Raw genomic sequence first — 57,671 nt, 5'->3', positions numbered from 1 at the left:
CTCCGGCCCATGCCCATCACCGTGTCGCCGCGCCGGCGCTACCGTTGGAAACGACGGGTGCTCGGCTGGCTGAAGCGCTTTGACGCCATCGAGACGCTGACCATCCTGCCTTTCAGCGTGCTGCCGGCGTCTTCCGCCATCGCCAAGGGTTGGATCTACGATTTCCAGCTCTGGGACCTGACGGATGCGGAGCGCGAGGCGGTGGAGCTGCTGCGCAGCGAGCGGCGGCCGGGCGACCGCCTGGTGCTGACGGCGATCGGCACGCAGAGCCCGCACAAGGGTTTCGATCTCTTTGCCGATATCTACGCGCGGATCGCCGGCCTGCGCGCGCGCTTCCGGTTCATCGCCTGCGGAAAATTCGCGCCTGATGTCTCCGACTATGCCGCGGCCTTCTGCGAGGCGGGCGGGGTCAAGGTCGACCGTGCGGTCTCGGATGCCGAACTGCTCGGCGCCTATGCGGCGAGCGATGCGGTCTGGTGTCTCTATCCGCCGGTCGGCGACCATGCTTCCGGCGTGCTCGGACGGGCGGCGCAGCTTGGCATACCCGTCGTCGTGCGGCAGGGGTCGCTCGCGCATCGCCTCTGTATTGTCGAGAACCTCACGCATGTGCCGGCAACGGCGGATGGTGTGGCGGAACGGCTCGCCGGGCCGCTGCCGCCGCGCGACGAGGCCCGCGGGCGTCTCGCCGCAAACCGCTTCGCCCGCCAGAGCGAGGCGACGCTGCGCGCGGCTCTGGGCCTGACGGCGAGGCGAGGGCCGCTGGAAGGCTAGTCAGACGAGGCGCTTGCCGTCCTCGCCGATCACCTTCTCGCCATCCTCCTTCGCGAAGGCGCCCTTGTGCGTGTCCGGCAGGATGTCGAGCACCAGCTCCGACGGCCGGCAGAGCCGTGTGCCGAGCGGCGTCTTCACGAAAGGCCGGTTGATCAGGATCGGCTCGGCAAGCATATGCTCGAGCAGGGCGTCGTCGGAAAGCGACGGGTCGTTGAGACCGAGCGCCGCATAGGGCGTGTCCTTCTCGCGAAGTGCTGCGCGCACGCTCAGCCCCGCCGCCGCGATCATCGCCTTCAGATCGTCTTTCGAGGGTGGGGTGGCGAGATAGTCGATCACTGTCGGCTCGATGCCTGCATTGCGGATGAGGGCGAGCGTGTTGCGCGAGGTGCCGCATTTCGCATTGTGGTAGATGATCGCGTCCATGGTTCCGGCCTTTCGAGAGCGGCGTTTGTACGACGATGGCTTACGCGATGCCGGCCGATCGTCAAGTCCGTCTGAGCCCTTGACGCCATCTCCAGATAAAAATATAACGCGTTATATAACTTGGAATGGATATGGCATGGAAGATATCGTTCGCGCCCTCGGCTACCTCTGCCTTGGCAGCCGGCTCAAGCGTATCGGCGAGCAGGTGCAGTCGGATACGCAGCGCATCATGGAGCGGCTGGACGTGCCCTTGCAGGCAGGGCAGTACCCGCTCCTGGCCGCCATCGACCGGCTCGGCCCGCTTTCGATCGGCGAACTCGCCGAAGCGCTTGCCGTCACGCAGCCGGGCGTGACGCGGGCGGCGGGCCTGCTGGCCGAAGCGGGATACCTTACCGCGCGCAAGGAGAAGGGCGACCAGCGCATCCGGCGCCTCTCGCTGACGCAGGAGGGCCAGGCGCTCATCGACCGTTCGAAACAGGACATCTGGCCGGCCATCGAGGCGGCGGTGCGCGACATCTGCGACGGGCTCGACGGCAGCTTCATCGCCCAGCTCGACCGGCTGGAGGATGCGCTCCAGGAAAAACCCCTCCATCGCCGCGCGCTTGAAAACGAAGGACGCCCATCATGAAAGCCCTGCTCGACAGACCGATCTGGAGCGCGCTCACCACCCGCCATAGAGAGCTCGGCGAGGGCGCCGGCCTCGCCCGTCGCTACCGGCCCGGCATCCTGCCGCTTGCCGCGACTGAATCCGATGCCCCCCGAGCGCTGGCGGATCTGGCGGCTCTCGCGCAGCCGGGCGAGGCGCTCATTTTCCTGATGGTTGACCCCATCGTGCCGCCGCCCGGTTTCGAGGTGCTGACATCCGCTCCCGCGGTCCAGATGATCGCGCGGAATGTGCCGACGGCCGCCTCGGACGAGGCCATTGTGCCGCTCGGCGAAAGCGACGCCGAAGACATGCTGGCGCTGGCGACTCTCACGAAGCCCGGCCCATTTTCGCTGAAGTCCCAGGCGCTCGGCCGTTTCTGGGGCGTGCGGGAGGGCAAGACGCTCGTCGCCATGGCCGGCGAGCGCATGAAGCAGCCCGGCTTCACCGAACTCAGCGGCGTCTGCACCCACCCCGATCACCGCGGCAAAGGCTATGCCCGGCGGCTATCCCTGCACGTCGCCGCCCAAATCACACAGGGCGGCGACCAGCCATACCTGCACGCCTATGCCAGCAACGCTGCCGCCATCACGCTCTACGAGGCGATCGGCTTTACGCTGCGCAGCCCGATGCATGTCGCCGCCCTGCGCAAACCAGTCTGAGCCTTCCGCCGTGTAACGTTCAGCGCCCTGTCAGCCGCTTGCCTGATCCTGCCATCACGATTGGCAGGACAGGACCTCATGAACCGACATTTAAAAAGGGCGGGCCTCTTTCTCGGCACCGCCGCCGCCGCGCTCGGCTTCTACCTCACCGTCATCCAGATGACCGGCAATTTCGCCACGGTCGTCCCCGGCGAAGTCTACCGCTCGAACCAGCCCACCAGCGCCGACATCACGACCTACGCCGCCCGCTACAATATCCGCACCATCATCAACCTCCGCGGCCGCCACGAGACGGCCAACTGGTACAAGGACGAGGCCGCGGCAGCCACGAGCCTCGGCCTGAACCTCATCGATTTCCCCCTGCAGGCCGACCGCCGCCTCGACCCCGCGACCGCCGCAAAACTCCTCACTGTCCTGCGCGACGCCCCACGCCCCATCCTGATCCATTGTCGCTCCGGCGCCGACCGCACGGGCCTGGCTTCCGTCATCTACCTCGCCCGCATCGCAAAGATCGACGAGGAAACCGCCGAGCGCCAGCTCTCTCTCCGCTACGGTCACATCGGTGTCCCATTTTTGTCGCCGACCTATGCGATGGATGAAAGCTGGGAAGATCTTGAACGGGCGGCAGGTTCAGCCAGCTAGCCTATTGATAACGTGAGCACGCGAGGCTTCGAACGAGATCAGCCCATGATGTTCCTCGCACGGAGGGGCGGCATTTGATAACGTGCTTTCAAGCAATAACGTACCGAGTGTTTTGGGTTGATGGGTCAGAATTACGATGGTGATGTCGAGATGGTTCGCCAAATTCCGGCGGTGCCATCGATCCTGGATGTGGTTTGCAAGGTCACAGGAATGGGCTTCGCGGCCGTGGCACGGGTGACCGAAGATCGATGGATCGCCTGCGAGGTCCTGGACAATATCGACTTCGGCTTGAAATCCGGCGGCGAGCTGCGCATCGAAACCACGATATGCAACGAAATCCGCGATAGCCGGCAGGCCGTGATCATCGACCACGTGTCTGAAGACAAAACGTTTTCCAGCCATCATACGCCGGCGCTGTATGGCTTCCAAAGCTATATATCGATGCCGATCATTCTAGCAGATGGAAGTTTTTTCGGTACGCTATGCGCCATCGATCCGCGACCCATGCGCTTGAACACGCCGGAAACCATCGGCATGTTCAAGCTGTTCGCCGAACTGATCGCCGTGCATGTCGATGCCCGGTCTGCCCTCATTGCCTCGCGAGAAAGTCTCGTCCTTGAGAATGAGAGACTTGCCGCGTCGCAGGGCAAATTGCTGGATGCGCAAGCTGCCTCGGAACTCCGCGAACAGTTCATCGCCGTTCTTGGCCACGACCTTCGCAATCCACTGGCCGCAATCAGCGGCGGGACGAACTTCCTCTTGCGCAGGATCGACGATGATCAGTCGAGATCGGTCCTGCAGAAGATGGCCGCCAGCGTTCAGCGAATGGCGGGGCTCATCGACAATGTCATGGATTTCGCACGGGGCCGCCTCGGTGGCGGTTTGACGTTGACCAAAACGACCAAATCGCTGGAGCCGATGCTCGTTACCGTTATGGACGAGATCAAAGCCGCTTTTCCGCATCGACAGATCGAAATCAGTCTTGCGCTCGCCCATGACGTTCATGGCGATCACGCCCGTCTCGGGCAGCTCTTCTCGAACCTTCTCGGAAACGCGATCGCGCACGGCTCGGAAGACAGCCCCGTCCGCGTTGAAGTGACGACCAATCCGGCCGGTTTCACGCTGGTAGTCGAAAACGGCGGCACAAAAATCCCGCCCGAAACCCTGGAGCAACTTTTCCAGCCGTTTCGAAGGGGCAAAGTACGCGATAGTCTTCAGGGCTTAGGGCTCGGCCTGTTCATCGCCTCGGAGATAGCCAAAGCGCACGGGGGAACATTGACTGTCGTGTCGGACGATGAGCGCACACGCTTCACGCTGACAGTGCCCGGTTATGTGCCGGGCAAATAAGATTGGCGCGCCGCGCCGGGTGATGATGAGAACTATGTCTACGCCATAGCCCTCCTTTAACCAGTTTCTTGGCAGGGCCTTCGTCGCCTAGCCTAGCCGAGGTATCCAACTGCCATTTTCAGGCTTGTTGATCTACCGCGACAGATCGCTCGGGCGGGCAAGACCACCCTGAAACAGGCAGCTGATGATGTATACGGGACTGGTCCCAGATTCGACAGGAATGACCGTCAGTCCATCCGCTACCGGGAAGGGGGCGATCGTCTTTGGGCTGCAGTCCAGCACGCAAAGAAGAGCGATCCGACGGCCGACCCCGACCGCGTAGCTCGCTGCCTGCTCCGCAAACTTCTTGCAGTCGTCAGGCAGAAGCCGTTTTGACTGCTCTGATTTGAGCTCGATCTTGATCCCTCGAAAACTGAGGTCGACCTTACCGCCCGCGACCTCACCTTGAACGTCAAGCTCACTGCCAATGGCGGCGTTAGAACGCAAAAAGGCTTGAAGATCGGTTTGGAACATGGCCTCGTTGATAGGCTTTGGATAGCGCTTGTCCTGCACCGCCTGACCCATGAGGTTCGCCACCGGGGTAAGCAACCTCAGCAGGTCGCGAACATCGGTTTCCGAAACCTGTGGCTCAAGCCGCAGCCTCTCACGCAGCTGGATGATTTTAGCATCCAGTTCGCCATAGCCGGTCAGCGGATGCCGCGATGTGTCGGTGCCATCGAGACGGAGCGTTCGTTGGCCGGCGAGCACGATCGACTCGTCACGCTTCGGTTGCGGCTGAAACTCGGCTGCGTAGCGGAATTCAAGCGGCCTCGCATTGAACCCCTGTGAGGCGTGCAAAGCCATCCGGCCCTGACGTTGAAAGACATAGGGCGGTGGACCGTCGGGCTTCAGAAATTCGAAAGGCGGGAAGTCCCAAGTGCTGGGCGGCTCGATCGAGACTGGTTCTATCACGAGCCGTTCCGCGTCTTCGGGCCAGCGCGACACCCGGATGGTCAGATCGAGATCATGAACCTGTCCCGTGCTCAGACTATGCACCGTATCTGCGGGCTTTCCGTCGATCATGAACTCTAGAAAAGCGACGGCGATCTCTTCGGGCTTGGCAGCCACGTCTTCGGCCGTGAACGGGCCAAAACGATCGCGCTTCTCGATGCCGAAGATGGCAATGGGCATTTCCAGTTGCGCAATCGCGCCACGCAGCGCCGGCACCACCGAGACATCGAGATCATCATTGATAGTGGCAAGCGTGGCGACAAGCGCCAAGCCATAGGCCGAGTGGTCAGCGGCGGCGGCGAAGCTGCGATACCGAAGCCGGCCCGCACGAAGGAACCGATCGGCGTCAATCACTGCACTATGTACCGCCTGACTCCAGTCGGCGAGTAGGCCCAAGATTTCGAGCGTAATCCCGAACGCCTGCCAGTCCCGCGCCGCGGCCGCCGATCCGAAAAGCTGGGCAGCCGAAGACACGGCTTCGGCCCTGGCGCGCAATTCATCGCCGCCTGCAGTGTCCGGATAGACGGCGATCGCTTCGATCGCGGCGATCCTAGAAGGGTAAGCCTGAGCGAGCACGACGTTCACGCCCATCCTCCTTATCCTGTGTGTCGACCGCGGCGGCCTCGCTCCAGGCGCGGCTTGCTTTGCTGATCGCGTCCGCATCCCGAGCAGAGACAGCTCGCTCGAAACGCAGCGCGAGCTGTGGCCAGCGCAACAATGTCGCGCGACGTCGCATTCTCACCGTGTCACCATTAGTCGCCAGGAGCGCGGTCACGAGCGTGTCAGCCTCGTTGGGCATATCCGCTCGGAGAAACGCTTCGACAATGCCAAGCGCCGTTATCAACTCGCGATCCAGTACGGCAATCGCTGCGTCATGAAAGGCCTGCGCGTTCGCCCTCAAACCGTCAGGAGTTACTCTGCCCAGAAGATTCATGGCTTTGTCAGACTGATTGTAACGGTCAGCGAGATGCGGGATCATGCGCGCCGCGAGCTTGGCGAACTCGGGTTCGGTACCCAGACTGTAAGACAATGACAGGATATCGGAGCGCAGATACAGCGGGTCGATCCCCATCGCAACTTCGATCAGATAGCGCCTGAGCGCCCCGTTGCCCTTGCCAAAGAGATCGGCCATACCGGCGAGAATACGGACGCATTTGGCAAGGAACTGGTCCTCATTAGACTGGACCCGATAATAGTGGATCAGGTTCAGGATAGCTTGTGCAGCGTTAGGCCGAAATTGCTCGGGCACGATTGAGTGTTGGAAGGCATTCACCGCCGCCTTGTGGACAGCGACATACTGATCCCACAACAAAGCTCCAAACGCCTCGAATAGGAGGTCGGGAATATTCGACCTACTCCGGTAGGGGAGCTCTCCGACAGCTGTTGCGGCATAGGAGCGGCCCAGAACCGATGATCCAACAAGCGCCCTATAGAGGTGCGGCAGCACCAACTTCAATCCGGCGAGGTCGCCGGAAAGCTCCTTCGTCGCGCCGAGCAGCGCACCACGAAGATTGTCGCGCCCATCCGGGATGGTATCGAACATGCCGATGATCTTAGCCACTGACGCATCATCGCCCGCCGCCGCCTCGCTTGCCCATTCGACGAATTTATCCATTAGCCCGCGCATCACGGAACGCCGGGTGCTGCGCTCCATGGCGGTCAGGAAATTTTCTCCAGGCTGCCCTTTCTCGGCGTCCAGATCTGCCAGTCGGTCATCCAGCAGGAAAAGCGCGCCGACGAACGCATCGAGCTGCGCCCGAACCACGAGCTCTAGGCCGCTCGAACCCGCGCGAAATGCCGATGTCACTTCTTCGAGAACCTTGTCGTCACGCTCGACCGTGGGCGTCCAGATGAGACGAGTCAGTGCCAGCGAGTGGCGTGGTGACGTGGCGGGAACCGGCGGCTCATTGTATCCGACATGGACAGCCAGCGCGTATGCCATCGTAACCCGTGCGCGGTGGGAAGGTGGTGCTCCCTTATTGAACGATTGCAGCAGCCCATCGACCTCTTGTGGCGAGGCGTCGAACGCATCGTTCACGGCTTCCGCCAGATCGGGAAGTCGGTCGTCATCGTCCTTCAGGTCGCTCACCAGCGACGGAGCGCGGACATAGACCGACACCAGAGTGCGCAAAATCGGCGCCGCGACCTTCGCGTCCGAGACCCTCAACGCGTGCAAGCCGCGGCCGGCACGCTCGACCGACGCGCGCTTGCCGCTCAATAACATGCGCTCAATCGCTGCGGTCACTTCACTTTGAAACCGTCGATACAACGCCACGAGAAATGCGGGATTGCGGGAAATGCGCTGCTCGCCATCGCCGTATAAGAATTCATCGTCGTCGGGATCGGCAACGTCGATGGCGGAGCCGACGATGTCAGGTATGACGTTGGCAGAGACTGCATGAATGCGCGGCAGCAGCTTCTCCACCGCGAAGCGATCCGAATATCCCCAGCGAAGCATCGCCGTTGCCAGCGCGACTATCTCGACGTCATCGGCACTGACGGCATCAAGGATGATGAGAGCCGCCTCGGCGAACCAGGGTTGGTCCTTGGCTAGCCCTGATACGTATACCACCAGTTCGGGCGTGAAATGCTCGGGCGCGAGCCGCGCGCTCTGGGTTACGCGTTCGAAGTTTTCCCTAGTGCGATTGGCATCGAACAGGCCGATATCGTCAAGCAAAGTGCGGGCGATCGCACCAAGGCTTGGGGCAAGGAGCGCGCGGATTGCGTTCCTTTTCTCAAGTGCTTTTGCCGCAAGCCTGGCATCGAATGCGTCGCGGGCCTCTTGGGCGGCTAGTGCACGGTCGCGCTCAGTGATGATTTCAAGCAAGTTCGGCAGCCGCAGGGGTTGACGTTGCTGGCAGCCAGCACAGTTCCTGTCGTAGAAATCGATGACGGCGTCGCGAAGATCCCAGCACGCCATACCGCCTTCAGGCGCGAAATCGCAGCGCATGCTGTGATGTCCGATCGGCAGGCCCGTAGCCTGCTCGATCATGCCGGTTCCGCCGAACTTCTCGACACGCGCATTCGCGCAGTAATTGTGCACGAGCACCATTGTGTCGCGGTTACGCTCACCGGCTTTGATAGTGTCGGCAATGTCGCGCATCTGCCCCATCTCAGTTATTCTATTGAGTATCGGAACAAAGGTGGTCGAGTTCAATGATTGCTAAAGCGCCATCCCCAAACGTTTATGAAATCGTCTGCTCCGCAGGCCCACGCCTGGAGTGCCCATGCAGCCTTACAAAATTACTATCGCGCACCTTCAGATAGGGCGCGACGATATATCCTCCAACAGCACGAATTTCGCCGTTTACTACAAAGAGACGGGGGCAAGTCCCCTATCAGGGAGGACTACATGTGAACAAGAACCGTCCATTCTCGCCACCCGCGTTCTTTCTTGCTGACGGATCAGCGGCTTCGATACAGCGCTGTGTGTCGTTGTGGATTGCTCAAATGCTAATGTCGGTTCGATTTCATAAACCGGATTCTCGGCGTGGGCATTGGCTAGTCTGATCGAGACCAGTGCCGTAGAACTGCAATGTCCGCGTCCAACCAAAGCGACCCGTTGTAGCGCACGCGAACATCGGATGTCCGGTTGTTGCCTTCTGTACGCGCGGATCTTTCGCCAATTACCGTCCAGACCGGTTCGACTTCGTTCCGTCGTGCCATAGCGAGCAACGCGTCGCGACGCACCAGAATATAGCTATGACGGTCATCTCTGCCGCTGACGATGATCGGCAGTCCTTGGCTGTCCGCGTAAACACCGACATTTTCGATATCAGGACGCAACCCTAGCGCCGTGATCAGCCAGGGGATCGGCACATGCCGGGAAAAGCCGTTGCCTAGACTTGCGTCAAGATGGCTTTCCCAATGGTAACCGATAGTCGGCTTGATCACCCGGTAGCTGCGATCTGTGTTACGGCCTCGGACATCAAGTGTCGACCAAGGATCGCTTGGCCAGGTGGCTCGCCGGCCAAGCTCGCCAATATACGGGCCATCGGTGACGTTGCCAGGCAGCCACTCATGAAAATCGTCCCCGTGCTTTTCGGTCTCTTCAACGAACTGCTCCCGTGTCCCTGGCGGCATCAGAAGCATGCTAACGAAGTGAAAGTCGCTTTGCTCCCAGGAAACATCCCAAGATCCCCTGCGACGCGGCGCTTCGACATCGTGCGAGGCATAGCGATACAGCGTAAGCCAAGCACCGCTATCTAGATCCGATCCCAACGCCAACGCGAGCCTTTGCGGTGCAAGTTTGGGGTCGAGAACCCAGGCCTCGCGTTCGCCGGCTCCGAGGTTAGGACAACGCAATAGGGGCACACCCGGCATCCCTGCTGCCGGCCGCATCTCGTTATCACTTGGCAGGACAGACGGCTCGATATCGCGAATGAACTCGACGTCAAGCGGATCAGAGTAGGTCTTGGCGGGCGAACCCCAATCGGGTTTCAACCAATTATTGTCTGCAAGTCGAGCTAGTAACTCCATCATCGCAATGCGCTGGTACTTCTTGCCGATCCGCTCAACCCGTCCGCGATTACCCTGTCCCTCGCCACTGGTATGGTCGCGCGGGAAAATTGTTTCTGTCCAACCTAGGTCGATTGCGCGGTTGGCCACCCATAGCTTTGCGCGATGCGAATCAACTTGCTTTCCCAAACCCTTACCGGGCATGATCCAGGCATGGTCTGTTTCGTTTGCCGCCCAACGTTTGGCGTCGGACGCGTAACGCCGCGCCTGAGCAGGCGTGAGCAAAGCTAGCAATGCCTTCTCGGCGACTTCTATGCGTTTGCGATCCGACGTTGGAACAGTCACCTTGAACTTCTTGGCGTCGAACGAGATACGCTTAAGGCGATGTGCATTGCGCAGCGCCTCAAACGCCTCGGAAATATCGGGGCGACCCCGCGACACATCTTCAAGAAATGCTCGGCCAGTCTCTGCGGATGTCAACGGCCGAGGGCCCTTTAGGGGCGCAGCCGCGAAGCGTTCGACTCGATATTGAAGTGTATATCTGCCGAAATCGGCCAGCCCTTTATAACAAGACCGCAGGATTGAATCGGCTCCGACGCGTTTTGCTCGCGCCTCTACCTTTGCCTCAGTGAAATTGAACGTCGGTGCCTTGGCACCGTATGGGGGGCGGCAGCGAACAAGATCGATGGATGGATCGAGGCCGCCGGCACTCGACGATAGCTCGATGACACCTCGCGCATAATCGCGCGTCAGTATATGCACCGGGGGTTGGCCGCAGCTAAAGGCATGACGCCAAGCGGTCATCGCATACTCGGCAAGGCGCGCCGGGTCGCGAGTGCGCAGACTTGCGCCGTAGAGCGCGCCGAACAACCGCTCGACAACGTAGGGATCGTCGCAAGTTACGAAGCGAATGAACAGCGGCTCGATTAGCGCCGGGCGCTCAAGGAAGATGCGAATCATCGACTTGCTTGCGGTATCGCGCACGTTCGCACTGCTTGAGGTGCAGGCCCAAGCCAGCAAGACCAATGCCAGGCCGAGAGTTCCGTCCTCGGCGCGACCGATGCCAGGGTTGAGGCACCAGCTAATCAGGCGCGTTAGCGGATGGCCGGCATCGTTATGCGCGATATTGATCCGCCGAGTCCAGAACGCATCCCTTTGAGGAAGCTTGCGGCGCGCAAGATTGCGGTCAAGGAGCTCCGCATTCCATGGGTGATTCTCGACCACTGCCAACTCGATGAGCAACGCGATGATGTCCTCGTCATGGCAATCCAGCCGATTGAGCAGTTCCAGCGTCCGATCACCGAACGCTCCCACGGTGCGCCAGCGTACGCTGTCAATATAGGCGTCCTGGACCGGCCATTGATCCCACCATGCATCGACGCCACCGGGTAGCAGATCGACTAGTTCGACTTTATAGCGATCGGCGAAATGCAGAAACAGCGCATAGAATAGCCCTCGCCACTCCCATTGCACGCCATGCTTGCCAAGAACGAATGAGAGGCTTCCACCCGCGTCGAACAGACCCGCGGGATCAGTCACATGCTGCAGAAGTGCATTCGCGACGAGATGATCCTGGAAGCGCTGGAATGAGATTCGCAGAACATCGTCCTGATCTGACAGGGGATCTGCGGGGTCGTGCGCCGGATTGGGATCGTATCGCAGCAGGCCACGGAATCGCAGCAACTCCAGCCACGTCTTGCTTGGCGGGGGTGCGAATCCCTGAAAAACCGCTTCAACTAGGGTATGGGCTCGCCCGCGCGTGATGTAGTCACGTTGGTCCGACGCCATTGCGCCTGTCAGGGCAAGCAGCGCACGTCTTACCGGCCCGACCAGCGTATCGGCGCCGTCATAGATTGTGCCGAGATGACGCCCGGTGGAATCGAGCAAAAAGTTGAGGACCTCGCTTGTCCCCCGCATACCACGCGGGAAGGTAGTACGGCCATCTCGTTCGATCGCGAGGCACGCCGTACGGAGGAACAGCGGGTTTGAAAATTCCGGGTTGAGCCAGGGCGTAGCCGGACGCACTATTCCGCGCCTGTCCATGTACACCCTTGCTGCCGCCTCGATCTCCTCTGGCGTCTCGAAGCCGGTGACTTCGGCTCGTGTCGCCATCGCATTGACCGCTGGTGTCACTAGATGGTCGACGTATTCTCGTCGGCAGGAAACGCACAGGGCAAGACGGGGATAGGCTAGGATACGTTGCGCCAAACCCTGTAGCGCGCTGCGCCACAAATGTACGCCGGCACCTTCGTTGACGGCGTCGATCGCGATCAGGGCACGCTTCCCTAGGGCTTCGGCGCGCGCGCTTAGCGCGCCGAGGAACTGATCGAATTTGTTCCCGCCAAGCTCGAAGTGCGCGATCATCTGGTTCTCGATCGTGCCGTGCAGGGTGAAATCAGTGCCGAGCAAGAATAAGGCAGGTGCGTTTTCGCCAAGCGCACGCTCCACCTGAGACGCGATAAGGTGCGATTTTCCGGACCCGGCACGGCCATCGAGCAGCGCGAAGCGGCACTGGTCGCTTAGACTGCCGGGTGAATCGACGGCCTCGAGAAATTGTCCCAGTGACGACTGCAGATTACGCAGGGCCTGTATAAAATAGTCAACGCTTGGCCACTCGTGATCCTCGTCAACCATGTGCGGGCCGGTTGTTGATGGCCGCCTGGCTTTTGCTGCGCGAGCGATTTCGTTAACAGCTTGAATCACCTCAACGACGTACTTACGCAGATCGACCGCTTGATCCCTCCAATTCGTGTAGTCAAAGGCGCTATCGGTATTTAGCTCCAGAATAGCCGTCGCTTCATCAAACTTCCGGATTTTCTCAGCGATTGTGGTTAGCTTCTGCTTTTCGGCATCGAGCAGGGTCTTAGGCGTAGCGCCAAGCCGACCGTTCTCTAGCACGTCCTCGCGGGCGCCCCGAAGCATAGTACGGAACGGCACATTGCGGAGCAGTCCGTCGAATACCTGCGCGGTAGAGACGTCAACATGATCCTCTGGATGATAACGTTCTTCGAGCGCTGCCACGGTACGCTGGCACTGCCGTGCAAGCCATTCTGGCGAAAGCTCAATCCCGCCGAACCAATAGGCTGTCAGCCCGGTCGTCTCAGCACGGGTAAGCATCTCCTCAAGATCAGGCGCAGTCCAAGGCACGAAGGCGACGTTCCGTCCGAGCGCTTTTGCAGATGCCTCCCATTTTGCCTTATGCTGATCCCACGCGTCCCAGCCATTTGCCTGCGGCTGGCCCTTCTTGGTCACCCGCTGCGTGCGGCCGGTAAGTGCGCAGGCAATCGCGATGATCATCGTGGTCAGCCTGGGATGTGTGGCGAGAGCAGTGGCAACCGAATTGTCAATCGCACTCCAATCGACATCACCCGATTTGGTATAGAATTTCGCTTGATATCCGTGTTCATCCCCCGTCGTGAGAATCCATACCGCTTCGACCCCGCCATCCCCGCCGGCGCCGTGGATACGCCGAAACTCGGCGTGTCCGGGTGGCGGAACACGCCGCGCGATCTGACACACCAGTTCCTCGAAAGTATCGCGTTGCCCGGCAACGCCTGATATAATTTTAGTGAAGTCCAGCATCTGTCCGCACCTGTGCAGCTAAGTACTCGGTACCGCACGCGAAGGTGGCCGGTAAAGTGAAATAACCTCAACCGCCGGACGTCGTGGGTCAGCACACCGCCGGTCCCTGGATCGCACTCAAGAAGTACGAGCTCGCACCAGATGAAGATGGGCGGCTCCCAGCGTGACGCCGACGAAAAGCGGCCCCCACCCTTTGAAACCTAGAACCTGCTCGTTCTTCCAATGGCCAATGGTGGCCTAAGCAGAACCGCTATGGGTATAGCACAATATGATCCTAACGTGCTCGGCCGACCGGCATGGAACGCCGGTCGACAGGTGGCGTCAAAAAGCCTCTAAAGCAGCGCTAAATTTGGGCGGTCCGCTTCTTCGTAGACAGAGAGGGGCCGCGCCGCGACGGAGAGCAGCGCCTTCATTTCGGCCATTTGAGTTCGTTGCTGTCGCTCCGGAAAGCCGCCGCTCATTTGGCCGCGCCATCGGCCATTCCTAAGGAAGAGACTACTGATGACCGAACACCCTCTGGCATTGCGATGGTTCAGGATCGCCAAGCGCCGCGATTGCCTTGGCTACGTCGCTGGTCCTTAACCGATCCGCCCGGCAAGCCGCGCGACCTGAGGCTCGATAACGCTTACCAGCCCTCACGGGAGTAAGGGACGAAGCCCACGAGCGTAGGGACCGCACAAATCGGCCTGATGCTGGGTAGCGGTGCCCGCGCTGCGCGACGGAGTATCGGACCTGACCATGGCACCCTGCCGGTGTGATTTCTCTGACAGAGCAATGCCGACCGATCGCCGCTGGACTTCACAGGCGTGGCAGGAATAATTTGTACCTAGCGACTTGGATCGCATCGGCGAATTGAAGGCAGTCAGCAAAACATGATACGGATCGAACGCGACGCCACGTCCCCATACCCGCCTTCTCTCGTCCAAGAAGGTTGGTTCGAGATCGACCGATTTTACGCAGCGCTGCCGCCGGCTCGACGGGAACAGCGGCGCAACCCGGTCGAGAAGCTCTGGACCCGTATCGTCAGACCCGCCCGCGAGGCGCTCCAGCAGGCGTTCCACGGCAAGTGCGCCTATTGCGAGTCTGCGATCGGCATAACCGCCGACCTCGTCATCGACCACTTCAGGCCGAAGTCCGGAGCGACGGACGTTAAGGGCACCGCTAGTCCCGATCACTACGCTTGGCTTACACTGGAATGGCTGAACCACTACGCCAGCTGCCCCGCGTGCAACCGCGCGAAGCGGGCGATCTTCCCAGTCGAGGGTGAGCGAGCCGAGCCGATGACCCCTATCGAGGCTATCATCGAAACCGAGCGGGCCATCCTCGTCGATCCGTGCAGGGACGACCCGGGGCAGCACCTCTCGTTTAGTTCCGACGGCACCGTCCGAGCGCTGACCGAAAGGGGCGCCGCTACAATACAGATCCTCAACCTCAACCGGGCGCCCCTAGTCCGTGAGCGGAAGGAAACATACAGTAGAACGGTCTCGGCAATCGAGGCGTCCGAGCGCTCCGGACGCGTCCCAACATGGCGGCTTCTAGATCAGCTGCTCGACGACCATCCGCCTTACGTCGCTGTCATTCGCCAAGCCTTTGACGAAAGGGAGCGCGGCCGGCCCACTCTGCAACCGAATTTCGCCGTTCCCGAGGAACGCCGGAGCGCCGACGAGGTGATCCTCGACGCCGACTCCTTTCGCCTCAACGCCCGATCGATCGCAAGGGTCGAGATCAGTAACTTCAAGTCGCTCCGGCAGCTGGACGTGACTTTTGCCGAGCAGACAGGCGACGCGGCTCCGTGGCTCATGCTGCTCGGCGAGAACGCCGCGGGGAAGAGTAACGTCCTGCAGGCGATCGGGCTCGCGCTGGCCGGCGCGGAGGAGGCCTCCCGCTTCATGCGGCCATCGCGAGTGCTCTCCATCGGAGCCAACGAAGGCTGGGTCCGCCTGACGTTCTTCGATAAGGAGATGCCGACCGAGCTCCACTTTCACCGGGGCTCCAAGAGTTTCGAAGGGACGCCCCGACCTTCAGCTGTCGTCCTCGGCTTCGGGGCATTGCGCTACGCGGAGCCGCGGCGCTCCAGACGCGCGGAGGATCCTGCGACGCAGTTCGCCAAAGTGGCGCCGCTCCTGCAATCGGTGGCCCGCATACCGCATCCTGCAGCGTGGCTGCTGGACCTCGACGAGCATCGATTCGGCGCGGCCGCGCTGGCGCTGCGCGAGCTTCTGCCGATCGGCGACGAAAGCGACATCGTGAAGAGAGGATCGCGCATTCTCTTCACGATCGGCGACCACCAGGCCCCGCTGAACGACCTGTCTGCGGGATACCAAACCGTCGTTGGGATGGCCTGCGCAATCATGAGGATGCTCTTCGAGCGCTGGGAAAACCTCCTCAGCGCGTCAGCGATCGTCCTGATAGACGAGCTCGACGCACACCTCCATCCGCGCTGGAAGATGCGAATCGTCTCTTCGCTGCGAAAGGCGTTCCCACAGGTCCAGTTCGTCGCCAGTACACACGATCCGCTCGTCCTCCGCGGCATCAGGAACAATGAGGTCGCCGTCCTACGGCGTGTCCCGGGCCAGGGCACGATGATCGACCAGGATTTGCCGCCGATCGAGGGAATGAACGTCGAGGATCTGCTGACCTCACGTCACTTCGGGCTGGATAGCCTGCTCGATCCTGAGGTCGAGGCGCGGCTCACGGAACTCTACTACTTGCGCTCGCTGCCTCGAACCAACGATACATCAGAGCGTATCGCAGAGTTACGCGACACCATCGGTGACCGCGAGGCGCTGGGGGGCAATCGGCGCGAGCAGATCGCACTTCTGGCTACCGACGAGTTCCTTCGGTCCGCGTCCGCGCGCGGAGGTATGCAAGTCCGCCAGGCGGCCTCCGAGGCGACGATCTTGCGCCTTCAGCAGCTGCTGGACGCAAGCAGGACAGAAGTGCCTTGAAGGTCCTGACGCGCCCCGCATGCCCGCCCGAGCTGGCTGATTCCGTCGCCCCAGAGCACGAGCGCGCACGTGCCATCCGCCACTTCGAGGACGACGGCCGTAGGGACGGCTTCAAGTTCAAGCTCTACGCCGTTAAGGCGGTCCGCACTGCGTTAGGCGACATGACCGGCGGCAGATGCGCCTACTGCGAAGCCTACTACGATTCCACCGCACCGCAGGACGTGGAGCACTATCGCCCGAAGGGCCGCATCGACACGCCGCAGGGCAAGCGGAAACCCGGCTACTGGTGGCTCGCCTCCACGTGGGACAATCTTCTGCCTTCTTGCATACGCTGCAATCGGGTGGAGGAGCATATCCTCTACGACGGATCGAAGCTGACTTCCGGGAAGGGTGACCGTTTCCCCATCGACGACGAGGCCACCCGTGCGGCGGGTCGAGGGACGGAGACAGGGGAGACGCCGCTGCTCCTCGATCCGGCAACGGACGACCCCGCCGCCTACCTCGACTTCTTCGAGGAGGACGGAGACTCTATTGTCCGCCCCCTGTCTGCGGACCAGACGTCGCTCGCCTATCGCCGCGCACGGACGTCGATCGACGTCTACGGGCTGAACCGCGCCGGCCTCGTGCTGGAACGTTCCCGTGCACTCCGGCGACTCAAACAGAGCCTCTCCGCCGTCGAACTCTTCATGGAACTCATGGACGAGGCACCACCGCTGCAGCGTGACCGCTACGAGACGCTCTTCCTCGAGGAAGTTGCATTAATCCGTGCGCATGCCAGCGGGCAGGACGGCTTCGCCGCGGTCGCTGGTCCGCTCGTTCGGGCAACATTTGCAAGGCTGGGCCTGAACCTGTGACGCACCGGATGTCCCCACCGTTGGAGATGGGCGCATTCCCTGAAAGCTTGGTTTCAGTTCGCGCTGGCGGATAGCCGCCAAAGCGTGGCCGGAGCAGCGGCCTGCGTCGGTATATCAAGGCCTTGGGCAGTAAGCTTGAAACCACAACGCGGCTTCCCGATGACACGTCGGGGACGATCACGCATTTCAGCAAGCTTGCTGCTCCAGGGGCGTAGCGGCCGTACTCGAGTGCCTCAAACGCGCACGGCTTTGAATATTTCACTTTGCTGCAAGGCGGCGCTACGCCGGTCGCCCATATCGACCAGCCGATCCAAGATACGCAGCATGCGCTGCGCTAGCTCCACTGGGAGCGGTTGAGTGCGTTCGGCAAATGCGTGAACCAGCGCCGCGATGCGGGCCGGTACGGTCGACTTTCGCCATCCGACAGGCGTGTCAGCTTGGTTCTCCAATAGCTGCATCACCTGTGAGACAAAGGCGTCGGCGGGATAGTGCTCGACAGAGCGCTCGCACAAAGTCAGGAAACTCGATGCCACATAGGGGATATCACCCACAGCCCGCACAAACGGATCAATCACCGGAAGAACACGCCCAATCTCGCGCCAGTCCCCATTCGCGAAACGGGCAGCGCCGCCGGCATACTCAATGGTGACAAACAGGAAACACCGCACCAGCTCCGGTACGTCGTGACCATAAATGTCGCCGTCGCGCCATCGGGCCTGCGTCCATGTTCGATGCTGAAGTACACGTCCCACGCATGCTTGCAGCGCGGTCAATGCGCGATCGGAAATGACCGGGGCGTCATAGATACCTGCGGCGCAGAGCCAATCGGCAAACGGTTCGACAAAGGCGGCGGAGGTATCGTCGTTCAGCGCAAAGATGCGATCGAGAATCTTTGCCTGAATCTCTTCGGTGTCGGTTTGCAGGGCGACGCGAGCCAGAAGCCGCATGAAGGTCAGGCGCAGATCGAAAAGATTGAGTGCTCGATCCTCGCGCCTATCCTCGTCTTCATCGCGCCATGACGGATTGATCCGCTCCAGCATCCAATTTAGCACGGAATAACAATAGTCACGGAAAAGCGGCCCTCGAACCGGGTCCGCCATGATCTCCTCAACCGGCACATGCTTTAGGATTTTGGGTAGGAAATCCCATCGCAGGAAGACATCCGGATCACGCCAAGCGGCGGCGGCGCCTGGCTGGTCGTCAAAATATGGGAGGTCGGTAGGACGCGGCGGAGCAAAAACCCAAGGAGCCGGAGGATCAGGCAGGGCGTTAGAGCCGGCACCTACTTTCAAAGCTGCGATTGCTGCGTGGACGGCGGTGGCAATCCGTTCCGGTTCCGTCGCATGATCGTAACCGTATGCGGAGATCGGCGCATCGTGGGAGCCAGTCGAGAGTTGAGTGGCTAACGTCAAGGCGACCCAGGACAAAGCCGGATAGCAATTCCAAAGGGACAGCGCCGATGCAATGGCCTCTTCTGAAACCTGTTCCAGCGGATGGCCTGCAAGAGTTAGTAATGCCTCTGTTGCTTCGCGGTCGGAAAGCCCGCGCCGGATCAGGCCGGCCAAACCCTTAGCAGCGAAAAGGCAAGGATGTTGAAGCAGGATAGAGCCCGCGAACCATAATTCGTCGCGTTGTTCCTTGGTGCGGCTCGCGCGCAAAAGTACGTCCCGGCACCAGGCTTGGTCCTCGGGATCGAGCGGCCCGGCAAAAAGCAACACTACGGCAGCCGTGCCAGCGACGGCGCCTTGCTCCATCGCGTGATCCATGCCCTCATGGTCCGCACTTCCGTAAGGACGCAAGAATAACTCCGCGTGGTCCCGGCGTCTGGCGTTGTCTATGGCATCCGCTATCGAGAGCGTGGGACCGATCGCCTTCCTCTCAAGCGAATCAAACACCCAATTGAGCAGGGCGAACTGCTGATTTGTTCTCTCGCCTCGCGCCAATGTGGCCACCACATCGGGATCGGCATCCTTTGGATTCTGGTGCTCGATAAGCACGCCGCTGCCATCTTCCGTCGCTTTCGCCGAATAGTTTTCCGTCTTGCCGATTTCCGCCCATAGCTCGGCCGTACTCAGAAGTTTGGCGACATGGTCCGGATGCTCCTTTTCGTTCTCGGTTTGAAAAGGCAGCTCATCGGGAAATGCGAGGATTCGCTTTCGGGCCTCCGTCCGCAAAGCCTCGTCGCCCGATAGGACGAATAGCTGTGCCAGCCATTTCAGCTGCATCATACGCGGCGAGTGTTCATTCAGTTGCTTGACCGCTTCCATCGATGAGCGATCTGAAGGCTTGGAGAAGCCCAGCAGGTTCGTTCCAGCGCCGTCGTTTACGAGGCGGTGCAAATCCCAATGCCAAAGTGCCTGCGAAGCCGCCAGCGGCAACGCTGTTGTCGATACGTGGTTCTCGCTAAGAAGCAACGCAACGGCGATATTAAGCACAGCGGTAGCTTCGTGCTCGGAAATCACGTCCTTGAGAATGCCATCCATATCACGTCCGCGGGCACGCTCGGCGAACGCCCAGCGCTGCAATGCCATCAGGCCGCTGACAATAGGTGGGTTAGCCCAATGGCCACGCGGCCACATATAGGCTCGTTGTCCGCCCCAAAACTGTTGTTCGCCCCATGGGAAGTGCAGTGTAAGCGGCAAAGGGATCGGGGCACGTCGACCATTCCGACGGGCAACATCATGTAGTTGCCGCCAAGCCGTGATGGCATGGTTGGTGAGATGGCGGACCAATTCCAGCGCTCGGTTTGGCGCAATCTCGAAGAGAGAATGAAACGGCTCACGCAACGGCGATGAGGGAAAGCAATCGCTGCCGTGCTCGTTGATCGCAAGGCGTTGCCAATCGTGAGGTGAAAAATCCGATCCGTAGGGGCTCCGCCTCTGACGTCTTGCTTCTGTTTCCGGTAGATCGGCGCGAAGCTCGGCAAGCGCCAGCAAGACGACCTCATGGGCGTGCTTCTCGGCCAGGATACGTGTCCACGGCATGATAAGCCGGTAGGTGTGGTGACGCAGCCTTCCAAGCTTTGCAACCCTGATGAGATAGTCGCGAATCTCCTTCTCATGTGTCCGTGCTGCCCGCAAAAGCAGATTGCGGAGCCTCTCTTCCAGCTCCTTGATGCCCGCGCTCCCCACATCATCCCACGGCCCTCGGTCGAAGGTGAATTTTTCGGGATGCTCGCGGTCTTCAATATCGTACAGCCAGCCAGCGACGGCGGCGACAATTCGAGAAGAGATAGCGTTGGGTATGTCGGCGCATAAATGCTGCCAGACTTCAAACACAGACACGATGTCTGGCACCGCGCTGGCAGGGCTTTTCTCCAAATTGGCCAACAGCCAGTCGCAAAATCGCGACCATGTTCGGACATCGGACGGCCATGCGAGGCTTTCGGCGATCCTCAAAATCTCGCGTGGGCTGAGATCGTCGCGACTTGCACTGTGATTGAGTATCTGTGGATTCGCCATCGTGCGCTCCGCCTGGAACCAGGTGGCTAGCCGGCGAAGCCTGTTCGTGCCTGGCTCAAGCGCGGCGTCTTGGAACGTTTGCGCGTGATCGAGGAAGGTCGGCAAAGAGAGGGGAGCAAGCAGCCATGCTCTCATCCATTGCGAGCGCAATTGCGCCGATTCCAACTGCTTCAGCGTTTGCTTCCAGTCCTGGCCGTTTGGCAGAGTCGCTTGCGAAAGCAACTCGACAGTACGTCCTAGCACAGGCGGCTCGCCAAGCTCGCGCATGCTTTCTATCCAGTGTTCATCCTGATCGATGAGGAAGTGCAGGAGCGCCCACTCGAAAAAAATATCATGCGAGAACTGTACGGTATGCCCGGCCCGAACATCGCGCAAGACGCCGTCGGTCTTGAGGTCGGCAACCGTGTTTACATCGACCTCATTCAGCCGGATTCTCCGGCCGAGTGTATTCGCCCCTGTCTTTGCAAGACGAATGAGTGCTCGCTGGCGTTGCTGCACCTTCTGCGGACCTGCATTGTATCCGCCGAGTCGCCACCATTCCTCAATCAGCTCGACCTCCGACTTGGGAGCCGCTTCATTTGAAGTCCGCGCGATGGTTCTCGACAAGACTTCCGCGAAGAACGGACGGCGGGCGATTTCCCTGACACGATCATCGCCGAACAGTACCGGCTGCAACGCTGGAATAGCGTCGGCCAAAGCGGCTGCTTCGTCATCGTCAAAGCCGTTGATCTCGACAGTGCCGACGCCGTCTCCACCTAGGATTTCCTTGGGAAGCCAGGTGCGTAGAGGCTCGATACCATTGTCGCGCGCTGTAGCGACAATCGTCCAATTCATCAATAAAGGGGAGTTGATAATTGCATCGACGAGATCGAGAATAATCCCCTGATGCTGCGTCTCGATACGGTCAATACCGTCAATGCATAGAGCAGCTGCTCCATTCACGCCGATCTCAAATAGCAACGTCTCCAGGGGTGCGGCACTCACGCCTATCGACCGTGCATAGCTTGCCCAGCTTGAGCCTTGCAGGCGGTCGGACTTCAGGAAGAGAAGATTACCCGCTTCCAGTTTTCGTTGAGCGAACGACCGAAGTGCCGCTGATTTTCCTGTTCCAGGAAGGCCGATCAGGCGCACAAACCGGTGATTGGCGAGGATACCGCTGATGGCATTCGCGGCATTGGCACGTGGTATTTCAACACCTTCGATCTCATGGCGGATACTCGCAAGTGACCTGCCACCTTCGTCGTGCAAAACGGCTAGATCATTCGCCAATGACGGCAGCGCACGAAGATGATAAGCTCCTCGCAGTTGCTCTATGAGTGAAGGTCGCGACAGCTCGCCGGCCCGCCCAGCAGCCATCCTGGAAACATTCAGCAAACGCGCCCATAGCTCGGGCGCCTGGCTGGCTGCAGTCGGCATCAAACACTGTCCCAGTCGTTCGATGGCGGCCGCTTCGTCTTTTGCCCCTTCATGCAGAACATCAAACGTTACGAGCACGAAGTGTCTCAGCAGGCGGAACACCTTTTCATCGCGAATCTCTTCGCTTTGGCCACCCTCGAGAATGTCGCGAAAAACCTTCAGGACCCGCTGGCGATCAGCACCCGCAACGCCTTTCGCTGCGAACCGCGCAAAGAAGGTTGTCGCCGACTCGCTTGCTCGCGCCCATTCACAGATTTCAACCAAGGCTCGCCTTGTACTCTCGGTGATAGACCCCGTCGCCGCGCCTACACGATCGACACCCTCGCGGAAGTCCAGCTTTTCCACCGTCGCCCAAGCGCGCAAAATAATATCGCGGAAATCGCCGCCAGCGGCGGCACCAACGGTAAGCGAGCGCTTGGTCTGCAAGCGCAGGCGAGCTTTCATGCCATCGAAGCGAACGCCATCGACAACAAGATCGTCGAGTGGCTCATCCTGAGTCGTTTGCTGGACGGCTACCCGCGTAACGGCGAAATGCAGCAATCCAGGGCTGGATTGCTCGCCGAGCAACGCCACGAGATAAAATGCCGCAACCGCGTCTTCAAATGTGTATCCGGCTCCTCCCGCTAACTCCGGCGGTGCGGGTGCAGGTATTGTCATCAATGCATTTGAGTCAGTCATAGATCTTTTCATAGAACAAAAAATGAACAATAACAAACGTAAGCATTCTGGATTCCCTTGGTTTTCCCCAGGGGGCAGCCATAGGATTCCAATATGAGCAAGAGTATTCGCCGCAGTAGTCCAATCCATCAAGCGGCAGAGAAGCTGATCGATCTCGCCTCAGCACTTCCGATGGGTTCGGAACCTCGCAAGCTGGCGGATGCGATGCGTTTCACACTGGATTTGGCCGACCGGTTCAACGCGGCGTTCACCGCCCAAGGTTGGGTATTTGTTGAATTCTGCTGCGGTCACGAACCCGCGGCCGAGGCGCTGGCGATGAAGGCGCAGGGAAGTTCGCCTGAAGAGATCGACGCGTACCTCGCCGACCGCTTTATCAACTATGAGCCACTTTATTGGCAGGCGAAGAAGCTTTTGGGCGGTGCCGTGGCGGAGCCAATTCATCCAGTCAGAGTGGAGGTAGTCGAACGCGCTTTCCGCGCGTATCGCGAGGCGGATTTCATTGCCTGCGTTCCGCTCTTGCTCATGCTCATAGATGGGTTCGGGGTAACGAAAACCGGAACCAAAAGCATTTTCTCGGACCTTCCAGACCTCAGCGATCTGTTCGAATCGGAAGCCAGTGTCGGAGGGCATCAGAGCGGCTTGAAGGCCGTCCTCGGCCAGTTGATCCGCACAAAGAAGGGCTATTCGGAAGAACAACTTACATTACCGCTGCGCAACGGCATCCTGCACGGCACCCGGCTCAATTACGGCAGCAAGGCCGTAGCCGCGAAAGCACTGTGCGTTCTTGCCGCCGTGATCGAATGGGCAAGAGACACCGCGACGGTGCCCAAAGACGAAACAGCGCGGAGGAAATGGAACGCGCAGTTTCTCGCGGCGAATTTCGCACGGCTGAAATCCACATCGCCCGACGAAGCGCTTGGCCTGCTCCAGGGCGCGTTTGATAGCGGCAGGTCGCACGACGCCGTGGCGATAATCGACTATCATCCGAGCACTACCAACCTCCAATCAAAACTTTCCGAATGGGCGGATCTTATGGCCACGACCAGAATACAGATTGTCCGAAAGGGCGACTGGGAGGTGTTCGGTTCGCCCACAAACAGCGAGCAAAAGGCACGATGCAGAGTCGAACTCATCGTGCGCCGGGAAGAGGACGCTGATGAATCGCGCAGTGATGAGACGCTTTACGCGGCGCGCCAGGCGGCGATGAAGGAGTTTGAATTGGATCATGTCTGGCAAATCGGACTACCCATCCTCGGCATCATACGTAGCAAGTTCGCTTTGACATAAAGCGGTGGGGTGCGGATGGACGGTGTATTTCTATACTACTCATCGCCGCTCTCGCTTTGCGTCGACAAAATCGACATTCGCACGCTTCCCGGTTTGGAAAAGCGGTGGCGCTGGTCACCGTCGAAGCCGACTGGGTATACGCCCCACCGCAAGCGGTTTCTCATTTCGGGAGTGGTGGCCGATACATTCGCACCATGCCCTATGCGTCGCGTGTGTTCGGCCTGCCGAGAACCCATGCCCTTCGGCACACCACACGCTAAGAGATAATTTCAGAGATTAAAATATTTGTGTTGAGATGGCGCGCGGATGATGAACGTAGATAAACAGAAGTTCGACAAAGAGCAGCAGGTACAGGACTGGCTTGAATCAATCATTGCGGAAGACAGATTATCAGAAGTCATCGTTGGCGCTGACAAGGTCCACGAATCGCTGGCATGGTCGGAATCGCCTGAGTTCAAGCCGCCATTTCCCATCGACTATCTGACCCGACTGGGAAATCTGAGGGCAGCCCAGCATGTGCTGGGAGAGCTTCATACCCTTGAGTTGGTCAGTAAAAACAATCGCAGCATTTCCCGCGAGAAGGGGGAGCGTCTCTTTGTCGACTTGCTTTACTGCGCGCGAGAAACCTCCCGCTTCATTCTGTTCGAAATAAAGAACCAGGATGGCAGCGCCCGCGAGGCCGTGACGGAGATCACGGCCTATGAGCATGAGGCGCTGAACCATACGCCCTTCTCCAGCGCAAACGATGTCATTATGGTGATCGTCTCGCGCGACTTCTCGACGCTTCTCGATCACGCTGTGACTGGCCTCAATAGCTGGTCCCGCCGCCGTGTTCTGTGCCTACGCTTCGAGGATAGCGAAGCTGATCCTCGACTGGTTGTTCATATTCCAACCGCCTGGAGCGCGATCGGTCAAAAGGGCCTAACGGCCGATGGCATCGTCACGGCAACCTTGTCCTTCACACCCGCACCGGACCTTGAAGAGGACGATATCCATGCCATTTGCTCGACTGCGGCCAGTCTGATGGTCCGAGAGGCCGAGCGTTCCGGTGGCTCCGGCTTTGCGATGGTGGCGTACAACCATCTCTATCCGAGGATGGCAGACTCACCCTATCTGATCCTCGCGGGTGTCGTGAATCCATTCAGCTTTCTGGAGAGGGCACAAAGCGAAGGGTTTCTAAAGAATAGCCGCTCCCCCATATCCGACTACATCCTTGAGGACAGTCGAACGCGCGAGCTTTCGGCATGCTGGTCCTGGCTATCGAACGACGGCGGTGCTGCCGTCCAGTACTTGGAAGGATATGGTTCGCCGAAATGGGCGCTGGCCCAAAGATGGGAAGACATCCGGAAGATCGAGCGGTGGCGCTATCCAGGATTGACTCTGGATCGCCACATCATGCCGGTCTCGATCGACTTCTGGGGCGTGTTGGGTGACTATGCGCGAGATGCCGTCCGCAATGTCGAGCGAATGCGGAATTTCATGTCGAGCTGCGCCAAACCAGGCATGGACTGGCGCAATCCGATCCTCGGCGTGCTGCTGCTCGACGAAATTGCTTCGGCGCCCCCGCTGATCGACGGCCAGTGGACCTTTTCCGCCCTGTTCAGAATGGGATTGCTTCTCGGCCGATTCGGCTCACTTTCTGCTCAGATTGCGGATGCCGAGCCAGAGCAGAAGCGCTTGTTGCAAGCCAGCTCCTTTTGGACGGAGGTCGATATGGCCGGTATGCTTCAAGAAGTAGCGCTGCGCTATAATTCCGCTGAAGACATGGATGAGGCCCCGCCCACCATATCTGTGCGTCGATGCAAAACCGGAGAGGAGGCATTTGCGTCCGTTTCGGCTTTTGCTGACTGGATCTCGCGTACCTTTATCGATGAAGATGAAGAGTTGATGCACGCGGCGTTTACCATTGGTTGGCACGTATACCCCATTTTCGACCCACAATTCGATGCAAGGCAGGACAATCCGCAGGTTGCTTCTCTGCGTTATCTGGCAGTGGCAAGGGCGCGGGACTGGCTGAAATGGTCTGTTGTCGCGGCAACGAGCAATGGTCGGGATGCCGAAGCTGCGACTACGGCCATCGCCGTAAGCTTTGGCGATCAGGTGCCTTTGAGTGAAGGGAAAGACGCTGCGTTGGCAGCGATCGATGCGCTCACTCCGGCGATCCTGATCGAAAAGCTGCTGACTGACATTCCCAGCATCGTCGATACTTGGCACCCACAACTCGCCCACAAATTGGCACCCGTGGCATCGGTTGGCCATGATTGGGACTGGTTAGAGCAGCAGATCGCCGCCGCCCGTGCGCGTGGGGAGAAACACCCCTGCATCTCCATTGGCGCAGGTGGCGAAATTGCCGTGAGTATCCTACCCCCAATGCCCTGGATGCCGGTGGTTGATAACGTGACCAAGGAAGTCCTGATGTCCAGCAACAGCAGCGGATCGGAGATCATTCTGGTGGTCAGCTGGGAGGATCTGCGGGCCGGGAAAGTACCAGGGCTTTCGTGAGATGGCTACTTCGTGGTTCCCCAATTCGCCCAGTCTACCTTCGTCCCCGGCCACTGTCGTTTGATGGAACTGAACGAGCGACAGGTTTAGAACACTAAGGTAAGCTCTACAATGGCGACAGTTGGGGGCGGGAGCTGCCGCGCTGCCGGCCTGCACACGGAATCATAGGAAACGAGCGTGGAAGCGGCGGTTCTCTATGCCGCATGGTGGCGTACGGTAATCGTCGGCCATTTCTGATGTTCGACGGAGTATCTACCCGCTTCGACCGCTGATTTTCGTCGTCCTGCTGCCACGCCCTGATCTGTCCACTCGTCTAAAAGAGTTCGGGCAGACCTTCTTCCCACCTGACCAAGGCATATTGTTCGATGGCATAGTGGGTGCGCAGATGCTCGCCCCAGGCAAACCAGTGGCCAAGTGGGGCGTCACCTTCCAGTAGGTAGCGCGGCGTCTCCTCACCACTGTCGCCGTACATTGCACCGATTAACTCAGCCAGAGTCTCGTCTGATCGGTCAGGAGAAAGTTTTTCACCACGAAGGAAGCCGTTCACGAGCTTTCCGAGAAAGACGGCAAGGCTCATCGAGCCCTCCGGCAAAGCTTGCGGAGAGTGGAAACAGAGTTCCGTTCCCTGCTCAGTGAAACTGTAGCTATGCGCCGCCGACGTGATGCGTTTGTGCGGAGGCACCGTGATATGCTCGGCCAACACCGGAATACGCTCAAAGCGTGCAGTGCGCCCGCCGTCCTCCAACAGGAAGTCTTCCCATTCCCACGGATGATGGCGCCAGAAACGCGGCCAGCGTGTTAAGCCGGACCAGTGCAGGCTAAATCGATAGGCCGAACGGTCAAGGAATAACGGACACACATAAGCGGCATCGCCCAGATCACGGTGAAGCAGTTTCTCGCGCAGGCGAAACAGCACATTGTGCTGAAAGTCCCGATGGCTTTCCTGTTTCTGGCGCAGAGGAAAATAGAGTGCGCGGGGTGCGACGCTCAGTCCTGCCGTGCGGCGATCGCGGATGATTTTCGACGTGCTAATGTCCGGGAAAGCAGCGGGTCGTTTGAACTGCATGTAAAAGGGGCGAAACCCGCGTATCGCGCTATGCAACCGCGCATCCGCACCCAACCATCGCTCCTCCGCGCGCGAGAAGGGTTCAATTGTAAAGCGCTGACGTGGAAACCCGAGCAGAGTCAGAAAGGACTCTAAGGCAAAGCCCACGACATCCTCAGTGTAGTTCGCGTCGATCCGCAACCCGTTCTTCTTCATAACCCGTTCAGTCGATTCGCACATCGAAGTGCGGGATGATTCTATTGAGGCGGTCGAGCATTCGGGTTCGCTCAAGATCCAATTCGGCGGCGGCACTAGGTTCCACCATGAAGGTCGGACAATTAGGTTGACTGCACTGACAGTGCCGGATGCGGCCTTCCTCCAGTCCGCGTTTGAAGAGGCGACGCAGCGCATCGAGCGCACGCACCGTCTGTTGCAATTCCCCACGTATCCGTGCGTCGCGGATGTGATGAAGCGACGGGATGCGCCGGATTTCAATGCCATCTCTCGTCTTCCAGATGCCGGTATTCAGGGCGCCGATGGTATCCTCTATCGCTTGCAAGAACGCAGGCAGATAGCTCTCGCTCATGAAGGGCGTGCGGAATGCCGGGCGATCAAAAGCACGACCGATGAGACTCAGCGCTCCAGCATCGTCCAGTTCAGAGAAGTCATCGACGAAGGCTCGAAGCCCAACGCCATCATCGGGAAATACCACGCCTTCGGTAAAACGGCGGAGCAAGAATTCTGCATGGAGGCGTAGATGCTCTTCAAATTCGGAGCCTGACCATATGGTTACGTCGCGAACCCCGAGATTGCGGGCCGCCTGCGCTATCTCATCGCGACGTTGCGCCGAGACGGCGCTGCGGCAGACGAATCGGAAAGCGTCAGGTGCGCCCGTGGGTGCTGCAACGGCATTGGCCATGTCGTGTTCGGCCTTCGCCTGGGTCAAGCTTTCGCGATTTACGCATTGAATGACGGTGCGCCGGTCCCGCCCTTGGTCAGATGGCTCAATACCAACAATGTCGCGGCCCTGATCGCTCCCGGTTTGCCCATACCAAGCCAACGCGGCCCAGCCGATGCGAAGATGATAGGCAAACACCAGCCGCTCGAAGTCGCTGCCGCCGAAATCTTCAAAATGAACTGGCTTCACCGTAACATTAGGCATCAGAAAGGATAGCTCCCACGTCTGTTCTCAGCCATTTCTCGATTGTCCACGCAAGCATTCGATCGCTGCTGCAATTGCAGCGTCGTCTGGCTTCGCTGATCCCCATTCCCGCCAGAAATCTCGCGTCGCGCTATCCGGCGGTACTCTGGGCATGTCGAGCTTGATCCGCGTCGGTAGCAGAACAGCGTCACCCAGCAACAGCGCCTCTCCTGTATCAAGCAACGGCAAGATGCTCGTCAATCCCGCCAGCGAATCTGGCATCAGGCGCTTAATGACGCCCTGATCGGTTTCGTTCGTCAGGCGCAAAGCCAAGAAATTATTGCACTGGCTGAGGATCGTCCGGCTGACATCCGAGGGGCGCTGGCTCACCACCAACAGCGAGAAGCCGTATTTGCGGCCTTCCTTGGCGATCCGTTCGAATGATCCGAGGGCCTGGCGCTGGACCGCATCAGCGTCATCGCGAACCGGAAGATAGAGGTGCGCCTCGTCGCACAGCAGCGTAACCGGAGTCCGGCTCTTCCCGTTCATCCAGAACTGAACATCATAAAGTAGCCTCGCCAGTGTCCCCGTCACTACGGGGAGCACGTCGGCGGGGACTTCGGAGAAATCGATAACCTTGATGCCAGTGTCATCGCCAGATTGCAGTAGCTTGAGCACCTGCGCTGCAAGCCAGTCGTATTTCATCGCAGCAGGCGGCGGTGTGAACATGAAACCGTAGCGACGATCGTCCAGTTTCGCTTCGAGGCGCGACAGGAAGCGTGTCAGCTTATCTTCCCATTCGCCTTTTACAGGCGCGCCCTTAGCGCCGATACCTTTTGTCGTGTTGTCTGTGTTCAGAAGCCCTACCAACTCTTTGACATCGTAAGGAATGGGCGAATCGACGGTGTACGTTTTCTTGATGTCCGCCTTCTTCTCGGCATCAAGCGTCTGCCCTTTTAAGGAACGGACATGCAGCGTGAACCGCGATGCCTGATTGGGCGCGTTCTGGTCGCTGCGATCGAGGATCATCGACAGCATTTCATCGCGGTTGAGCAACCAATATGGCAGGAACAGCGTGTCGTTGCCGGGATTTTCTAGATCGCCGGGACCAGCGACACGGAAGCGCGTCGCAAATCCTCCGTTCACCTTATCCGCCAGCGGAGCGTATTCGCCGTGCATGTCGAACACGATGATGTTTGGAAACTTCAGCTTAGCAGCCCGTTCGAGGATCAGCGCAACCGCCCAACTTTTGCCCGATCCGGTGCTTCCGAGGATCGCCGCGTGCCGCTGAAAGAACTTGTCGCCACTGGCGATCGCGTCGGCCGTGCGATCCGCAACGAAAGTGCCGAGCTTGAGCCTCTCATCGGCGGAGAAACCTGCACCCAGGATTCCCATGAAACGCTGAAGGTTTCCGCCTTCAATGACGAAGCAATCCCGGTCGATCTGCGGAAAGCTATCCGCACCGCGCTTGAAGGTATTCCGCCGATCTCCCTCTACCGTTCTAAATGTACCGATCAACACGCCCTGGATCAGGTCGGTCGGCACCGCTGCCAAAAGCCCGCCATCGGCATCCTCATCGTCCGGGCCGGGCAATTCTTCCCTGACGCTGCGGGTCACGCGCTCAGTCATGGCGATGAGATATTCGCGCTCTGTCGCTCCGCGAATGGCGATAAGCTGTCCGATGCCGATCCGCGTGAGCAGGACGGAGTTCGTCACATCGATAGCAACCCGGCTGGTATCGACCGACGCAACGCGCCCGATTTTATCCTCGTCAGCAAATTGGAGAGCGGCTTCAGTCATGGTTCAAGCACCTCGGCAACGAATGAGCCCAGATCCCACAGGTCCAGACCGGGAAAGAAGGTCTCAACGCCAGCGACAAAGACGCCAGAGCCGGAAACGCCAGCTTGTTCGGCGCGCTGAATCGCGATGACATTGCGGCACTCGTTTACGAGCTTCACCGCATTATCCGAGAGTCCGTAGGTCAAAAGGAGCGTGGGCACGCCACTGCGGATACGGGGCGTCAGGTGAGTTTCCAGGTGATCGTCGTTGAAACCATAGCCGATCACAAGAAAGCGGCTGGCACGGTCGATCGCCGAATTTGCCCGTTCCCGATGGCGGTCAAACGGGCTTTCGTAGCCGTTGCGGAACTTGTTCAACCCCGGAGTGATGATGAGCCGCGGTAGATCGAGATCGCCAGAGTAGCGGACGGGCTTCCCATCGCGGTGATACCAATCGAGACTGCCATGAGGTTTGAAAATATTGGCGCGCGGACGATAACGATACTGTGCTCGTCCGGCCTTAAGCGTCACTTCCCGGCAGAAACTCAAGCGGCTTTCCTGCTCGTTCAACTCACCTGCAAACTGGCCGACGAACAACGTATCGACGCCGAGGCCGGCTTCCTCCACGGCGACCTCAACCAAGCGATCATAGTTGGTCGTGACGACCGGAAGTCCGGTGTGAGGTTTTAACAAGTGCTTGACGAGCCCGGTAAAACGCAGCGTCCGGGTCCGCGAGAAAACTTCGGTAACGATTTGGCGCTCACGCAAAGCGATCAGTTCGGCCGTGCTCGCAACGATCGCGATTTCCAGTCCCGGCGTCGGAGGCACCTCAAGAAGAGCCGCTTCGAGGCCCTGTGCCGACAACAGCGGTGATATCGCGTTCCATCGATCTACTTCCGCTGCTGCCAAGCCAGTTGTCACTGTTGCATCGAGATGGGCGGCTAACTCGCCCATACCCGGCAGTCCTTCCGCACATGACAGGCCCGAGCCCACAACCGTTACTAGGCCGTCTGTCAGATGTTGTTGCAACAGCAGTTTAAGCTCGTGAATGTCCAAGCGCGTCCTCTCGCCAGTCTCTATGGGGACCGATTCGGTCAGTATGGCCGATGATCAATTTCTAAGCGATACCAACTATATCGCGATAGAATAACAAAAACGGCGATCAAGATGCTCGGCTTCCAGGTTCAGCAACTTTGCACATCCTGATCCGGCTTTATGCCCGTCTCCCGCTGACGCTCACGCCGGGCGGGTTGCTTGGGGGGCTCCCCCTGGCGCGGCGCAAGGGATCGCTGACGCTCGGCCGGGACGGTATCCCCAGCCTTCCTCCACGTCGTTCCTCCGTTCCGTGCAGGCCGGGTGATCCCCCTCCGTCCCGCCCGCCCTTGCTCCTTCCACCCCCGGTCTCGGCGACGGCCAGGGTTGCAGCGCAGCGCTGCGCTCCAACCCAAGCCAATGAGGATCAAGACAATGACCTATCGTCTCGCCACCCGGTTCGGCCGCAACTCTCACCAGATCAGCGGGCGTGAAGCCCTCGACAACGAAACCCTTTTCCGTCACGTCCCATCCATCTTCGCCCGCGAAGCCCATGACAGCCGTTCGGAGCGTTATGTTTACGTCCCCACTATTGAGATCGTAGAGGGGCTGCGCCGGGAAGGATGGTTCCCATTCTTCGCCGTGCAGGCGGTGCCGCGTGACGGCGAGCGCATGGGCCATGCCAAGCACATGCTGCGCCTGCGCCGGGATGACGGCATCGGCAAGCAGGAAGCGGCAGAAGTCATCATCGTCAATTCGCATGACGGGACGAGCGCCTATCAGATGTTTGCGGGCGTGCTACGTTTCGTGTGCACCAACAGCATGATTGCGGGCGAGCGTTTCGAGGAAGTCCGCGTTCCCCATAAGGGCGGGATACAGGATCAGATCATTGAGGGCGTCTATACCGTGGCAGAGGATTTCCCGCGCCTGATCGACGCCACGGAAGGCATGAAGGAAACGAGGCTTTCGCAGGACGAGCAACGGGTTTTGGCCGAGGCCAGCCTTGTCGCCCGCTACGGCGAGGAGGAAAGTCCGGTCCGCCCGGATCAGATCATCGCGCCGCGCCGCCGCGAAGATGTCGGGCAGAGCGTGTGGCAGACCTTCAATGTCATTCAGGAAAACCTTGTGCGGGGCGGATTGCATGGACGCCGCCAGACTTCGCACGGACGCATCCTCCGCACCCAGACCCGCGCCATCAATGGCATCGACCAGAATGTCGGCCTCAATCGCGCGCTCTGGACGCTGGCGGAGGGTATGCAGCGATTGAAGGGGCTTTGACCTCGAACGCGACAGGGCCGCCGCCCCGGCGGCCCTGCCTCTCCCGGCGATCACAGGGGCGGAAAAAATCGCGCCGCCCGGCTACGCCCGGCTCGCAGGCACACGTAAGCACGGTTAAGAAGAAAATAACCAAGAGATTGATCTCGTTAGCCGATCTAGTTATCTCGATAGCGCGGCTACAGTTGTTTCAACCGATGCTTGAAGTTCTCAGTCCGGGCGTTGCTTTACGCGTGTCCGGTGTAGAGAGGTAGCGCCATGCTAAGCATCGACTGGCGTTCTCCGGCGGCATACAGATTTGCCAAGAGCATCCCCGCCGCCGGTTTCGCCTGGGAATATCTTCGCCGCGATGACGAATATCGTCGCGAGTTTCAGACGATAACCGCGTCGCACGAGCCAGAGCCGGAGCGGTTGGAAGCCTTCGTGCAACGCTGGGGGCTGCGATTTTCCGACCGATCCTGAAACCCGATCGGATCGGCAATCCCTGTTCTGGAGCCCAAGCCTTCAGCCGAAAGCCATATGGCTCTCTCCCCTGCAGCATCACGACAGCGAAACGGAGCCGATCATAACGCTGGCGAATCTCGACGGCCTCGATCTGCGCCAGGCCGCAGATGGCTGGCATGGCATCTGGCTGGTCGAGGGCGTAGCACATCAATTCTGGTTGCCCCACGCCGTTCCTGACGCCGCGACTTTCTATGGAACAGTCCTGCCGATAGACGACCTCTACGATCTGCGCGCTCACGCTGCCCGGAGGCTTTGGCGCTCCCTCAAAGGCCGACCGCCCGGTCCTGATTTTCGCGCGCTGCCGGAGCAGCTTCGGCAATGGCACATTCTGTCCCTGCGTGCGCTCGACGCGCGCTTGCGCGACGAAAGCTACCGCACCGTCGCCGAGGTTTTGCTTGGGTTCAGCGGCACCAAGGAGGATTTCGAGGGCGATCCGCGCAAGAACAAGGCCCGTCGACTCGTCGCTCACGGGATCAAGATGATGCGCGGCGGCTATCGGCTGCTCCTGCATTATCCCATCAAGGCTGTAAGCAAATAAGCCTACGCCTGCCTGCCACCGCGCGCAGCCAGTGCGACCGCCTGTTCCAGAATGCGCCGATAGCCTGAGCCTGAGAGCCACTGCGCGCGGGCAAGATGGCTTTCCCAGCAATGGTGGCTGCGCGCTTCCTCAGCGATGGGGTCGCGGTGCAGGACGATACGCGCGACCTCCTGCCAGTCCGCGCCATCTCGGCTGGCATCCAACAGCCGCAGATAGGTGACGTAGTGCTGTTCGTCATAGGTCGTAATATCTGGCCCGCTGGGAGCCTCATCTTCAACATCTGGATTAAGCTGAGGCCGTTCACGCATGAATTCTGTCATTTTCCATTGGGAACGCGGACATAATGAAGCAAGTTCAGGACAACCCGATGAATAGCATGGCTTGATACGAATAGGAATGATCGTTCCTAGAATGATCGTTCCTATGCTGGTTCCCCTCTTGTTATGGATCTCAAGGAGGTCATGGCGAGGAATCTGCGTCGGGCACGTCATGACAAGAAGCTGACGCAAGAAGAACTCGCCGATCGGGCAGGCCTGAGTATGCGCTATGTCGGCGCGATCGAGCGTGGCGACGTGTCCGCCAGCGTCACCGTCCTTGGCCAGATTGCCGATGCCCTTGAGATCGAGCCCGGTGAATTACTGAAGAAGGTCGGCGCGCCAAAATAGCAGGCCGATCAGAGGGCCGAACGTCGCTGGCTAGGTCCGCCGAGTGACCGTAACGACAATCCCAGCCACAACAGCCGGAGGGGTGCCGCCAGCGCATGAGCGCAAATGCGGCACGCTACCTGCCGCCGATCCCTCGCCATGGTTCGCCGTAGCCCGTCGCTTTGCCTGCGGCGCGCATCAACGACGAACTCCAGAGGTGATCCCATGGCCAACCCCTTGGCGGGCCTGCCGCCACGACTCTTGCGTACGCAGGAAGCTGCCCGCTTCCTCGGCATTTCCATGCGCACCCTTGAGAAGCATCGAACTTATGGCACCGGCCCGACTTACCGCAAGATCGGTGGCCGCGTCCTCTACACCGTCCAAGACCTCGAATCCTGGTCGGAGATCGGCAGCCGCAAATCCACCCGCGAGATGACGGCCGGCACGGTTTTCCCCGCGCGTCCGCTGACGCCCGAAGAGCGGGGCAAATGCTGAATGCTGCGCGACGACGATCATAGACCCGCGCAGCCGACCGATGCGAGCGAGCGCAGCCATCTCAACCCTTTCGTGGTAGCGACCGGCGATGCCGCCCCGCGCGACCAGCGCGATTTGATGGAGCGGCCGTTCTTCTCGCTGGCCAAGACGCCGCGCACGAAGCCCATTCTCTACAAGGCCGCCGATGTCGAGGTGCAGGTGCTCGCGATGCCCGAACACGGCATGGCGACCATCTGGGACGCCGACGTGCTGATCTGGGCGGCCTCGCAGCTCGTCGCGGCCGAGAACGATGGCCTGCGCACTTCGCGCTTCTTCCGCTTCACGCCCTATCACCTGCTGCGCGCCATCGGGCGGCCGACCGGAAACCGCCAATATGTGCTGCTGAAGGCAGCCCTCGCGCGTCTGCAATCGACCGTCATCGCCACGACGATCCGCAACGGCCCGCATTGGCGGCGCCGGCAATTCTCGTGGATCAACGAGTGGGAAGAGATGACGACGCGCACCGGCCGCGTCGAGGGCATGGAATTCGTCCTACCCGAATGGTTCTACAACAGCGTCGTCGACCGCTCGCTCGTCCTCACCATCGACCCGGCTTATTTCCGGCTGACCGGCGGCATCGAACGCTGGCTCTATCGTGTCGCCCGCAAGCACGCCGGCCACCAGCGCCATGGCTGGCTGTTCGAGGTCGCGCATCTCCATGTGAAGTCCGGCAGTCTCGCCCGCGTCTCCGACTTCGCGCTCGACCTGCGCCGTATCGCTGCCCGCCAGCCGCTCCCCGGCTATCGCCTTCAGATCGAGCGCGAACACGGTCGCGAGCTGCTGCGCATCCGCCCCGAAATCCTGTCCACAGTGCCTGTGGAAACGCCTGTGGAAACCATCGGCACATCAGGCGCACGCGGTATCGGCACATCAGGCGCAGCCCTATCGGTACATCAGGCGCACGGACCGCAGTTAAGCCTCTGGCCTGAAACGCGGAATCCGGCTGCTAACTTAGAGTCTAACAGAGAATCTAACTCTTCTTCTTTGACGCACGCGCACGCGAGGCGTGGTGCCGGTGCCGCCCGATCTATCGCCGACGTGCTGCGCGACATGCTCGCCGCTGATGATCGCCATGGAGGCCGGTCATGAGCGGCAGAGCCTCCCACCGCGCGCACGGCCGTCCGCTGACGGACGGGCCAGCGCCGTTTACTACCTTGGTCGAGCTGACCTTCGAGAAACGCAAGGTCGAGCACTGGATCAGGTTCGGACGCAAGAGCTACGAACAGATCCTCGACCGCCGCCGCAGCGTCGTCGGCTTCGCGCCCGACAGCATCTTCGCCTTCGTCCGCTGGGCCGCAGGCGAGTATGGCACGATCATCTCGCGCATCGACGTCGTGCGCGCCATCCGCCGCGGCGAGCCGTTCCAGACGCTTCCCTTCGTCCGGCCTGGCGGCGACATTCTGTTGCGCCTCGACGGCTGGCCGAAGGTCCAGCGCGCGCTTGCCGCGATCGACGCGGTGGAAGCGCTCCGCCTCGATCCGGCCGAGGCATCGCCCGACCATTGGCGGCACGTCCATAACCGGCTCTCCGCCGGTCTGGAGCCGAGCACCTACACGCCCGAGCGCCATGCGGCGTGGATGGGCCGCCGGAGGATCGACCCATGAGCCGCCGCCGCATTCTCGCGGTGACGTTGCTCGCCGTCATCTGCATCGCCGCCATCAGCGCGGCCGATATGCCGACAAAACTCCTCTGGAACGCCACGGCGAGCGCACCGGTCGGGTTCTACACCATTGAGCCGACCGACCGGATCGAAGTGCCGGAGCTGGTCGCCGTCAGGCCATCGGAACCGCTTGCCGGTTTCATGATAGAGCGCGGCTATGTCGGGCGCGGCGTGCCGCTGTTGAAGCGCGTCGTCGGTCTTCCCGGCCAGCGGGTTTGCCGCACCGGCAGCGCCATCACGGTCGATGACGTGGAGATGGGCGATGCGCTCGACCGCGACCGGATCGGTCGCGCCCTGCCCATCTGGCAGGGCTGCCGCGTCATAGCCGACGGCCAGCTCTTCCTCATGAATTGGGAGGTTCCTGACAGCCTCGACGGCCGCTACTTCGGACCGATCCCCGCAAGCTCCGTCATCGGCCGCGCGCTGCCGCTCTGGACCGATGAGGACGGCGACGGCCGCTTCGTCTGGCGCGCGCCGACCCACTGAGCGCTTCCCCATCGGCGGAAGCGGTGTCCGCCGAAGGCTTTTCCAACACCACCGCATGGAGACAGTCATGCTGCAAATCGGTCAATTCACGCGCGAAGGTTCCGGCTTCAACGGCCGAGTTCACACCGTCACGCTCTATCGCGAACTCACCATGGTTCCCGCCGAGCATTCCGACGCCGAGAACGCGCCGGACTACCGCGTCCATCACGGCGCCGATGACGGCCCGGAGATTGGCGCGGCGTGGAAACGCACTGGCGAGAAGGCCGGCGAATATCTCTCCGTCTTGCTCGACGATCCCGCCTTGCCGCAGCCCATCCGCGCCAATCTCTTCCGTGACGACGATGCAGGCTCGTCATGGTCGCTGCACTGGACGCGCCCGAAACCGCGCGAAGAGCGGGACTGAAGCCATGCGGTCCCGTGTCATCACCGCGCGCAAAATCCGTATTCCTTTGTTCGCGGGAAAGCCGTCTCATTCCTTCGTCCCGCTCGACCACAAGTCGGCCGGCGCGCGCAGCGAAGGTCAAGGGCGGCCACCGGTCGGCGCTTCGCGCGCACCCTTGACCGCAGCGAGCACGCTGGCAAGGTGGCGGTTCGGCGGAGAAAGGCCTTCACGGCGCTATGCCGTTTTTCTCCTCGCCGTCGCGCTCGCGCTGCCAGCGGGGCCAACGGTCACAATCGCGCAATCGGCGTCCGTCATGCGCCTGGTCGCCGATTCGTACCGCGCGCACATCACCGAAGCGTCGCAGCGCTTCGGCATTCCCGAGCACTGGATATGCGCCGTGCTGCGCGCCGAGAGCGCGGGCGACGTGCGCGCGATCTCGACGGCCGGCGCGCTCGGCTTGATGCAGGTCATGCCCGACACCTGGGCAGCCCTGCGCGTGCGCTATCGTCTTGGCGGCGATCCCTACGATCCGCACGACAACATCCTCGCAGGCACCGCCTATCTGCGCGAGATGTGGGACCGCTACGGCAATGTCGCGGCGATGCTCGCCGCCTACAATGCGGGTCCCGGCCGCTATGACGATCATCGCGCGACGGGCCGCCCGCTGCCCGCCGAGACCCGCGCCTATGTTGCCGCGTTGCTGCCATTGCTCGGCGGGGCGGCCGCGCCCGAGACGCCGGAGAAGCGTGCAGAGCCGCCGCCCGATTGGCGCGAGGCCCCGCTGTTCATCCTGCGCGCGGGCGGCACGCAAACCGCAGCCGCGCCGTCATCCGGCAGACAGTCAGATGAGCAATCCAACGGACGATCGGGCAACGCTGCCGCGCCAGTGCGCGATTCCGTCGATGCGGAGCCGCAGCGCGGCGTCATGTTTGTGGCCCGTGCGAACGGCGGGGGAATGCGATGAGCATCGAATTATCGCGTTCGAGCGGGCCGCATCCGGTGTGCAGTCAGGCAGGGTCGCGCCTGGCTGCATTCCCGGTTCTCAGGGCAGGAAGGGAAGAAAGGGCGGAGGGCAAGATAAAGGAAACCGGCACCACGGGGTGGCGGTTTCAGGCCAAGCCCTTGTCTGCACACTGTTTTGGAGCGCCGTTTCCGGCACCTTGCTTCTTGAGGCCACGTGCCGCGCCTCAGTGCAAAGCCTCGGCTTTGCTGGGTTTCGACCGGCACCATAGCCCGAAATCGGACGGTTTTCCGCATTTTTGGCCGGAGGCGCGCCCTTGAGCGCCGACGACGAATTCCGTTTCCGGCCGAAGCCCGGCCGCATCCGCGCCGACACGCCGAAGCTCGGCAAGGCCAAGAGCTTTCTCACCCAGGCGAAGAAGATCGCCCGCCAGCAGAGCAACAGCCCGTCGCGGTCATCCGCGTCATCGCCATCGCGCTCTCAATTCTCGGCGACCGCCAAGGGCGGCAAGGCGTCGCGGACGAGCGCGCCGGGCCTGAAGCGCGGACGTGGCGCGGCCTTCGTTCGCGCCCGCACCTTGTCGGGCGGCTGGAGGCACAACGCGCCCGGTCATCGCCGCGTCGTCGTCAAGACCCGCTACGTTCAGGGCGCGGGTAAGAATGGAAAGTCCGCCGCCCATCTGCGCTACATCCAGCGCGACGGCACCTCGCGCGACGGCGAACGCGGCCAGCTCTATTCGGCGACCGAGGATCGCGCCGACGGTGCGGCCTTCGTCGAGCGCGGCGCGGATGATCGCCACCAGTTCCGGTTCATCGTCTCGCCCGAGGACGCCGCGGACCTCTCCGACCTCACGGCCTATACCCGCGACCTCATGCGCCAGGTCGAAACCGATCTCGGCACCCGGCTCGATTGGGTCGCGGTCAATCACCACAATACCGGCCATCCCCACGTCCATGTCATCGTGCGCGGCAAGGACGAGCTGGGCGAAAACCTCATCATCAACGGCGACTATCTCGCCAACGGTATCCGCGAGCGGGCGAGTGAGCTGACCACGCTGGAGCTAGGCCCCGTCACCGAGATCGAGCAGAGCCGCAAGCTCTCGGCCGAAATCGATCAGGATCGTTTCACCCGCATCGACCGTGCGATGGTTGAGGAAGCCGATGAACGCTTCCTCGACCTGCGTCATGAGGCCACCGATCCGAAGCGCCAGTTCAACCGGACGCTGCGCCTGCGCCGTCTCGCCAAGCTGGAGAAGATGGGCCTCGCCACCGAGCACGCGCCGGCCGTTTGGGAATTGGGCGAGCGCATGGAACCGGCGCTGCGCGAGCTGGGCGAGCACGGCGACATCATCCGCAACATGCACAAGGCGCTCAAGGCTGACGGGCTGGAGCGCGACCCCATGACCTTCCAGATTCACGATGGGCCGCCGAAGACTCCTATCGCCGGCCGCGTCGTCGACAAATATCTGACCGACGAGCTGGGCGAGAATCTGACCGTGGTGGTCGACGGCATCGACGGCCGCACGCACCATGTCGACGGCATCGACGCTGCCCGTGTCGCGGATGCACGGATCGGCAGCGTCGTCGAGATCGGCCCCGCCGACACCGCGAGCCGTCCGTCCGACCGCACCATCGCGACAGTCGCCGAAGGCGGCGTCTATCGGCCGAGCCGTCATCTCGAACAGGCGAAGTTCGAGGCCCGCGTGCCGGGCGGCGACTATGACGGCTATGTCGACGCCCATGTGCGCCGGCTGGAGGCGCTGCGCCGCGCCGGCATCGTCGAGCGGATCGACGCCCACCAATGGCGCATCCCCGACGACTTCGAGAGCCGCGCCACCGCCTATGACGCGGGCCGCAACAAGCATGCCAATATCCGCATCCTCTCAGCCGCCCAGCTCGAACAACAGATCGGCGCGGACGGCGCGACCTGGCTCGACCGGCGGCTCATGACGGCGGATACATCCGACCTCGCGCCGACCGGCTTCGGCCTTGAGGTGCGCCAGGCGATCGACCGCCGCCGCGAGCATCATATCGACCGTGGCGACGCGACGCTCGGCCTGAACGGCGGCACGCTCTATCGGCGCAATCTCCTCGCCACGCTGCGCGCGCGGGAGATCGAACGCATCGGCGGTGAGATGGCTGCAACGAAGAACCTGCCGTTCCGCGCCGCCAGCGACGGCGAGACCGTCAGCGGCAGATTCACCGGGACCGTCCAGTTATCGAGCGGCAAGTTCGCCGTCGTCGAGCAGAGCCACGAGTTCACCCTTGTCCCGTGGCGCCCGGTCATCGACCGCCAACTCGGCCGTGAGGTGAGCGGTATTGTGCAGGGCGGATCGGTGTCGTGGCAGATTGGGCGACAACGGGGCCTAGCTCTATAGCGATGTTTCGGTTGCCGGATGAAGGCGCCGAGGGCCGCTCTTGGGATAAGGCAAACCCGACCGTACGTTACCTTGGATCGTGCAAATCTCCGCTTATGGATAGAAGTCCGAGCATCCCAGTTGTGACGAAGACCGCCGCGAAGCCAGCCCAGACCGTCATGACGAATATCACGTCGCGAGCACGGACCACCGACGGCTGACGATCGCTACGAGAGCTGAAGGCACCGAACCCGCGTGCATCCATGGCAAGGGAGAGACGTGTCGCGTAGCGGGCACCGGCCGCGAGCAGCGGAATGATCGATCGACCTGTGCGAAGAAAATAGCCGACCGGACCAGCAGAATCAATTATGCCGCGCGCCCGCTGAGCCGCGCGCAATGTGAGGAGGTCCTGACGGTAACGGGGTGCGAATCGCATTGCGGCGATCGAACCGTATGCAAAGCGATAGGGAATGCGGCATTGGTGGACCAGTGCGCTTGCGAGCTGGTTGGTCGTGGTGCCGAAGGAGCCAAGCAGCGCTAACATCATCATCGCCGCCAAGCGCACAGCGGTTGAGGCGCCAGAATGCATGGCGGCCGCGCGCAAAGTAATCCACCCGTCGATGATAATAGGCGAGTCCTTGACGAGATCGGATCGGGTGAGCAGAGCGAAGACAAGGGTCGTCCAGGCGCCGACCAGCAGTATCGCTGCGGCTCCGGCGAACAACGTACGAAGCCGCAGCGGGACACCAGAGACAATAGCGACAAGCGCGAACCCTGCGACGACGGCAGGTGTGGCGATGTCGCGGGTGAACAAGAGTAGAGCGAGCGGCGGGAGCGTTGCGGCGAGTTTGGCGACTGGGTTGATCGTCGCCAGCCAGCCCCGGCGGGTTGCGGTATTGTGCCCGTCGCTCATGGCGCGATTTCCCGGATCTGCCCGGTGCGATAGACCGTCCGCCATTCAGGTTTTTCTCGCGCGAGTGCGAGCGCGATGTGGCGCACCGGCGGCGGACGGAGGCCTGCGCGCTCAATCAGCCTGGTGTCGCAAAGGATTTCTCCTGTCGCGCCCACGTCGAGGAGACGCCCCTGTGAAAGCAGCGTCACACGATCCGCATAATCCGCGATGAGCTGCAGATCGTGTGTGATTATTATGATGGTGATGCCCGTAGCGTTGAGTTCGCAGATCATGTTTACGATTTCACGCGCACGGGCTTGATCCTGCCCGAAGGTCGGTTCGTCCAGGATGAGAATTTTCGGCTCCGTAATCAGAGCAGTTGCGACGGAAAGGCGGCGCTTCTCTCCATGGGAAAGGAGAAACGGATTCACATCGGCATAGCGGGCCAGTTCAAAACGCGCGAGCATGCGATCGACACGATCGTCGACTTCGTGTTTCGGACGGCGCCGGACGCGCAGGCCGTAAGCGAGTTCATCGCGGGCGGTGCGTGCGAGGAACTGATGCTCGGGATTCTGGAACACATAGCCGATCCGATCACCTACCTGCCGGACGTCCAGGGCGGTGAGCGGGGTGCCGGCAAGCGCGATCGAACCGGACGAGAGCGGAACCAGACCTGCGATCGCGCGCGTGAGCGTGCTCTTTCCAGCCCCGTTGATACCGGCAATGGCAAGAAACTCCCCGGACATTATCCGAAGATCAACGCCGTGGAGCACAGTCACGCCCCCAAGCCTGACACTGGCGGCGTGAACGTCGATGAGAACATCTTGCTGGGCAAGCACCTGATCGCGCGATCTGCCCGGATCGGTAGTCGATACGATCGTGCCCTCAGGCGCTTCGACCGCATCGAGAGCCGGAGCAAGCTCGCTGACTGTCAGCGGCAACTCCCGTTCCGGATCGGCGTCAAGACCCAGACGGAGAGCGACGCCGGTTGCGGTTGGAAGCCAAATTCCGCGTTCAGAAAGATCGCGGGCATGTCTGCCGAGCACTTCGGCAGGAGCGCCATCGTGAATTATGGTGCCGTTGCCGTCGAGCACGACGACACGATCGGCCAGTTGGAGAGCGTCATCGAGTTCGTGTTCAACCAGGACAATCGCACGCGAGGCGTCCTTGAGGGTTGTGAGAGCAGCGTAAAACTCGGCCGAAGCGACTGGATCAAGGTTCGCGGTCGGTTCGTCGAGCACAAGCACCGGCGGGTCAAGAGCAAGCGCACAGGCAATGGCAAGACGTTGCCGGCCACCGCCGGACAACTCGGTCGGAGTGCGGAGCGCTTCCTCGCGGCTATCGGCTAAACCCATTCTGCGAAGAGCGGTGAGCGCACGGGTCTCGATCTCGTCCACCGGCGCGAGAAGATTTTCCAGCCCGAAGCACACTTCATCCAGCAAGCTTCCGGTTACGACCTGAGCATCAGGGTCCTGAAAGACGATGCCGACCTTTCCAGCAAGCTGTCCGGCGTCGACATGCCTGGTATTGATGCCGCCGCACAGCACCCGACCGCGCAGGTCCGCTTCCAGACTTGTCGGAATGAGGCCCGCGAGGGCCAGCATGACAGTGGACTTGCCGCAGCCGGAAGGACCGAGCAGCAAAACCGTCTCACCGGGATAGATGTCGAGATCGATCTGATCGCCGATCCATCTGTCGCTCGTGTCATAGCGTATGCTGACGTCTTTCAGAGAGATGACGGGGTTCGTCTTATCGGCTGTCGTCGCCACGAAGTCCTCCCGCAATGCCAGCTCGGGCCAGCGCACGAGCGACGACGAGGGACAACAGGCTTCCCGCGACAAAGGAGGCGATTTGGACGGTGCAGATCAAAGCGACCAGACCGCCGTCCATACTCGGCAGGTTGTACGTATAGATACTGATGGCGCAGGAGATGAGGCCGGAGATCACGCCTGCGGCGGTGAACATGATCCAGCCAAACCAGCGGTATCGGGTCACGAAGAATGGCATCTCCATGACGGTACCCCACATCGCCATCACAACGACCATCAGCAAGGCGCCTGGAGACACGATCAACACGACACCGGCAGCGGCCGCGCCGATCACACCCGAGCCGCCGCGTCGGAGCACGGCAAGCGGCAGCAACGCGGCCATGCCCCACAAACCGAACGAAGCGGAGGCGACGGGCGGAAAGGCGGTCGTAAAGCCGACAAGGGCAAGATTGACCGGGACCAGAATAATGCCGATCGCTGCACCGAGAGCCGCCGCGATCAGGATCATTCGTGTGCTGTAACGCCGGCGGCGCGAAGCAACAGGTTCTTGGCTGGGAATAGGCACAGGCTGGTTCCGTCGAAACGTGAGCGAGCGTGTTGGTCCCGGTCGGCAAAAACTCGACACGGGACCGAGACGACGCTCAGAAAGTCTTGGTGACGCCGACACCCACGATGCGCCCTTGGCCGACATTGACTGTCGGGACGCCATTGAGGGGCGCGCCAAAAGCTTCGTAACGCTCATCCAGCAGGTTGCGACCGAAGGCGTAGACTTCGAAATCCCCGCCGTCGTTCTTCCAGCCGACACGCGCGTTCACGATATGGTAGGGATCGAGGTCGAAGGAATCTTCGGGATCGGCCGCGCGAGAACCGTTGAATTGATACTGGACGTTGAATGAGAACGCCCCCGGCAGGTTCAGGACCGATCCCGGCGCATCGTATTGAAGTGCGGTCGAGAACGTCCAGTCGGCTGTGTTCGGGACGCGATTGCCCTTCACCCTGGCGTAGTTCGCGCCGTTCGCGCCAAGAGAGCTGTGCGTATAACCAACGCCGCCGATGAAGCTCAGGCTTTCCGTGATGCGGGCACGGGCCTGAAGCTCGAATCCGCTCGTTGTATAGTCCTGATAGGTGGTCTTGAATGCGAGAGGCGCCCGCGGATCGAGGTAGGCGATAAGGCCATTCTTGATATCGTTGTGAAACACGCTCCCGTCGAGTTGCAGGCGGTCATCGAACAGGCTCGCTTTCACACCGGCTTCATAGGTCCAGCCTGTCGCGGCGGGGTATGGATCGGGTAGGACGCCGTTCACGACAGTCGGCAGGAGCGAGTAGACGCGCGTCGAGTGTCCGCGGGCGACGGAAATATACGTCTGAATGTCGTCGGTCCACTTGTACGACAGTGCAAGCCTGCCGGTCGGATATGTCTGCGTGGTCGAATTGCGGCCGGTCAGGCCCGACAAGTTCAGCGCGTTGGTGAAGCCTGCATTAATATCGTCATGGCTTAGACGAGCGCCGGCGGAGACTTCCCAGCGCTCGGCGAACGGTATCGATATGTCACCGTATAGACCAAGATTCGTGCTGTCGATGGACGCCGTGGTCGTGTTCGGCGGGAGCGTGCATTGCAGGGCGTCGCACAAACGGCTGCCTTCGGTGCGCACCACGCTCGCGCCCACCACCCAGCGGATCGGATCGCCTTCAAGCGAACTCAGTCGAAATTCCTGACTGTAGATGTTCTCCTTGTCGATCGTGCCGCCAACGCCAGGGATAGCAGGCAAACCGATCTTGTCGAAAACGAGCTTGTCAGCAAAACTCGACCATCTTTCGCTTTCGTTGCGCTGGTATGCGCTGATCGACGTGAACCTGAATTGATCGAAATCGTGTTCGACCTTCAGTGTCACATCCCCATGCGTCGTTTTTGCGTAGGGTTCCGTCAGCGTTCCGCTGATCGGGAAGCCAGGCGTGTCGCGTAACAGAATTGCCGGGGCGTTGCCCTTGTCGCTCAAATATGAGCCGGACAAGGTGATCGTTGTGTTCTCCAGGCCGTTAAAGCGCAGTCCTCCACGGAAAGCGCCGATATCACGTTTACCGAGATCTTCGGTGAACAGACTGTCGATGTCCCCGTTCTGGTGTCCAAAGCGAACCGCCATCCGCCCGTCCAGCGCACCGGGAATGATATTGCCTCCAAGAACCGCTTCGCCCATCCGATAGCCGTTCGATCCGATCTCTGTCGTGAAGCGAATATCGCGTTCCCCGTCAGGCTCGTTGGTCACGACGTTGATGGCGCCGCCAAGCGCGTTGGTGCCCCAGAGCGTGCCCTGCGGCCCCCGCAGGACCTCGACGCGATTGACATCGAGCAGAACGCTGGAAGCGCTCATCATGCTGTTGGGAACACCATCGACATTGAAACCAACGGTGCCGTCGGAGAAGTTGAGCGGCGTTCCAAGCGAGCTTATGCCGCGGATCGAAAAGAACTGCGTTCCCGCGCCACGGTCGACCCATTGAACGTTGGGGGAATTGCGCGCGATGGCCGGGGCGGATGCAAAGGGAGCTGCGGCCAGGTCTTCCGGCGAGACCACGGTGATGCTCTCAGGCACGTCCTGAAGTCGCTCGTCCGTTTTGCGCGCGGTGATAATAATAGGATCGAGGACTGTGATATTGTCGGCTTCTTGGCGCGATGAGCGGCGGTTTTCCTGCGCGTAGGCCGGTTCGATTCCAGAGACAACGAAGCTCAGCGTAATCGCAGAAACCCCGCTCAACATCAGCTTACTTTTATTCCAAAGTGACATACCAGCCCCCAACGACGATTTGACGGACATATCTGCGAACGATCCGCATTATCGACGTTGATAAACTTGAGGCTGAAACTCGCCTTTCGCTGTTCCGCCAAACAGATTTCCGATCCCGCCAAAATGCTCGTTATGGGCTTTTGGGGTTATCGGAAGGGACTATTTATTGGCGCCCGCTCGGAGCAATCAGCTTATCTATGCCCTTTGAAATGACGCTCTGGCGACACCGCTATTCGAAACGGGCAATGGTTCGGCAGACAAGGATTCCATTGATGATCGATTCCTGGAGGCGTTCTCCGTCAAACAGACCGGCGTCCAGGGGCTGGTAGCGATGATATCGGGGTCCGGGCGTTTGCATCTTCGTTCGGCATGTATGCTGATCTGCCTTATCGCGGATTTCCCGCAACCCGTGCTGGCTGGCGCTCCTGAGTCTTCTATCAAGAAAACTTGCGAGGCGGAGATTCTGTCAATCTGCGTGCGGCCGTGGCGGCTTACGCCCGATGCTATATCGAGCTGTGTCGAGGAAAATCGCCTCAAGCTCTCCTCGACGTGCAGAGTTCTCTGGGCCACTCTCCGCGAGTGCCAGTTGGAAGTAAAAGAGGTGTGCGGCGGACTGAATCCGCTCACGATCAATCATTGTTTGAAGAACTCCATCGGCAAGTTCACCCCGACCTGCTGGAAGACGTTAAACGATAGATGAATTTCTCGTTGCTGCCAGGCTATCGGGAGAAGGCGTCTTTCGCTGTCCCCGAGCATCATCGCAACTGCTGCGCTCCGCGAAATAGCGGCCGGGCGACTTGCCGGTCGTCTTCTTGAACATGGTGATGAAGCTGCTGGCCGTCTCGTAGCCGAGGTCCAGCGCCACCGCCTGAACGCTGTCGCCGCCCGCCATGCGCTGGACTGCCAGTGTAACGTGAAGCTGGTGACGCCAGCGCCAGAGACTCATGCCGGTCTCGTGTCGCATCTTCCGGCTCAGCGTTCTCTCGCTCATCGCGCAACGCACCGCCCACTGCGCCACCGATAACTTGTCATCAGGAGCGGACATCATCATGTCGGCGAGACGTCGCAGGCTGGGATCGGACGGCAATGGAAGTCGGTGGTGTTCGGTCCGGGCAGTGCTCAGTTCATCGAGGATGACAGGAAGCAACCGGACCTCCGGCCCATCCAGGGGGTAAAGCGCACTAAACTGCGCGGCGCGGATCAGTGCCTCTCGCAGCAGGGGCGAGACAGACATCGTACAGCAGGCCCGTGGAAGGTTCGGATAGACGTTGGGATCGAAGAACAGAACGTAATATTCGGTCTTGCCGAAAGCCTGACACTTATGCGGCGTGCCGGATGGAATCCATACCGCGCTTTGCGGAGAGACCGTCCAGAGGCTACGCTCGATCTCGCAAGTGAGGACACCTTTGACGGTATAGATCAGTTCGCATCTGCGGTGCTGATGCTCTAAAACCTCAAGGCGGTCTGCGACTTGCTTGAGACCGATAGCGACGACAGGCCGAGGAATCCTGTCGATTCGAGCGACGTCCCGTTGCACGTACTGCAATGCAGTTTCCAAACCATCCATGCCTGCTTCTCCTGGCCGGCGGAACGCCGCATCGAACGATCCCGCCAAAATCTCGAACCGGCCATTCGCTTCCTTTCCACCACACAGATCGGCGACTATTTCGAATGCGCCGGGGATGGCTCGGCAGGTGCGGGAGCGCGCCGGAAACGGCCATGAAGGCCCTCGATTGCCAGAAACAGCGCCGGCGTGGTCAGGAGCGACAGCACCGTTGCCACAATCAGGCCGCCTATCACGACGATCGCCATAGGGGCGCGGAACCCGCCGCCGACGGCAGCACCCAATGCACTCGGCAACATGCCTGCCACCATCGCCAGCGTGGTCATCAGGATGGGCCGAGCCCGGGTGCAGCAGGCATGGATGATGGCGTCGGCAGGCGGCATCCCGTGATCCTCACCGATCTTGGCGAAGTCCACGAGCAGGATCGCATTCTTGGCCACGATTCCCATCAGCATGAGAACGCCGATCAGCACGGGCAGATTGATCGGTGTGCCGGTCACGAACAATGCCAGGATCGCGCCCGTCAGGGCCAGCGGCAGGGACAACAGGATGATCAGAGGCTGACGCACGCCCGAGAACAGCAATACCAGGACGGCGAACATCAGCAGCAACCCGAGGCCCAGCGCGCCGACGAAGCCGTTCATGACCTCATCCATGAGTTCGCCGTCGCCAGCAGCCTGGATTGATATGCTGGACGACAACGCCCGCACCTCTTCGGAGGCACGAATTCCGGAGAGCGCTGTGCCGAGGGTCTGCCCGGCCGCGAGGTCGGCGCCAACCAAGACACGACGTTGGCGGTCATATCGTTCGATCGACGAAGGCCCGCCTTGCCACCGAACGTCGGCAACGGCGGAGAGCGGAACGGGCCGTCCGTCGATCCGCGTAACCGGGAGTGCATGCAGCAATTCGATGTCACGCCGGGCGGCAGCATCCAAACGTATGCGTATGGGGACCAGACGGTCTTCCGCCTTGAACTTCGGCAACACGATATCTGCGTCGCCCACCGCGGCCAGGCGCACCGCATCGGCAATCTGCACGGTCGAGATATCGAGCCGGGAGGCATCAGGCAGCCGCGGCGTGATGTGGATCTCGCTGCGCGTGAAGCCGGAATCCGTGGAGACGTTCGCCAGACCCATCGCCTGCATCTGTGTCCCAACCAGCGCTGTTGCTTCGTGCAACTGTGCGGGCGAAGCCGCAGCGACGGAGATTTCCACCTCGCGCCCGAGATTGCTGTTCAGCGGCCAAGCCCGCAGGTCCGGCAGGGTGCGCAGCAAATCGCGAACGGCAAGCTGCACCTGACGCTGGCTCCGCCGCCGCTCGTCCCTCGGTTTCAGGTGGACGATCAAGGTGGAAAGTCGAAGCTCCTGCCTTCCCGAAGGCGACACACCGCCTTCCACCAGGACGTACGCAACGTCGGGTATTTCGGCACGCACGCGCTTTGCCATGGCATCGGTCCGGTCGGCCAACTGCGTCAGTGTGATTCCGGGAGAGGCTTCCACGGCGAATATAAGACGGCCGGTATCTTCCGCCGGCACCAGATCATCCGGCAACTGACTGGCAGCCGCCAGTGACAGCGCAAAGCCCAGGACACTGACGATGATCACCGTACCTTTTCGGCGAACCACCCAGCCCAGTATGTGCGCATACCAGCCGGTCGATGATACCGGGGACGTCTCCTCGGATAGCGGCTTTGTCGAAGAGCGCAGCAAGTTGGCCGCCATGATGGGCGTGATCAGCCGGGCCACCAGCAGCGAGAACAGGACCGAAACCGAGACCGTCAGGCCGAACTGCTTGAAGTATTGGCCTGCGACGCCGCTCATGAAGCCCACCGGCGCGAACACCACGGCGACGCTGGTCGAGATGGCCATCACCGCTAGGCCGATCTCGGCGGTGGCGTCGAATGTGGCCTGCCGGGGCGTCTTGCCCATGTGCATGTGCCGCTCGATGTTCTCGATCTCGACGATGGCGTCGTCCACCAGGATGCCGGTCACCAGCGTCACGCCAAGGAGGCTGAGCATGTTCAGCGTGTAGCCCGCCAGATCGAGCACCCAGAAGGTCGGAACGATGGCCAGCGGCAAGGAGGTCGCGGCGATCAGGGTGGCGCGCCAGTCGCGCAGAAAGACGAAGACCACGAAGACAGCCAGTGCCGCGCCCTCGAGCAACGTGCTCATTGCTGCATCGAAAGTCTCCTGCGTGGGGGTGACGGTCTCGTCGATGCGCGTGAACGTGATATCCGGTGCCGAGGCCTGTAGCGTTGGCAGCGCATCGGCGACCGCACGCGCCACCGCGATCTCGTCGGCGCCTCGCGCGCGAAACACGGAGAAGGCAGCCGCGGCCTGCTCGCCATCGCGGCGCAGGAATGTCTGAGCGTCGGCTGTCGTATCCGTTACGCGCGCGATGTCGCCGAGGCGCAGGCTGCGGCCGGCCAGAGGCAGGAGCGTGCCGGCCAGTTCCTCAACCGAGCGTGCGCGCGCCAGTATGCGTACCGGTTGCTGGCTATCGGCCGCATTCCAATGCCCGGCGGGCAGATCGACGCGGCCGCCTCGAAGGGCGTTTTGCACGTCGCCGACAGTGATGCCCAGGGACAATAGCCGGTCCGGATAGAGGGCGATTTCAATCTCCCTCGCACTCCCGCCCCGGCGCACGACATCGCCGACACCAGGCAGTCCGCGCAGGTGTTGGGAAACGGCATCGTCGATGAACCATGACAGTTCCGCAAGGGATCTGCCGGGTGACGAAACCTGCCACGTCACCAACGCCACACCTTCCGTATCGACCTTGGAAACGATCGGCGCGTCGACGTCGGCAGGCAGTTGGCTGCGCAGCGCATCGACGCGACTCTTGACCTCGAAGAGCGCGGTGTCGGGCGCCACATTCAGTTGGAACTCGATCCGAGTGGAGGAAAGTCCATCGGTGATCGAAGAACTCACATGGCGTATGCCGGTGATCCCCGCCACCGCGTTCTCGACCAGACGTGTCACGTCCGTTTCCAACTCTTCGGGCGCGGCTCCAGGCTGCGAAATGGACACGTTGACCAGCGGCAGGTCGATGTTGGGGGTGCGCCCGACCGGCAACGACAGGAAGGATGACACGCCCAGCAAGATCAGCAAGACGAACAGCACCAGCGAGGGGACGGGCTGGCGGATTGCCCAGGCGGAAATATTGAGATTCATCGCGCGATGCCCCTTGCGTCATCGCCGACTGCAGCGATCCGAACGGGATCGCCATCGCGCAGCAGCGAGCCCGCTCTCGCCACGACAGCATCGCCAGCATTCAGCCCCTCGATGATTTCGGCATGCTCGGCGTTCTGCGCGCCCAGCGTCACGGCCCGTCGCAGGGCCTTGCCGTCCGCGACGACGAAGACATAGGCTCCTTGTTGGTCGAACAGGAGGCTGGATTGCGGAATGGCGAGGAGATCGGCACGGCCTATCCGCAGGCGGGCGCTGGCGCCAGCGCCGGAGACGAGGCCAGAGGGCGCGTTGTTGAGGCTGATCCAGGCCCGGCCCAGTCGGGTCTTGCTGTCCAGTGCGCCGGACAGGCGACGCACTGTGCCCGACATCGCTTGCCCGTCTGCCAGGGTGATGTCGGCGCTTTGGCCGACGCTGGTTTGGCTCCATGCCGTTTCGCTTAAGTCGACCACCAGTTCCATGGCCCTCTCAGCGGCGATCTCGAACAGGGGCTTTTCATTCGCGACCTCGCCGATTTCGATGTTCCGTCGCTGAAGCAATCCTGCCACGGGTGCGCGAACTTCGGCGCGTGCAACGTCGATTTCCAACGCGCGCACACGCGCCTGTGCTTCTACATAGCTGGCCGTTGCTGCATCGGCGGCACTGCCCGCCATCGTGCCAGAAGTCTTAAGTGCTTGGGCGCGAGCCAGCGCCTGCTCGGCACGATGAAGTTCTCCACGCGCACCGGACAACTCAGCGCTCTGCCGCTCGGAGGACAGGCGTGCCAGAACCTGGCCGGAGCGGACCGTCTGGCCCTCTTCGGCCAGGAGTTCGGTCACCACCAGGCCGGACGTCTGTGCGTGAACCAGCGCCACACGATGCGGTATCAGCGAACCGGTCACCGTGATGGAAGAAACCAGGGGCAGGATTTGTGCGCGCACGATGCTGACGACCGGAGCGGGATCCGTCGCCGCTTCAGGTTCATCCCCATCATTGCAACCTTGAAGGACTAGCAGGACGATCAGAAGGGCGGGCCATGATCGAGGGGAATGACGAGGCATAAAAGCGTTCCTAAAAAACTGTTCAGCATGTGCCGGAGGCTGTGCGGCTCACATGATCGTTGCCGGCCGGCGTCGATGCGTCCCCGGTTCCGAACTCAGATACGCTGGTGGTCAGCACGCCACATCGAACGATCCCGCCAAGATATCTCTCAAACCGGCCAATCATCTTGTTGGAGCGCGCGCGGTTGCTGACAGCCGTGGCTTACTGTGGCGAAGCAAGGCATAGCCAGCGGCCGGCAGATGGCAGGATCGCGGTATTTGTTGGCAGGCTTGCCGGAGCGGTCGGCCTGCCGCCTGTGATATGGATAACTGCGTCAGTTATTGCCCGTGGACTTGCCTGTTGACCGAATAGTGATGTCGGCCTTCGGCGGCTCCCGACATCTTGCACGGTCAACGAAAGGTAAGACGATGCTCCTAGATGATTCCCGCTTTCCCCTTGTCTTCCTGCGCGAGCATGAGGACGACGGCTCGTCCATTGACGAGGTGCTGGAGAGGAACAATCAGCTTGAAAGCCTTCTGGACAAGCAGACACCGTTCGTGCTGATTGCCGATCACTCTACGCACGATCACGATGACGAGACGCCCGAGGAGCGCAAGGCAAAGGCGCTGTTCTTCAAGCGGATCAAGGACCGGATGAGGAAGTATTGCCTTGGGTTGATTGTGATCGAAGGCCACTCTCCGATAAACGCCGCGGCACGGGTCGCCGCGTCGGCGGCAAGCAAAGCTTTGGGCTTTTCCGTCCAGTTCGCAGCCGACGAAGAGCAAGCTGCTGCCAAGGGCTTACTCTTGCTTGAAAAGCATGCCGCCTGAGCCACAATGGCGAGTGGAAAAACACTCATCATTAAGGGGTACGATACCCTGTTCAGGGCAATGAGGCCGGATTGGAATAATGTAATGGAGTTTCCGCCTAAAACTGACATCGACGCGGTGGATGAGATTCCACGCCCCGTCTTCAGTCTGATCACTGAAGCGACCTTCGTCGGTGAAACGGAGCCTCATTGCCACAACAAGGCGCAATTGATGTATGTCATCAGTGGCGTCTTGACGGTTCAGGCCGCAGGCGGCATCTGGACGGTTCCGCCGCATTGCGCCTTATGGATACCCAGCGGCGTCTCCCATGCCGGCAGGATGGATGGTCACATCAAGATCGGGAGTTTGTACATCGATCCGGGTTTGGCCGTTCCGCTTGATCAGGATTGCGGCATTTTGTTCATACAGCCCTTCCTACGCGAATTGATCCTGCGCTTCGATTTTGAATCACCGCTGGAAAACATGGACCGCGAGCGCGAAACACGACTCATTTCAGTGCTGCTTGATGAACTGGCCGCGGCGCCACTTGAACCATTCTACCTGCCGATGCCAAACGACCGGAGGATCCGGCGGCTGACCGAATCCATGATCGAAAATCCGGGCCTGCGTTTCACCATCGACGAGTGGGGTGCGCGCGTCGGGGCGAGCAATCGAACCCTGAGCCGGCTGTTTCAGCGCGAAACCGGCATGTCGTTCATTCGCTGGCGCCAGCAACTGCATATCGGTCTGGCGCTGCAGCGCCTCGCGCAAGGCGAACTGGTTACGAACATTGCCATGGATCTCGGCTATGAGAGTGTCAGCGCTTTCATCTCAATGTTCAGGCGAATGCTGGGAACAACGCCCGCGCGGTATTTCGGTGAAGCAGTTTCGGCGGCCTCGGATCGCGGTGACCGAAAGACGCTCGCCCACGACGAACGTGATCACGACATCGCGGAAGCGGCCAAAACAGCGCCGAATGTCGTCCCGCTAAGATCGCAGCCGCTTCAGCACAAATAGCCCGGAGGAATCATACCGGCGGCGATGACTGGCGCTGCATGTGATCATTCGGCTCGCGGGTCCATCCCTAGAGAGGATCGCGCCATTACAATCTTTCAGTAGGGACTAGAAATGCGCCGTCGGAAACTGAGCAAGATGCCTCAAATGCCAGCAAACCCATTGCTGCTTGGCGGTCGTATTCCGATGATGTCACTTGTACAGACACTCGCTGTCGCTGAGCATCTGAATTTCCGTCACGCGGCCAATGCGCTTGGGGTTACTCAATCGAGTGTCAGCGCGCGCGTGAAAATGCTCGAAGAAGAACTTGGTATACTTCTCTTCGAACGCCACACGCGAGGCGTGCGCATCACACAAGCGGGCCGGCACTTTATCGAAGGCGTTGCTTTGGCAATCGATCAACTCGACCAGACCGTTAGAACCGCCGGCATGTTCTCGCGCGGTGAGCAGGGGCGTCTTCGAGTCGGTATTCACGCTCTGATCCCTGGCGGCTTCCTCGCTACTCTTTTGCAACATTATCGAGAGCGGCATCCAGGTATTGAGGTAGAGATCACCGAAGGCACTGCGCGCGAGGCGGTAATGCAGCTCCGCGCTGCCCACTTGGACATAGCATTCGTAGCAGGAACACCCGACCCTCCGGATTGCCACTCACGACAGATATGGACCGAAGCGCTGATGGCAGCGCTACCAACAAACCATCCGCTTGCCGAGCGCTCCTACGTCACGTGGTCAGATCTGGCAGCGGAGACGTTCCTCGTCCGATATAGTGGCGCCGGGCCGCAAGTTTATGACCATATCTTGGCGCGCCTAGCCGGTCGCTGGTCCGCCCCCTCAATCCTCCGTTTCGATGTCGGGCAAACCACGTTGCAATCAATGGTCGAGCAAGGATTCGGCATCACCATTGTCGGGCAGGCCGCGTCGCTTTTGCCAACTTCCGGCTTGGTCTTTCTTCTCATTGCAGACGAACCTGTGTCGGTTTCATTTTCCGCAGTCTGGTCGCCGCATCACCGCGGCGCGGCGCTGCGGAACCTACTTGCACTCGCTGACGAAATGGGGCGCTCAGCCCAGCTCACTCAGGTTCTTAGCGGCTCGACTCCACAATCCCGCGAACAAACCAAGGCATAACGCAAACCTATCCAATTTGTACGCCAGAGTATCCGGCAGCCCTCCCGCTCCATCTTTCCTGTTGCCTGTCGCGAAAACACCCATTCTCTGATCGGCTCCGACATTTTTGCCGATTGGAGCCTGTATGCGTGGCGGCCGAATCCTCTGGGGTCAGATCACCGTCGTTCTGACCATAGTTCTCGTCATGACCTGGGCGGCGACGCAATGGACCGCGTGGCGGCTCGGCTTTCAGCCGCAACTCGGTCAGCCTTGGTTCGAGCTGGCGGGCGTTCCGATCTACTACCCGCCGGCCTTCTTCTGGTGGTGGTTTTCCTACGACGCCTATGCGCCGTCGATCTTCACCGAAGGCTCGATCATCGCCGCATCCGGCGGCTTCATCGCCATCGCCGCCGCGATTCTCATGTCCCTCATCCGCGCGCGCGAAGCCCGCAACGTCGCGACCTACGGTTCGGCGCGATGGGCTGAGAAGGAGGAGGTGCTTGTGGCGGGCCTGCTCGACCTTGATGGCGTCGTGCTCGGAAAATACGAACGGGACTATCTGCGCCATGACGGCCCGGAGCATGTCCTGTGCTTCGCGCCGACGCGATCCGGCAAGGGCGTCGGCCTGGTCGTACCGACGCTGCTGACCTGGCCGGGAAGCTGCATCGTCCACGACATCAAGGGTGAGAACTGGACGCTGACGGCGGGCTTTCGCGCCAGGCACGGCCGCGTGCTGCTGTTCGATCCGACCAATGCCCGATCGTCGGCCTACAATCCGCTGCTCGAAGTCCGGCAGGGGGAATGGGAGGTCCGCGACGTGCAGAACATCGCGGACATTCTGGTCGATCCCGAAGGCAGTCTCGACAAGCGCAATCACTGGGAAAAGACCAGCCACAGCCTGCTTGTCGGGGCGATCCTGCACGTCCTCTACGCGGAGAAGGACAAGACGCTGGCGGGCGTCGCCAATTTCCTCTCCGATCCGCGCCGCCCGGTAGAAGCCACCTTGCGGAAGATGATGGACACGCCGCATCTCGGCGAAGCCGGCGTCCATCCCGTCATTGCATCGTCGGCGCGCGAGCTGCTGAACAAATCCGACAACGAACGCTCCGGCGTGCTCTCGACCGCCATGTCGTTTCTCGGCCTCTACCGCGATCCCGTCGTGGCCCGCGTCACGGCGCGCTGCGACTGGCGCATCGCCGATCTCGTCGGCGGCAAGAGGGCGGTCAGCCTCTACCTCGTCGTGCCGCCATCCGACATCAATCGCACCAAGCCGCTCATCCGCCTCATCCTCAACCAGATCGGCCGCCGGCTCACCGAGGAGTTGACCGCGACGACGAAGCGCCACCGGCTGCTCTTGATGCTCGACGAGTTTCCGGCGCTGGGGCGCCTCGACTTCTTTGAATCGGCGCTCGCCTTCATGGCGGGCTACGGCCTCAAGGGCTTCCTGATCGCCCAATCGCTCAACCAGATCGAACGTGCCTATGGGCCGAACAACGCCATCCTCGACAATTGCCATGTGCGCGTCAGCTTCGCGACCAACGACGAGCGCACCGCCAAGCGCGTGTCCGATGCGCTCGGCACGGCGACCGAACTGCGCGATTCCACCAACTATGCCGGCCATCGTCTCTCGCCCTGGCTCGGCCATCTGATGGTCTCGCGGCAGGAAACGGCCCGGCCGCTGATGACGCCCGGAGAAATCATGCAGCTCCCGCCGTCCGAGGAAATCGTCATGGTCGCCGGCACGCCGCCGATCCGCGCCACCAAGGCCCGCTATTTCGAGGATGCGCGTTTGCAGGAGCGCATCATCACGCCACCCGAGCTGGCGACCGCTCCCGCGAACACCGCCACGTCCGACGACTGGTCGGGCCGCGTCGTCGCGGCGGCAGGTCAGACGAGCGCGACGGGCGCGGGCGAAGACGGCGGCGATCCGGCCAATGCCGGTATCCGCCGTGAGCCGGAATTGCCCGAGCACGAAGAGATCACCCCGCCGCCGTCGCCGGCACAGGAGTTCGAGCTTCTGGACGACGACCCCGATGTCGATGCCGCCAAGGCCAACGCCATGCGCAGCCGCATGCGGATGGTCGCGCGGCAAGCCTCGCTCGACCCCGGCGACGGCATCGAACTGTAAGGACCGCGCCATGCCGACCCGCACCCGCAGGAATGTCTATTTCGATCCCACCTTGCTCAAACAGGTCGACGCCCTGGCGATGCGCCGCAAGGTCTCGGCATCAGCCATCGTGGAGGCCGCCGTCGCGTCGTTCCTCTCCGGCGACACGACCGAGAAGCTGGAGGCGGCCATGTCGCGCCGCCTCGACAAGCTCGGCCGCCAGATCGACACGCTCGACGAAGATCTCGCCGTGCTCGGCGAGACGCTCTCGCTCTTCGTCCTGATCTGGCTCTCCTCTACGCCGCCGCTGCCGGAGAACGCTCAGGCCGCCGCACGCGCGAAAGGCGCCGAGCGGTTCGAGGGCTTCATACAGAATCTCGGCCGCCGTCTGGCGAGCGGCGACAGGTTCCTGAAAGAGCTTTCG

Annotated in this window: 42 protein-coding genes (2 of these 42 cut by a window edge); 25 read left to right on the top strand and 17 right to left on the bottom strand. The window is 61.0% G+C overall.

Annotated features, from left to right (window positions below):
* Positions 1–771, top strand: the 3' portion of a protein-coding gene (locus GB927_RS14410; protein ID WP_256117764.1) for a glycosyltransferase family protein. It extends 348 nt beyond the left edge of the window; the window shows 771 of its 1,119 coding nt (coding positions 349–1,119); its start codon lies off the left edge, out of view; its stop codon occupies positions 769–771.
* Here GB927_RS14410 and arsC read toward each other — a convergent pair whose 3' ends face one another.
* A complete protein-coding gene (gene arsC / locus GB927_RS14405) occupies positions 772–1,194 on the bottom strand; it encodes an arsenate reductase (glutaredoxin) (protein ID WP_256117763.1) in 423 nt (140 codons plus the stop codon).
* Positions 1,195–1,330: 136 nt separating this feature from the next.
* Between arsC and GB927_RS14400 the strand changes: the two genes are divergently transcribed.
* The 4 genes from GB927_RS14400 to GB927_RS14385 all read left to right on the top strand — a co-directional run bounded on the left by GB927_RS14400 (position 1,331) and on the right by GB927_RS14385 (position 4,488).
* The gene (locus tag GB927_RS14400; RefSeq protein ID WP_256117762.1) at positions 1,331–1,822 is read left to right on the top strand and encodes a MarR family winged helix-turn-helix transcriptional regulator; all 492 of its coding nucleotides are present in this window, start codon (positions 1,331–1,333) and stop codon (positions 1,820–1,822) included.
* Positions 1,819–2,499 (top strand): GNAT family N-acetyltransferase, encoded by a 681-nt coding sequence (locus tag GB927_RS14395; RefSeq protein ID WP_256117760.1) that lies wholly within the window; start codon positions 1,819–1,821, stop codon positions 2,497–2,499. The genes GB927_RS14400 and GB927_RS14395 overlap by 4 nt, the downstream gene beginning before the upstream one ends.
* A gap of 78 nt (positions 2,500–2,577) precedes the next feature.
* Positions 2,578–3,141: a dual specificity protein phosphatase family protein gene (locus GB927_RS14390; RefSeq protein WP_256117759.1), complete on the top strand. Its 564-nt coding sequence runs from the start codon at positions 2,578–2,580 to the stop codon at positions 3,139–3,141.
* Between the two features lie 120 nt (positions 3,142–3,261).
* Positions 3,262–4,488 (top strand): GAF domain-containing sensor histidine kinase, encoded by a 1,227-nt coding sequence (locus tag GB927_RS14385; protein WP_256117758.1) that lies wholly within the window; start codon positions 3,262–3,264, stop codon positions 4,486–4,488.
* Positions 4,489–4,620: 132 nt separating this feature from the next.
* Here the strand turns inward: GB927_RS14385 and GB927_RS14380 are convergent, their stop codons facing one another.
* The 3 genes from GB927_RS14380 to GB927_RS14370 form a co-directional block, all read right to left on the bottom strand.
* On the bottom strand, positions 4,621–6,063 hold the full coding sequence (locus GB927_RS14380) for a hypothetical protein (RefSeq protein WP_256117757.1): 1,443 nt from the start codon (positions 6,061–6,063) through the stop codon (positions 4,621–4,623).
* Positions 6,029–8,581, bottom strand: a complete 2,553-nt coding sequence (locus GB927_RS14375; protein ID WP_256117756.1) for a hypothetical protein — start codon at positions 8,579–8,581, stop codon at positions 6,029–6,031. The genes GB927_RS14380 and GB927_RS14375 overlap by 35 nt, the downstream gene beginning before the upstream one ends.
* Before the next feature lie 398 nt (positions 8,582–8,979).
* Positions 8,980–13,518, bottom strand: a complete 4,539-nt coding sequence (locus tag GB927_RS14370) for an NACHT domain-containing protein (protein ID WP_256117755.1) — start codon at positions 13,516–13,518, stop codon at positions 8,980–8,982.
* Positions 13,519–14,390: 872 nt separating this feature from the next.
* Here GB927_RS14370 and GB927_RS14365 point away from each other — a divergent pair.
* Positions 14,391–16,466: an AAA family ATPase gene (locus GB927_RS14365; RefSeq protein WP_256117754.1), complete on the top strand. Its 2,076-nt coding sequence runs from the start codon at positions 14,391–14,393 to the stop codon at positions 16,464–16,466.
* Positions 16,463–17,320, top strand: coding sequence for an HNH endonuclease family protein (locus GB927_RS14360; RefSeq protein WP_256117752.1), 858 nt, complete (start codon positions 16,463–16,465; stop codon positions 17,318–17,320). Before GB927_RS14365 ends, GB927_RS14360 begins: the two co-directional genes overlap by 4 nt.
* A gap of 233 nt (positions 17,321–17,553) precedes the next feature.
* Here GB927_RS14360 and GB927_RS14355 read toward each other — a convergent pair whose 3' ends face one another.
* Complete coding sequence (locus GB927_RS14355; protein WP_256117751.1) at positions 17,554–22,875, bottom strand: NACHT domain-containing protein; 5,322 nt, start codon at positions 22,873–22,875, stop codon at positions 17,554–17,556.
* A gap of 93 nt (positions 22,876–22,968) precedes the next feature.
* Here GB927_RS14355 and GB927_RS14350 point away from each other — a divergent pair, with 93 nt between their 5' ends.
* Together GB927_RS14350 and GB927_RS14345 are read left to right on the top strand one after the other, a co-directional pair.
* A complete protein-coding gene (locus tag GB927_RS14350; RefSeq protein ID WP_256117750.1) occupies positions 22,969–24,162 on the top strand; it encodes a hypothetical protein in 1,194 nt (397 codons plus the stop codon).
* Positions 24,163–24,468: 306 nt separating this feature from the next.
* Positions 24,469–26,664: a hypothetical protein gene (locus GB927_RS14345; protein WP_256117749.1), complete on the top strand. Its 2,196-nt coding sequence runs from the start codon at positions 24,469–24,471 to the stop codon at positions 26,662–26,664.
* A gap of 313 nt (positions 26,665–26,977) precedes the next feature.
* On the opposite strand, the gene GB927_RS14340 is transcribed toward GB927_RS14345, so the two are convergent.
* From GB927_RS14340 to GB927_RS14325, 4 genes are read right to left on the bottom strand one after another with little or no spacing between them, the layout of a single operon-like run.
* Positions 26,978–27,925 carry a hypothetical protein gene (locus GB927_RS14340; protein WP_256117748.1) on the bottom strand — a complete coding sequence of 316 codons (948 nt, stop codon included), beginning with the start codon at positions 27,923–27,925 and terminating at the stop codon, positions 26,978–26,980.
* A gap of 7 nt (positions 27,926–27,932) precedes the next feature.
* A complete protein-coding gene (locus tag GB927_RS14335; RefSeq protein WP_256117747.1) occupies positions 27,933–28,871 on the bottom strand; it encodes a hypothetical protein in 939 nt (312 codons plus the stop codon).
* Between the two features lie 27 nt (positions 28,872–28,898).
* Entirely contained in the window at positions 28,899–30,650 is a 1,752-nt protein-coding gene (locus GB927_RS14330; protein WP_256117746.1) for an ATP-binding protein, read from the bottom strand.
* Positions 30,647–31,684 (bottom strand): SIR2 family protein, encoded by a 1,038-nt coding sequence (locus tag GB927_RS14325; protein ID WP_256117744.1) that lies wholly within the window; start codon positions 31,682–31,684, stop codon positions 30,647–30,649. The genes GB927_RS14330 and GB927_RS14325 overlap by 4 nt, the downstream gene beginning before the upstream one ends.
* Positions 31,685–32,095: 411 nt before the next feature.
* Here GB927_RS14325 and GB927_RS14320 point away from each other — a divergent pair, with 411 nt between their 5' ends.
* From GB927_RS14320 to GB927_RS14310, 3 genes are all read left to right on the top strand, one after another.
* A complete protein-coding gene (locus GB927_RS14320; protein WP_256117743.1) occupies positions 32,096–32,938 on the top strand; it encodes a DUF932 domain-containing protein in 843 nt (280 codons plus the stop codon).
* A gap of 255 nt (positions 32,939–33,193) precedes the next feature.
* Positions 33,194–33,397 carry a transcriptional regulator domain-containing protein gene (locus tag GB927_RS14315; RefSeq protein WP_112402939.1) on the top strand — a complete coding sequence of 68 codons (204 nt, stop codon included), beginning with the start codon at positions 33,194–33,196 and terminating at the stop codon, positions 33,395–33,397.
* 199 nt (positions 33,398–33,596) lie between these two features.
* A complete protein-coding gene (locus tag GB927_RS14310) occupies positions 33,597–33,977 on the top strand; it encodes a DUF2285 domain-containing protein (RefSeq protein ID WP_439655491.1) in 381 nt (126 codons plus the stop codon).
* A 2-nt stretch (positions 33,978–33,979) separates the two neighbouring features.
* Here the strand turns inward: GB927_RS14310 and GB927_RS14305 are convergent, their stop codons facing one another.
* A complete protein-coding gene (locus GB927_RS14305; RefSeq protein WP_256117790.1) occupies positions 33,980–34,285 on the bottom strand; it encodes a DNA -binding domain-containing protein in 306 nt (101 codons plus the stop codon).
* Positions 34,286–34,420: 135 nt separating this feature from the next.
* Here GB927_RS14305 and GB927_RS14300 point away from each other — a divergent pair, with 135 nt between their 5' ends.
* The 8 genes from GB927_RS14300 (at position 34,421) to GB927_RS14265 (ending at position 41,021) form a co-directional block, all read left to right on the top strand.
* Positions 34,421–34,642, top strand: a complete 222-nt coding sequence (locus GB927_RS14300) for a helix-turn-helix domain-containing protein (RefSeq protein WP_092715099.1) — start codon at positions 34,421–34,423, stop codon at positions 34,640–34,642.
* Positions 34,643–34,846: 204 nt separating this feature from the next.
* Positions 34,847–35,116 (top strand): helix-turn-helix transcriptional regulator, encoded by a 270-nt coding sequence (locus tag GB927_RS14295; RefSeq protein WP_256117740.1) that lies wholly within the window; start codon positions 34,847–34,849, stop codon positions 35,114–35,116.
* On the top strand, positions 35,117–36,244 hold the full coding sequence (locus GB927_RS14290; protein ID WP_256117737.1) for a replication initiator protein A: 1,128 nt from the start codon (positions 35,117–35,119) through the stop codon (positions 36,242–36,244).
* Complete coding sequence (locus tag GB927_RS14285) at positions 36,241–36,759, top strand: DUF2840 domain-containing protein (RefSeq protein ID WP_256117736.1); 519 nt, start codon at positions 36,241–36,243, stop codon at positions 36,757–36,759. The genes GB927_RS14290 and GB927_RS14285 overlap by 4 nt, the downstream gene beginning before the upstream one ends.
* Positions 36,756–37,301, top strand: coding sequence for a S26 family signal peptidase (locus GB927_RS14280; RefSeq protein ID WP_256117735.1), 546 nt, complete (start codon positions 36,756–36,758; stop codon positions 37,299–37,301). Before GB927_RS14285 ends, GB927_RS14280 begins: the two co-directional genes overlap by 4 nt.
* A 67-nt stretch (positions 37,302–37,368) precedes the next feature.
* Positions 37,369–37,704 (top strand): DUF736 domain-containing protein, encoded by a 336-nt coding sequence (locus GB927_RS14275; RefSeq protein ID WP_256117734.1) that lies wholly within the window; start codon positions 37,369–37,371, stop codon positions 37,702–37,704.
* 4 nt (positions 37,705–37,708) lie between these two features.
* The gene (locus tag GB927_RS14270; RefSeq protein WP_256117733.1) at positions 37,709–38,647 is read left to right on the top strand and encodes a lytic transglycosylase domain-containing protein; all 939 of its coding nucleotides are present in this window, start codon (positions 37,709–37,711) and stop codon (positions 38,645–38,647) included.
* An 868-nt stretch (positions 38,648–39,515) separates the two neighbouring features.
* Positions 39,516–41,021: a DUF3363 domain-containing protein gene (locus tag GB927_RS14265; protein ID WP_439655495.1), complete on the top strand. Its 1,506-nt coding sequence runs from the start codon at positions 39,516–39,518 to the stop codon at positions 41,019–41,021.
* Between the two features lie 67 nt (positions 41,022–41,088).
* Here GB927_RS14265 and GB927_RS14260 read toward each other — a convergent pair whose 3' ends face one another.
* The 7 genes from GB927_RS14260 to GB927_RS14230 all read right to left on the bottom strand — a co-directional run bounded on the left by GB927_RS14260 (position 41,089) and on the right by GB927_RS14230 (position 52,233).
* Positions 41,089–41,913: an energy-coupling factor transporter transmembrane component T family protein gene (locus GB927_RS14260; RefSeq protein WP_256117731.1), complete on the bottom strand. Its 825-nt coding sequence runs from the start codon at positions 41,911–41,913 to the stop codon at positions 41,089–41,091.
* Positions 41,910–43,661, bottom strand: coding sequence for an ABC transporter ATP-binding protein (locus GB927_RS14255; RefSeq protein WP_256117730.1), 1,752 nt, complete (start codon positions 43,659–43,661; stop codon positions 41,910–41,912). Before GB927_RS14255 ends, GB927_RS14260 begins: the two co-directional genes overlap by 4 nt.
* Positions 43,642–44,169: an ECF transporter S component gene (locus GB927_RS14250; protein WP_256117729.1), complete on the bottom strand. Its 528-nt coding sequence runs from the start codon at positions 44,167–44,169 to the stop codon at positions 43,642–43,644. The genes GB927_RS14255 and GB927_RS14250 overlap by 20 nt, the downstream gene beginning before the upstream one ends.
* 133 nt (positions 44,170–44,302) lie before the next feature.
* Positions 44,303–46,471 carry a TonB-dependent receptor gene (locus GB927_RS14245; protein ID WP_256117727.1) on the bottom strand — a complete coding sequence of 723 codons (2,169 nt, stop codon included), beginning with the start codon at positions 46,469–46,471 and terminating at the stop codon, positions 44,303–44,305.
* Between the two features lie 655 nt (positions 46,472–47,126).
* On the bottom strand, positions 47,127–48,008 hold the full coding sequence (locus GB927_RS14240) for an AraC family transcriptional regulator (protein ID WP_256117726.1): 882 nt from the start codon (positions 48,006–48,008) through the stop codon (positions 47,127–47,129).
* 95 nt (positions 48,009–48,103) lie between these two features.
* Positions 48,104–51,178, bottom strand: coding sequence for an efflux RND transporter permease subunit (locus GB927_RS14235; protein WP_256117725.1), 3,075 nt, complete (start codon positions 51,176–51,178; stop codon positions 48,104–48,106).
* Positions 51,175–52,233: an efflux RND transporter periplasmic adaptor subunit gene (locus tag GB927_RS14230; protein WP_256117720.1), complete on the bottom strand. Its 1,059-nt coding sequence runs from the start codon at positions 52,231–52,233 to the stop codon at positions 51,175–51,177. Before GB927_RS14230 ends, GB927_RS14235 begins: the two co-directional genes overlap by 4 nt.
* A gap of 354 nt (positions 52,234–52,587) precedes the next feature.
* Here GB927_RS14230 and GB927_RS14225 point away from each other — a divergent pair, with 354 nt between their 5' ends.
* The 5 genes from GB927_RS14225 to GB927_RS14205 form a co-directional block, all read left to right on the top strand.
* Complete coding sequence (locus GB927_RS14225; RefSeq protein ID WP_256117719.1) at positions 52,588–53,043, top strand: hypothetical protein; 456 nt, start codon at positions 52,588–52,590, stop codon at positions 53,041–53,043.
* Positions 53,044–53,127: 84 nt separating this feature from the next.
* Complete coding sequence (locus GB927_RS14220) at positions 53,128–54,039, top strand: AraC family transcriptional regulator (RefSeq protein ID WP_256117718.1); 912 nt, start codon at positions 53,128–53,130, stop codon at positions 54,037–54,039.
* Positions 54,040–54,183: 144 nt separating this feature from the next.
* On the top strand, positions 54,184–55,161 hold the full coding sequence (locus GB927_RS14215; RefSeq protein WP_256117717.1) for a LysR family transcriptional regulator: 978 nt from the start codon (positions 54,184–54,186) through the stop codon (positions 55,159–55,161).
* A gap of 124 nt (positions 55,162–55,285) precedes the next feature.
* Positions 55,286–57,268: a conjugal transfer protein TraG gene (locus tag GB927_RS14210; protein ID WP_256117715.1), complete on the top strand. Its 1,983-nt coding sequence runs from the start codon at positions 55,286–55,288 to the stop codon at positions 57,266–57,268.
* Positions 57,269–57,278: 10 nt separating this feature from the next.
* Positions 57,279–57,671 carry the 5' portion of a ribbon-helix-helix domain-containing protein gene (locus tag GB927_RS14205; RefSeq protein ID WP_256117714.1) on the top strand. The gene runs 72 nt beyond the window's last position, so only the first 393 of its 465 coding nucleotides appear in the window; it begins with the start codon at positions 57,279–57,281; its stop codon lies off the right edge, out of view.

This window comes from Shinella lacus, from assembly GCF_010994755.1.
Classification (GTDB): domain Bacteria; phylum Pseudomonadota; class Alphaproteobacteria; order Rhizobiales; family Rhizobiaceae; genus Shinella; species Shinella lacus.
The sequence above is the reverse complement of the archived record's forward strand: the minus strand, read 5'-3'. Positions and strand labels throughout refer to the sequence as shown.

Coding starts and splice junctions, on each gene's coding strand:
- arsC (WP_256117763.1), bottom strand. CDS start 1,194: ATGGACGCGATCATCTACCACAATGCGAAATGCGGCACCTCGCGCAAC.
- GB927_RS14400 (WP_256117762.1), top strand. CDS start 1,331: ATGGAAGATATCGTTCGCGCCCTCGGCTACCTCTGCCTTGGCAGCCGG.
- GB927_RS14395 (WP_256117760.1), top strand. CDS start 1,819: ATGAAAGCCCTGCTCGACAGACCGATCTGGAGCGCGCTCACCACCCGC.
- GB927_RS14390 (WP_256117759.1), top strand. CDS start 2,578: ATGAACCGACATTTAAAAAGGGCGGGCCTCTTTCTCGGCACCGCCGCC.
- GB927_RS14385 (WP_256117758.1), top strand. CDS start 3,262: ATGGGTCAGAATTACGATGGTGATGTCGAGATGGTTCGCCAAATTCCG.
- GB927_RS14375 (WP_256117756.1), bottom strand. CDS start 8,581: ATGCGCGACATTGCCGACACTATCAAAGCCGGTGAGCGTAACCGCGAC.
- GB927_RS14370 (WP_256117755.1), bottom strand. CDS start 13,518: ATGCTGGACTTCACTAAAATTATATCAGGCGTTGCCGGGCAACGCGAT.
- GB927_RS14365 (WP_256117754.1), top strand. CDS start 14,391: ATGATACGGATCGAACGCGACGCCACGTCCCCATACCCGCCTTCTCTC.
- GB927_RS14355 (WP_256117751.1), bottom strand. CDS start 22,875: ATGACTGACTCAAATGCATTGATGACAATACCTGCACCCGCACCGCCG.
- GB927_RS14350 (WP_256117750.1), top strand. CDS start 22,969: ATGAGCAAGAGTATTCGCCGCAGTAGTCCAATCCATCAAGCGGCAGAG.
- GB927_RS14345 (WP_256117749.1), top strand. CDS start 24,469: ATGATGAACGTAGATAAACAGAAGTTCGACAAAGAGCAGCAGGTACAG.
- GB927_RS14340 (WP_256117748.1), bottom strand. CDS start 27,925: ATGAAGAAGAACGGGTTGCGGATCGACGCGAACTACACTGAGGATGTC.
- GB927_RS14335 (WP_256117747.1), bottom strand. CDS start 28,871: ATGCCTAATGTTACGGTGAAGCCAGTTCATTTTGAAGATTTCGGCGGC.
- GB927_RS14330 (WP_256117746.1), bottom strand. CDS start 30,650: ATGACTGAAGCCGCTCTCCAATTTGCTGACGAGGATAAAATCGGGCGC.
- GB927_RS14320 (WP_256117743.1), top strand. CDS start 32,096: ATGACCTATCGTCTCGCCACCCGGTTCGGCCGCAACTCTCACCAGATC.
- GB927_RS14315 (WP_112402939.1), top strand. CDS start 33,194: ATGCTAAGCATCGACTGGCGTTCTCCGGCGGCATACAGATTTGCCAAG.
- GB927_RS14305 (WP_256117790.1), bottom strand. CDS start 34,285: ATGCGTGAACGGCCTCAGCTTAATCCAGATGTTGAAGATGAGGCTCCC.
- GB927_RS14300 (WP_092715099.1), top strand. CDS start 34,421: ATGGATCTCAAGGAGGTCATGGCGAGGAATCTGCGTCGGGCACGTCAT.
- GB927_RS14295 (WP_256117740.1), top strand. CDS start 34,847: ATGGCCAACCCCTTGGCGGGCCTGCCGCCACGACTCTTGCGTACGCAG.
- GB927_RS14290 (WP_256117737.1), top strand. CDS start 35,117: ATGCTGCGCGACGACGATCATAGACCCGCGCAGCCGACCGATGCGAGC.
- GB927_RS14285 (WP_256117736.1), top strand. CDS start 36,241: ATGAGCGGCAGAGCCTCCCACCGCGCGCACGGCCGTCCGCTGACGGAC.
- GB927_RS14280 (WP_256117735.1), top strand. CDS start 36,756: ATGAGCCGCCGCCGCATTCTCGCGGTGACGTTGCTCGCCGTCATCTGC.
- GB927_RS14275 (WP_256117734.1), top strand. CDS start 37,369: ATGCTGCAAATCGGTCAATTCACGCGCGAAGGTTCCGGCTTCAACGGC.
- GB927_RS14270 (WP_256117733.1), top strand. CDS start 37,709: ATGCGGTCCCGTGTCATCACCGCGCGCAAAATCCGTATTCCTTTGTTC.
- GB927_RS14265 (WP_439655495.1), top strand. CDS start 39,516: ATGCGCCAGGTCGAAACCGATCTCGGCACCCGGCTCGATTGGGTCGCG.
- GB927_RS14260 (WP_256117731.1), bottom strand. CDS start 41,913: ATGAGCGACGGGCACAATACCGCAACCCGCCGGGGCTGGCTGGCGACG.
- GB927_RS14250 (WP_256117729.1), bottom strand. CDS start 44,169: ATGATCCTGATCGCGGCGGCTCTCGGTGCAGCGATCGGCATTATTCTG.
- GB927_RS14245 (WP_256117727.1), bottom strand. CDS start 46,471: ATGTCCGTCAAATCGTCGTTGGGGGCTGGTATGTCACTTTGGAATAAA.
- GB927_RS14240 (WP_256117726.1), bottom strand. CDS start 48,008: ATGGATGGTTTGGAAACTGCATTGCAGTACGTGCAACGGGACGTCGCT.
- GB927_RS14235 (WP_256117725.1), bottom strand. CDS start 51,178: ATGAATCTCAATATTTCCGCCTGGGCAATCCGCCAGCCCGTCCCCTCG.
- GB927_RS14230 (WP_256117720.1), bottom strand. CDS start 52,233: ATGCCTCGTCATTCCCCTCGATCATGGCCCGCCCTTCTGATCGTCCTG.
- GB927_RS14225 (WP_256117719.1), top strand. CDS start 52,588: ATGTCGGCCTTCGGCGGCTCCCGACATCTTGCACGGTCAACGAAAGGT.
- GB927_RS14220 (WP_256117718.1), top strand. CDS start 53,128: ATGGAGTTTCCGCCTAAAACTGACATCGACGCGGTGGATGAGATTCCA.
- GB927_RS14215 (WP_256117717.1), top strand. CDS start 54,184: ATGCCAGCAAACCCATTGCTGCTTGGCGGTCGTATTCCGATGATGTCA.
- GB927_RS14210 (WP_256117715.1), top strand. CDS start 55,286: ATGCGTGGCGGCCGAATCCTCTGGGGTCAGATCACCGTCGTTCTGACC.